General features: G+C 73.0%; 49 protein-coding genes and 1 pseudogene (1 of these 50 only partly in view). 24 read left to right on the forward strand and 26 right to left on the reverse strand.

Annotation, left to right across the window (positions count from 1 at the left end; genetic code table 11):
- Positions 1–313, forward strand: the 3' end of a protein-coding gene (locus DQE82_RS27610) for a tetratricopeptide repeat protein (RefSeq protein WP_043328779.1). Its footprint begins 605 nt before the window's first position; 313 of the gene's 918 nt are visible here — the last part of the coding sequence; its start codon lies off the left edge, out of view; the stop codon is at positions 311–313.
- Between the two features lie 58 nt (positions 314–371).
- Entirely contained in the window at positions 372–1,550 is a 1,179-nt protein-coding gene (locus tag DQE82_RS27615; protein ID WP_113974636.1) for an arginase family protein, read from the forward strand.
- Positions 1,551–1,592: 42 nt separating this feature from the next.
- Here DQE82_RS27615 and DQE82_RS27620 read toward each other — a convergent pair whose 3' ends face one another.
- A complete protein-coding gene (locus tag DQE82_RS27620) occupies positions 1,593–3,560 on the reverse strand; it encodes a penicillin-binding transpeptidase domain-containing protein (protein WP_113974637.1) in 1,968 nt (655 codons plus the stop codon).
- 288 nt (positions 3,561–3,848) lie between these two features.
- Here DQE82_RS27620 and DQE82_RS27625 point away from each other — a divergent pair, with 288 nt between their 5' ends.
- Positions 3,849–8,915, forward strand: a complete 5,067-nt coding sequence (locus DQE82_RS27625; protein WP_113974638.1) for an NAD-glutamate dehydrogenase — start codon at positions 3,849–3,851, stop codon at positions 8,913–8,915.
- A gap of 64 nt (positions 8,916–8,979) precedes the next feature.
- Here DQE82_RS27625 and DQE82_RS27630 read toward each other — a convergent pair whose 3' ends face one another.
- Both DQE82_RS27630 and DQE82_RS27635 read right to left on the reverse strand, forming a co-directional pair.
- Positions 8,980–9,789: a class F sortase gene (locus DQE82_RS27630; protein ID WP_113974666.1), complete on the reverse strand. Its 810-nt coding sequence runs from the start codon at positions 9,787–9,789 to the stop codon at positions 8,980–8,982.
- Between the two features lie 79 nt (positions 9,790–9,868).
- Positions 9,869–11,152: a hypothetical protein gene (locus DQE82_RS27635; RefSeq protein ID WP_113974639.1), complete on the reverse strand. Its 1,284-nt coding sequence runs from the start codon at positions 11,150–11,152 to the stop codon at positions 9,869–9,871.
- A 711-nt stretch (positions 11,153–11,863) separates the two neighbouring features.
- Between DQE82_RS27635 and DQE82_RS27640 the strand changes: the two genes are divergently transcribed.
- Entirely contained in the window at positions 11,864–13,672 is a 1,809-nt protein-coding gene (locus tag DQE82_RS27640) for a glycoside hydrolase family 6 protein (RefSeq protein WP_043330970.1), read from the forward strand.
- A 106-nt stretch (positions 13,673–13,778) separates the two neighbouring features.
- On the opposite strand, the gene DQE82_RS27645 is transcribed toward DQE82_RS27640, so the two are convergent.
- The 5 genes from DQE82_RS27645 to DQE82_RS27665 all read right to left on the reverse strand — a co-directional run bounded on the left by DQE82_RS27645 (position 13,779) and on the right by DQE82_RS27665 (position 18,113).
- Entirely contained in the window at positions 13,779–14,162 is a 384-nt protein-coding gene (locus tag DQE82_RS27645) for a hypothetical protein (RefSeq protein ID WP_043328785.1), read from the reverse strand.
- A 69-nt stretch (positions 14,163–14,231) separates the two neighbouring features.
- Positions 14,232–14,555, reverse strand: coding sequence for a hypothetical protein (locus tag DQE82_RS27650; protein WP_043328786.1), 324 nt, complete (start codon positions 14,553–14,555; stop codon positions 14,232–14,234).
- 17 nt (positions 14,556–14,572) lie between these two features.
- Entirely contained in the window at positions 14,573–16,231 is a 1,659-nt protein-coding gene (locus DQE82_RS27655) for a sodium:solute symporter family protein (protein ID WP_113974640.1), read from the reverse strand.
- 135 nt (positions 16,232–16,366) lie between these two features.
- The gene (locus DQE82_RS27660) at positions 16,367–17,464 is read right to left on the reverse strand and encodes a hypothetical protein (protein WP_113974641.1); all 1,098 of its coding nucleotides are present in this window, start codon (positions 17,462–17,464) and stop codon (positions 16,367–16,369) included.
- Between the two features lie 13 nt (positions 17,465–17,477).
- Positions 17,478–18,113 (reverse strand): hypothetical protein, encoded by a 636-nt coding sequence (locus DQE82_RS27665; protein WP_113974642.1) that lies wholly within the window; start codon positions 18,111–18,113, stop codon positions 17,478–17,480.
- 305 nt (positions 18,114–18,418) lie between these two features.
- Here DQE82_RS27665 and DQE82_RS27670 point away from each other — a divergent pair, with 305 nt between their 5' ends.
- From DQE82_RS27670 to DQE82_RS27700, 7 genes are all read left to right on the forward strand, one after another.
- Complete coding sequence (locus DQE82_RS27670) at positions 18,419–20,773, forward strand: nitrate- and nitrite sensing domain-containing protein (protein WP_064447789.1); 2,355 nt, start codon at positions 18,419–18,421, stop codon at positions 20,771–20,773.
- Complete coding sequence (locus DQE82_RS27675; RefSeq protein WP_043328791.1) at positions 20,773–21,195, forward strand: roadblock/LC7 domain-containing protein; 423 nt, start codon at positions 20,773–20,775, stop codon at positions 21,193–21,195. The genes DQE82_RS27670 and DQE82_RS27675 overlap by 1 nt, the downstream gene beginning before the upstream one ends.
- Positions 21,185–21,574: a DUF742 domain-containing protein gene (locus tag DQE82_RS27680; RefSeq protein WP_030502282.1), complete on the forward strand. Its 390-nt coding sequence runs from the start codon at positions 21,185–21,187 to the stop codon at positions 21,572–21,574. Before DQE82_RS27675 ends, DQE82_RS27680 begins: the two co-directional genes overlap by 11 nt.
- Entirely contained in the window at positions 21,555–22,157 is a 603-nt protein-coding gene (locus DQE82_RS27685) for an ATP/GTP-binding protein (RefSeq protein ID WP_113974643.1), read from the forward strand. The genes DQE82_RS27680 and DQE82_RS27685 overlap by 20 nt, the downstream gene beginning before the upstream one ends.
- Before the next feature lie 106 nt (positions 22,158–22,263).
- Positions 22,264–23,298, forward strand: a complete 1,035-nt coding sequence (locus DQE82_RS27690) for a lactonase family protein (protein WP_176722729.1) — start codon at positions 22,264–22,266, stop codon at positions 23,296–23,298.
- A gap of 178 nt (positions 23,299–23,476) precedes the next feature.
- Entirely contained in the window at positions 23,477–25,231 is a 1,755-nt protein-coding gene (locus DQE82_RS27695) for a substrate-binding domain-containing protein (RefSeq protein WP_051611375.1), read from the forward strand.
- Between the two features lie 213 nt (positions 25,232–25,444).
- Positions 25,445–26,926 (forward strand): sugar transferase, encoded by a 1,482-nt coding sequence (locus DQE82_RS27700; protein ID WP_043328795.1) that lies wholly within the window; start codon positions 25,445–25,447, stop codon positions 26,924–26,926.
- 10 nt (positions 26,927–26,936) lie between these two features.
- Here the strand turns inward: DQE82_RS27700 and DQE82_RS27705 are convergent, their stop codons facing one another.
- Positions 26,937–28,067 (reverse strand): PP2C family protein-serine/threonine phosphatase, encoded by a 1,131-nt coding sequence (locus DQE82_RS27705; RefSeq protein WP_113974644.1) that lies wholly within the window; start codon positions 28,065–28,067, stop codon positions 26,937–26,939.
- 95 nt (positions 28,068–28,162) lie between these two features.
- Between DQE82_RS27705 and DQE82_RS27710 the strand changes: the two genes are divergently transcribed.
- Complete coding sequence (locus DQE82_RS27710) at positions 28,163–28,678, forward strand: MarR family winged helix-turn-helix transcriptional regulator (protein WP_064447786.1); 516 nt, start codon at positions 28,163–28,165, stop codon at positions 28,676–28,678.
- Positions 28,679–28,680: 2 nt separating this feature from the next.
- Here DQE82_RS27710 and DQE82_RS27715 read toward each other — a convergent pair whose 3' ends face one another.
- From DQE82_RS27715 to DQE82_RS27725, 3 genes are all read right to left on the reverse strand, one after another.
- Positions 28,681–29,661, reverse strand: coding sequence for a B12-binding domain-containing protein (locus DQE82_RS27715; protein ID WP_113974645.1), 981 nt, complete (start codon positions 29,659–29,661; stop codon positions 28,681–28,683).
- Positions 29,658–31,247 (reverse strand): PP2C family protein-serine/threonine phosphatase, encoded by a 1,590-nt coding sequence (locus DQE82_RS27720; protein WP_233514812.1) that lies wholly within the window; start codon positions 31,245–31,247, stop codon positions 29,658–29,660. The genes DQE82_RS27715 and DQE82_RS27720 overlap by 4 nt, the downstream gene beginning before the upstream one ends.
- 210 nt (positions 31,248–31,457) lie before the next feature.
- A complete protein-coding gene (locus DQE82_RS27725) occupies positions 31,458–32,717 on the reverse strand; it encodes an ROK family protein (RefSeq protein ID WP_113974646.1) in 1,260 nt (419 codons plus the stop codon).
- A gap of 52 nt (positions 32,718–32,769) precedes the next feature.
- Between DQE82_RS27725 and xylA the strand changes: the two genes are divergently transcribed.
- The 3 genes from xylA to DQE82_RS27740 all read left to right on the forward strand — a co-directional run bounded on the left by xylA (position 32,770) and on the right by DQE82_RS27740 (position 36,963).
- The gene (gene xylA, locus DQE82_RS27730; RefSeq protein ID WP_113974647.1) at positions 32,770–33,957 is read left to right on the forward strand and encodes a xylose isomerase; all 1,188 of its coding nucleotides are present in this window, start codon (positions 32,770–32,772) and stop codon (positions 33,955–33,957) included.
- A gap of 11 nt (positions 33,958–33,968) precedes the next feature.
- Entirely contained in the window at positions 33,969–35,423 is a 1,455-nt protein-coding gene (xylB, locus tag DQE82_RS27735; RefSeq protein ID WP_113974648.1) for a xylulokinase, read from the forward strand.
- 109 nt (positions 35,424–35,532) lie between these two features.
- The gene (locus DQE82_RS27740; protein ID WP_043328800.1) at positions 35,533–36,963 is read left to right on the forward strand and encodes an MFS transporter; all 1,431 of its coding nucleotides are present in this window, start codon (positions 35,533–35,535) and stop codon (positions 36,961–36,963) included.
- 58 nt (positions 36,964–37,021) lie between these two features.
- Here DQE82_RS27740 and DQE82_RS27745 read toward each other — a convergent pair whose 3' ends face one another.
- The 5 genes from DQE82_RS27745 to DQE82_RS27765 form a co-directional block, all read right to left on the reverse strand.
- Entirely contained in the window at positions 37,022–38,668 is a 1,647-nt protein-coding gene (locus tag DQE82_RS27745) for an alpha-amylase family glycosyl hydrolase (RefSeq protein ID WP_113974668.1), read from the reverse strand.
- Positions 38,669–38,712: 44 nt separating this feature from the next.
- On the reverse strand, positions 38,713–39,783 hold the full coding sequence (locus tag DQE82_RS27750) for a LacI family DNA-binding transcriptional regulator (protein WP_113974649.1): 1,071 nt from the start codon (positions 39,781–39,783) through the stop codon (positions 38,713–38,715).
- 62 nt (positions 39,784–39,845) lie between these two features.
- Entirely contained in the window at positions 39,846–40,805 is a 960-nt protein-coding gene (locus tag DQE82_RS27755; protein ID WP_043328804.1) for a carbohydrate ABC transporter permease, read from the reverse strand.
- 1 nt (position 40,806) lies between these two features.
- Positions 40,807–41,853, reverse strand: coding sequence for a carbohydrate ABC transporter permease (locus tag DQE82_RS27760; RefSeq protein WP_030502266.1), 1,047 nt, complete (start codon positions 41,851–41,853; stop codon positions 40,807–40,809).
- A 72-nt stretch (positions 41,854–41,925) separates the two neighbouring features.
- A complete protein-coding gene (locus DQE82_RS27765; RefSeq protein WP_064447780.1) occupies positions 41,926–43,266 on the reverse strand; it encodes an ABC transporter substrate-binding protein in 1,341 nt (446 codons plus the stop codon).
- Positions 43,267–43,502: 236 nt separating this feature from the next.
- Between DQE82_RS27765 and DQE82_RS27770 the strand changes: the two genes are divergently transcribed.
- A complete protein-coding gene (locus DQE82_RS27770) occupies positions 43,503–44,279 on the forward strand; it encodes a M23 family metallopeptidase (protein ID WP_043328805.1) in 777 nt (258 codons plus the stop codon).
- A 43-nt stretch (positions 44,280–44,322) separates the two neighbouring features.
- On the opposite strand, the gene DQE82_RS27775 is transcribed toward DQE82_RS27770, so the two are convergent.
- From DQE82_RS27775 to DQE82_RS27790, 5 genes and pseudogenes are all read right to left on the reverse strand, one after another.
- Positions 44,323–44,820 carry a TspO/MBR family protein gene (locus DQE82_RS27775; protein ID WP_113974650.1) on the reverse strand — a complete coding sequence of 166 codons (498 nt, stop codon included), beginning with the start codon at positions 44,818–44,820 and terminating at the stop codon, positions 44,323–44,325.
- Between the two features lie 139 nt (positions 44,821–44,959).
- On the reverse strand, positions 44,960–45,106 hold the full coding sequence (locus DQE82_RS30920) for a GPGG-motif small membrane protein (protein ID WP_013288160.1): 147 nt from the start codon (positions 45,104–45,106) through the stop codon (positions 44,960–44,962).
- A pseudogene (locus DQE82_RS27780) lies at positions 45,097–45,877 on the reverse strand (metallophosphoesterase). The gene DQE82_RS30920 and the pseudogene DQE82_RS27780 overlap by 10 nt, the downstream one beginning before the upstream one ends.
- A gap of 10 nt (positions 45,878–45,887) precedes the next feature.
- A complete protein-coding gene (locus tag DQE82_RS27785) occupies positions 45,888–46,097 on the reverse strand; it encodes a hypothetical protein (protein ID WP_225319459.1) in 210 nt (69 codons plus the stop codon).
- A 56-nt stretch (positions 46,098–46,153) separates the two neighbouring features.
- A complete protein-coding gene (locus DQE82_RS27790) occupies positions 46,154–46,735 on the reverse strand; it encodes a nucleotidyltransferase (protein WP_043328811.1) in 582 nt (193 codons plus the stop codon).
- Positions 46,736–46,883: 148 nt separating this feature from the next.
- Between DQE82_RS27790 and DQE82_RS27795 the strand changes: the two genes are divergently transcribed.
- Entirely contained in the window at positions 46,884–47,615 is a 732-nt protein-coding gene (locus DQE82_RS27795; protein ID WP_113974651.1) for a dTMP kinase, read from the forward strand.
- Here DQE82_RS27795 and DQE82_RS27800 read toward each other — a convergent pair.
- Positions 47,600–48,277, reverse strand: coding sequence for an SDR family NAD(P)-dependent oxidoreductase (locus DQE82_RS27800; protein WP_113974652.1), 678 nt, complete (start codon positions 48,275–48,277; stop codon positions 47,600–47,602). The genes DQE82_RS27795 and DQE82_RS27800 overlap by 16 nt on opposite strands.
- Positions 48,278–48,545: 268 nt before the next feature.
- Between DQE82_RS27800 and DQE82_RS27805 the strand changes: the two genes are divergently transcribed.
- From DQE82_RS27805 to DQE82_RS27815, 3 genes are all read left to right on the forward strand, one after another.
- A complete protein-coding gene (locus DQE82_RS27805) occupies positions 48,546–49,460 on the forward strand; it encodes a MurR/RpiR family transcriptional regulator (protein WP_051611377.1) in 915 nt (304 codons plus the stop codon).
- Positions 49,457–50,404, forward strand: a complete 948-nt coding sequence (locus DQE82_RS27810; protein ID WP_051611378.1) for an N-acetylmuramic acid 6-phosphate etherase — start codon at positions 49,457–49,459, stop codon at positions 50,402–50,404. Before DQE82_RS27805 ends, DQE82_RS27810 begins: the two co-directional genes overlap by 4 nt.
- 472 nt (positions 50,405–50,876) lie before the next feature.
- Positions 50,877–51,866, forward strand: a complete 990-nt coding sequence (locus DQE82_RS27815; protein WP_043330973.1) for an RNA polymerase sigma factor RpoD/SigA — start codon at positions 50,877–50,879, stop codon at positions 51,864–51,866.
- A gap of 72 nt (positions 51,867–51,938) precedes the next feature.
- Here the strand turns inward: DQE82_RS27815 and DQE82_RS27820 are convergent, their stop codons facing one another.
- Positions 51,939–52,904, reverse strand: a complete 966-nt coding sequence (locus tag DQE82_RS27820) for a C40 family peptidase (protein ID WP_043328816.1) — start codon at positions 52,902–52,904, stop codon at positions 51,939–51,941.
- A gap of 406 nt (positions 52,905–53,310) precedes the next feature.
- On the opposite strand from DQE82_RS27820, the gene DQE82_RS27825 reads away from it, so the two are divergent.
- On the forward strand, positions 53,311–53,820 hold the full coding sequence (locus DQE82_RS27825; RefSeq protein ID WP_043328818.1) for a DUF6232 family protein: 510 nt from the start codon (positions 53,311–53,313) through the stop codon (positions 53,818–53,820).
- A gap of 7 nt (positions 53,821–53,827) precedes the next feature.
- On the opposite strand, the gene DQE82_RS27830 is transcribed toward DQE82_RS27825, so the two are convergent.
- Positions 53,828–54,157 carry a DUF3817 domain-containing protein gene (locus tag DQE82_RS27830; protein WP_043328820.1) on the reverse strand — a complete coding sequence of 110 codons (330 nt, stop codon included), beginning with the start codon at positions 54,155–54,157 and terminating at the stop codon, positions 53,828–53,830.
- Between the two features lie 25 nt (positions 54,158–54,182).
- A complete protein-coding gene (locus DQE82_RS27835) occupies positions 54,183–54,614 on the reverse strand; it encodes a hypothetical protein (RefSeq protein WP_113974653.1) in 432 nt (143 codons plus the stop codon).
- 124 nt (positions 54,615–54,738) lie between these two features.
- Between DQE82_RS27835 and DQE82_RS27840 the strand changes: the two genes are divergently transcribed.
- Genes DQE82_RS27840 through DQE82_RS27850 form a run of 3 tightly spaced genes read left to right on the forward strand, consistent with a single transcriptional unit; the run spans position 54,739 to position 55,922 of the window.
- On the forward strand, positions 54,739–55,032 hold the full coding sequence (locus tag DQE82_RS27840) for a DUF6158 family protein (RefSeq protein ID WP_030502251.1): 294 nt from the start codon (positions 54,739–54,741) through the stop codon (positions 55,030–55,032).
- Complete coding sequence (locus DQE82_RS27845) at positions 55,032–55,349, forward strand: hypothetical protein (protein WP_064447778.1); 318 nt, start codon at positions 55,032–55,034, stop codon at positions 55,347–55,349. The genes DQE82_RS27840 and DQE82_RS27845 overlap by 1 nt, the downstream gene beginning before the upstream one ends.
- Positions 55,350–55,382: 33 nt before the next feature.
- Positions 55,383–55,922: a DUF1360 domain-containing protein gene (locus DQE82_RS27850; RefSeq protein WP_030502249.1), complete on the forward strand. Its 540-nt coding sequence runs from the start codon at positions 55,383–55,385 to the stop codon at positions 55,920–55,922.
- The last annotated feature ends 51 nt before the right edge of the window (positions 55,923–55,973 follow it).

Raw genomic sequence — 55,973 nt, forward strand, 5'->3', positions numbered from 1 at the left:
CGCGGCGGCGGAGGCGGGCCTGGCGCAGGTCGGGCTGGCCCGCCGGGTCGCCGGCGCCGACCCGCAGGGCGCGCTGGACGCCGCAGCCGCCGCCCCCGACGACGTGGACGCCCAACTGCTGGCCGCCGACATCGAGGTGCTCAGCGGCCTCGCCGACCAGGCGTACCAGCGGCTCGTCGGCCTGGTCCGGCGCACCGCCGGGGACGACCGGGACCGGGTACGCCAGCACCTGCTCGGCCTGTTCACCATCGCCGGCCCGGACGACCCCGCCGTGGCCTCCGCCCGACGCGCCCTGGCCAGCGCGCTGTTCTGAGTCAACCCGCGCGGGCCGGCGCACCGCCGGCCCGCCCGACCACCGAGGACGGGAGCCCATGATGCGCCGGATCGCCGTCCTCGACGCGCCGACGAACCTCGGGCTGCGCCCACCCACCGCCAGCTCCGTGCCCGGATGCGCCAAGGCGCCGGGCGCGCTGCGCGACCACGGCCTGCTCGCCCGGCTGCGGGCCCGAGACGCCGGCTGCCTGACCCCGCCCCGGTACGACCCGGGGGACTGGCGACCCGGCGACGGTGTCTGCCACGCGCCGGAGATCTCCGCGTACTCGCTGGCGCTCGCCGACCGGATCGGCGCGATCATCGACCGGGGCGAGTTCCCGCTGGTGCTCGGCGGGGACTGCTCGGTGCTGCTCGGATCCGGGCTGGCCATGCACCGCCTCGGCGAGGCGGTCGGCGGGCGGATCGGCCTGGTCTTCGTCGACGGCCACTCCGACTTCCGGCACCCCGGCAACGCCTCCTACGTCGGCGCGGCGGCCGGGGAGGACCTGGCGCTGGTCACCGGGCGGGGGCAGCCCGACCTGGCGGCCATCGAGGGGCGGCGGCCCTACTTCCGGGACATCGACGTGGTGGTGCTCGGCATCCGCGCGCAGGACGAGTACCGCCTCGACCTGCAGGCCGCCGGCATCACCACCCGGCCGGTGCCGGCGCTGCGCGCCGAGGGCGCGGCCCGGACCGCCCAGTGGGCGCACGAGCAACTCGTCGACTGCGCCGGCTACTGGGTGCACATCGACGTCGACGTGCTCGACCCGGCGGTGATGCCCGCCGTGGACGCGCCCGACCCCGGTGGCATCGCCTTCGCCGAGCTGGAGATCCTGCTGGCCGGGCTGGTCGACACCCCGCACTGCCTCGGCGTCGAGCTGACCGTCTTCGACCCCGACTACGACCCGGACGGGGCGTACGCGGCCGAGATCGTGAACACGGTGGTGGCCGGGCTCGCCCCGGTCGTCGCGCCGGGCGCCGTGCCGCCCCGTCTGCTGCCGCCCGGCCCGGCCGCGCCGGCGCCCCGGGCCGCCGACAGCCGGCCGGAGCCCGAGCCGCTGCCCGCCCCGGCGGCGGTGCCGGCCCCGGCGGTGGCGGTGGAGCCGATCGGCCCCGACCCGACCTCCGACGGCGCCGTCGACGACCTCGGCACCGACCCGCTCGGGCCCGGCCTGCTGCGCCGGGCGTCCGCCGGGGACGAGCCGGACCCGGCCCGCTCCGGCATCGACATCGCCTGACCGGTACGCCTCAGCTCGCGGTCACGCGGCGCGGGACCCCGCTCAGCTCGCGGCGAGGCCGCGCAGGAACTTCTCGGCGATCGGCGCCGCCACCTTCGAGCCCGCCCCGCCCTGCTCGACGAAGACGGCGAAGGCCACGTCACCCTGCCACCCGACGAACCAGGCGTGCGTGTTCGCCGGGTTGTTGTCGTACTCCGCGGTGCCGGTCTTGCCGTGCACCGGCTCGCCGGGCACGTCCGCCAGCGCGCTGCCACTGCCCGCGGTGACCACCCCGCGCATCAGCGACTTCAGCGCCGTCACCGACTCCGGCTTGAGCGCCTCGCCGGCCGGCGCGGGCTTGGCCGGCGCCGGGTCGAGCAGCAGCTTGGGCTGCTCGAACTTGCCCCGGGCCACTGCTGCGGTGGCGCTCGCCATGGCCAGCGGGCTCACCAGCGTGGTGCCCTGGCCGATCGCGGCGGCGGCCTGCTCGGTGGCCGGGCCGTTGGCGGAGACCTTGCCGGTGAACGCGTCCGCGCCGAGGTCCCACGCGGCCTCCAGGCCGAGCGTACGACCGGCCTGCGCCAGCCCGTCCGGGCCGAGCTTCGGCGCCAGCGCCACGAACGCGGTGTTGCAGGACTTGGCGAAGTCGGTGGCGAACGGCACCGCGCCCAGCTCGAAGTTGTCCGAGTTCTTGAAGCTGCGGCCCTCGACCGTCGCCGTCTTCGGGCAGTTCACAGTGGTCTGCGGGGTCACCGCGCCCCGGTCGAGCAGGCCGAGCGCGCTGACCATCTTGAACGTCGAGCCGGGCGGCACCTGGGCGGTGAACGCGAGGTTCTCGCCGGCCGCCCCGGGACCGTTCGCGGCGGCCAGCACCGCGCCGTCGCTGATCCGCAGCGCCACCAGCGCGGAGCGGCGGGTCTGCCCGCGCAACGCGGCGTCGGCAGCGTTCTGGGTCGCCACGTCGATGGTGGTCTTCACCGGCTGACCGGGCTTCGGGTCGGCGCGGTACAGCTCCGTGCCGGTCGGCTCGACCTTGCCGTCCGGGGTGGTCCGCTCGGTGATCACGGTGACGCCGGTGACGCCGCGCAGCCGCTCGTCGTACCGGCCCTGGAGGCCGCCGTGGCCGACCAGGTCGCCGCGCGCGTACCGCTCGGGGTGGGCCTGCAGGTCGTCGGCGGTGGCCTGGTCGACCGAGCCGAGCAGCGCCCGGGCGAACTCGCGCGTCGGGGCCAGCATGAGCTGGTCGGTCGCGAACCGGGTGCCGGGCAGCTCGTAGATGCGTGGCTTGATCTGCCGGTATGCGTCCTCACGCAGCGTCACCACCTCGACGAGCCCGTCCGGCTTCGCCTCCTTGAGCCGCTTGGGCAGGTCGCCCAGGTCGACCGGCGGGCTGAGCGCGGGCCGGATCGCCTTGAACGCGGCGTCCAGCTTCTTGACCAGGCCGGGCACGTCGGTGACCTCGCCGGGAACGACCTGCACCCGGACCACCGGGCGCGGCGCGACGATCGGCTGGCCGGCGGCGTCCAGCACGCCGGCGCGCTGCGCCGGCTCCCGCCGCAGCGCGATCCGGTCGCCGCTCTCCAGCTTCTCGTGCACCACAGCCGGTTCCCAGATCACCTGCCACTGGTCGTCGCCGCCGCGCTTGAGGCGTACCGGGTTCTCGTAGGCCCAACGGGCGCCGCCGGGCAGCGCCCAGCTCACCTTGACCCGGGCGGTGGCTACGTCGCCCTTGGTGGTGATCTCGCCGGTGCGCGTCAACTCCGGCGGGTTGGCGGCCAGCTCACCGGCGAGCGCCTGGAGCTGCTTGGTCACCTCGCCGGCCGCCACCCGCCCGCCGGCCGGCTGGATGAAGCCGACCGCCTGCAGGTCGCCGGAGCGCCAGCCGCCGAGGAACGCCTCGACGGCCGCCTCCGGGCCGTCGTCGCCGGAGCATCCGGTCAGCGCGCCCGCTGTGACCAGGGCGGCGGCCAGCCCCGCGAGGAGGCGACGACGGGTGTGACGGCTGGGGCGGACGGGGTACGACACGGGCATGAAGCGGTCCCTCCGGTGCTCAACTGCCCTGCACGCTAGTACGGCCCGGCGCTCGCCACCGCCCCGCCACGGCCTCCGGCAGCGCGGAAAGCCCCGTGTGGCAGTGTGATGAACATCGCCAGTCGGGGTACTCCGCGGGCGGCCGACCACGAACCCGCAACGGGTGAAAGGACAGAGTCCCGATCCGGACGTCCGGCCGGTGGTCCGCCGCGGGAGGTACCACGCGGTAGGGCCTAGGCTGGGCGGCAGAGTGACCCACAGTGCGGTGGGTCGAGGGGAGTGGCACCGATGGACCGGCGTCCGGCGATCAAACCGGGACCCGACCTCCGGCAGGCTGACACCGGCCGGGACGACGACAGCTTCGATTCGGCGACCGACGGGGACGGTTTCAGCCGTCTCGACACAGGAGTGACCGGGATGACCGGTTCCAGCATCGACACCCTCTACGACCTGGGCCTGCCCACGCAGGCACTGGCCGACGAGTCGGAGGACGCCGAGCTGGACGAGCCCGTTCCCAACGCGGAGCGGCTGGTCGCCCAGGCGGTCGCGCTGGCCGGCGACGACCACGACGCGGCCACACTCGTGGACCGCTTCTGGCGGTTCGCGCCGGACGAGGAGCTGATCGGCTTCACCGCCGAGGAGATGCTGGAGGCGGCCCGGGCCCACCGGGACCTGGCCCAGCAGCGGGTTCCGGGCGAGCTGAAGCTGCGCATCCACGAGCCGGACGCCGAGCAGCACCACACGGTCGTCGAGATCGTCACCGACGACATGCCGTTCCTGGTCGACTCGGTGACCGCCCTGCTCAACTCCCGTCACCTCGACGTGCACCTGCTGGTGCACCCGCTGGTCGTGGTGCGGCGCGAGCCGCTGGGCCGGCTCACCGAGGTCTCGGCGGACGTGGAGCCGGACGACGCCATCGCCGGTGACCTGGTCGAGAGCTGGATGCGGATCGAGATCGACCCGGTCCGCGACCCGGCCGAGCGGGAGGCGCTGCGCCGCGAGTTGCAGCGGGTGCTCACCGACGTGCGCGAGGCGGTCGAGGACTGGCCGAAGATGCGGCAGCGCGCCCTCGCGCTCGCCGACGAGCTGGCCGCCGCCCGGACGTCGGACAACCGCCCGCCGGTGCCGGAAAAGGACATCACCGACTCGGTGGAGCTGCTGCGCTGGCTGGCGCACGACCACTTCACGTTCCTCGGCTACCGCGAGTACCGCCTGGTCGACGCCGACGGCGCGCGCGGCAGCGGGCAGGCCCTGGAGGCGGTGCTCGGCACCGGCCTGGGCATCCTGCGCTCCGACTCGCCGGAGGCCCGGTCGCTGAACTCGATGACGCCCGAGGCGCACGAGAAGGTGCTGGAGAAGCGCCTGCTCATCATCACCAAGGCCAACTCGCGTGCCACCGTGCACCGCTCGGCGTACCTCGACTACATCGGCTTCAAGATCTTCAACGAGGCCGGCGAGGTGGTCGGGGAGCGGCGCTTCCTGGGCCTGTTCTCCACCGCCGCGTACCGGACCAGCGTGCAGGAGCTGCCGGTGGTCCGGCGCAAGGTCGCCGAGGTGCTCGACCGCTCGGGCCTGAGCCTGCGCAGCCACTCCGGCAAGGACCTGTTGCAGATCCTGGAGACGTACCCGCGCGACGAGCTGTTCCAGATCAAGACCGACGACCTCTACCACGCGGTGATCGGCGTGCTGCGGATGGCGGGCCGCCGGCAGCTGCGGGTGTTCCTGCGCCGCGACGCGTACGGGCGGTTCATCTCCTGCCTGATCTACCTGCCGCGGGACCGGTTCACCACGCAGAACCGGCTGCGCATGCAGGACATCCTGCTGCGCGAGCTGAACGGCGTCGGCGTCGACTACACCACCCGGGTGACCGAGTCGATGCTGGCCCGCGTGCACTTCATCGTGCGGACCGACCCGAACAACCCGCCCGGTGACATCGACGCCGACCTGCTCGCCGAGGAGCTGGCCGACGCGACCCGCCTCTGGGACGACGACTACCGGCTGGTGCTGGAACGCAAGCTCGGCGACGAGCAGGCCAAGCACCTGTTCGCCCGGTACGCCGACGCGTTCCCGGAGGGCTACAAGGACGGGCACACGCCGTACGAGGCGATGAAGGACCTGGCGAAGCTGGAGCTGCTGGAGGAGCCCGGCCAGCTGGAGATGCACCTGTTCCGCAAGCAGGCGCCGCCGCGTCCGTACGCCGCCCGCGCCGCCGACGCCGACGAGGCGATGGACGTGCGGTTCAAGGTCTACCGGTACGGCGAGCCGATGATGCTCTCCGCCGTGCTGCCGGTGCTGCACTCGCTCGGTGTGAAGGTGGTCGACGAGCACCCGTACGAGGTGGAGCGCGTCGACGGCCGGATCTGGCTCTACGACTTCGGTCTGGAGCTGCCCGAGCGGCACCAGGACCTGGCCGAGGTACGTCCGCACGTGGAGAACGCCTTCGCCGCCGCCTGGCGGGGCGAGGCCGAGGTGGACGGCTTCAACGAGCTGGTGCTCCGGGCCGGGCTCACCTGGCGGCAGGTCGTCGTGCTGCGCGCGTACGCGAAGTACCTGCGCCAGGCCGGCACCGTGTTCTCCCAGGAGTACATGGAGCAGACGTTCATCGCGTACCCGCAGATCGCCGAACTGCTGGTGAAGCTGTTCGAGACCCGGTTCGCCCCGGGCGCCACCACGCTCGACGAGCGGCGGCAGCGCAGCGGTGAGCTGGTCGACGCGATCGGCGAGGCGCTGGACGAGGTGGCCAGCCTCGACCAGGACCGCATCCTGCGGGCCTACCTGACGCTGATCCAAGCCACGCTGCGCACCAGCTTCTACCAGAAGCCGGTGGGCGGGCGGCCCAAGCCGTACGTGGCGTTCAAGCTGGACCCGCAGGCCATCCCGGACCTGCCCGCGCCGCGGCCCAAGTTCGAGATCTTCGTCTACTCGCCCCGGTTCGAGGGCGTGCACCTGCGCTACGGGCCGGTGGCCCGCGGCGGCCTGCGCTGGTCCGACCGGCGCGAGGACTTCCGGACCGAGGTGCTCGGCCTGGTCAAGGCGCAGATGGTGAAGAACGCGGTGATCGTGCCGGTCGGCGCCAAGGGCGGCTTCGTGCTCAAGCAGAAGCCGGGCGACCGGGACGAGGCGGTGATCTGCTACAAGGAGTTCATCTCCGCGCTGCTGGACGTCACCGACAACATCGTCAGCGGCGAGATCGTGCCGCCCGAGGACGTGGTCCGGCACGACGGCGACGATCCGTACATGGTGGTGGCCGCCGACAAGGGCACCGCGACGTTCTCCGACATCGCCAACGAGATCTCCGAGGCGCACAGCTTCTGGCTGGGCGACGCGTTCGCCTCCGGCGGCTCGGCCGGCTACGACCACAAGAAGATGGGCATCACCGCCCGGGGCGCCTGGGAGTCGGTCAAGCGGCACTTCCGGGAGCTGGGGCACGACACCCAGACGCAGGACTTCACTGTGGTCGGCGTCGGTGACATGTCCGGCGACGTGTTCGGCAACGGGATGCTGCTGTCGAAGCACATCCGGCTGGTGGCCGCGTTCGACCACCGGCACATCTTCCTGGACCCGGATCCGGACTCGGCCCGGTCGTGGGAGGAGCGTAAGCGGCTGTTCGACATGCCGCGCTCGTCGTGGGAGGACTACGACCGCGAGCTGATCTCCGAAGGCGGCGGCGTCCACTCGCGTACGGCGAAGTCGGTGCCGATCTCGCCGCAGGTCCGCGCGGTGCTCGGCCTCGACGAGGACGTCACGCAGCTCAGCCCGCAGGAGCTGATGAAGGCGATCCTCACCGCGCCGGTGGACCTGTTCTGGAACGGCGGCATCGGCACCTACGTCAAGGCGTCCAGCCAGACCAACGCCGAGGTCGGGGACAAGTCCAACGACGCCATCCGGGTGGACGGCAAGAGCCTGCGCTGCCGGGTGGTCGGCGAGGGCGGCAACCTGGGCTTCACCCAGCAGGGCCGGATCGAGTACGCGTCGACCGGCGGCCGCATCTACACCGACTTCATCGACAACGCGGCCGGTGTGGACTGCTCCGACCACGAGGTCAACATCAAGATCCTGCTCAACACGGCGGTGGCCGACGGGGAGCTGGACCGGCCGGAGCGTGACGAGCTGCTGGCCCGGATGACCGACGAGGTCGCCGAGCTGGTGCTGCGGGACAACTACGACCAGGCGCGGGCGCTGAACAACGCCCAGGCCCAGGCCGCCTCGCTGCTCCCGGTGCACCGGCGGATGATCAACGACCTGGAGCGGTCCGGCGCGCTGGACCGGGCCCTGGAGGCGCTGCCGTCGGACGAGGAGCTGGCGGTCCGCACCGAGAGCGGGCTGACCGCGCCGGAGTTCGCGGTGCTGCTCGCGTACGTCAAGATCGTGCTGGAGCGCGAGATCGTCGGCGAGGGCCTGGCGGACGAGGAGTGGACGACCGACATCCTGGTCAACTACTTCCCGACGCCGTTGCGGCAGCGCTTCGCCGACCGGATGGGCCGGCACCGGCTGCGCCGGGACATCGTCACCACGGTCCTGGTCAACGAGGCGATCAACCGGGGCGGCATCTCGTTCGTCTTCCGGGTGGTCGAGGAGACGGCCGCCTCCGCGGCGGACGTGCTCCGGGCGTACGTGGTGGTCCGCGAGGTGTTCGGCCTGCGCGACCTCTGGGACGCGGTCGAGGCGCTGGACAACAAGGTCTCGCCCGAGTTGCAGACCGCCGTCTACCTGGACACCCGGCGGCTGCTCGACCGCGCGGTGCGCTGGCTGGTCACCAACCGCCGGTCGCCGATCGACGTGCCGGCGGAGATCGACCGGCTGCGCGACGGTGTGGCCCAGCTCCTGCCGGACCTGGAGCACCGGTTCTGGGGCACCGAGCGGGAGGCAATCGCGGCGCACATCGAGTCGCTGGTCGAGCGCGGGCTGCCGCGTGACCTGGCCGAGCAGGCGACCCGCCTGATGTACAGCTTCGGCCTGCTCGACATCGTCGAGACGGCGCAGGCGACCCGGCGGGACGTGGGCGAGGTGGCCTCGGTCTACTTCGTGCTCTCCGACCGGTTCCGGGTGGACGCGCTGCTGTCGAAGATCTCCCTGCTGCCGCGCGAGGACCGGTGGCAGACGCTGGCCCGGATGGCGCTGCGCTACGACCTGTACGCCGCGCTGGCCGCGCTCACCGCCGAGGTGCTCGGCTCCACCCCGGACGACGTGCCGCCGGTGGAGCGGGTGCAGGAGTGGGAGCAGGCGAACGCCACCTCGATCCACCGGGCGCACCGGGCGATGGGGGAGTTCGACGAGTCCCGCGCCGACCTGTCCGCGCTGTCGGTGCTGCTGCGCCAGATCCGTACCCTGGTCCGGACCTCGGCGGCGGCCTGACCGCAGACGCGCGCGTGGCCCGGTGGTCGGTTCCCCGACCACCGGGCCACCGCCGTTTCCGCCCTCACCCGGTCATCGGGGCGTAGACGACGATGTTGTTGAGGTAGCTTCCGGCCGTCTTGTCGAACACCCCACCGCAGGTCACCACGCGCAGGGCGGGCACGGCCGACGGACCGTAGACCTGCGCGGCGGGAAAGGCGGTCTTCGGGTACGACCCGACCTCGCGCACCGTGAACGTGGCGGACCTGCCGTCCTGCCGGGTGACCACTATCGTGTCGCCGGCCACCAGCGCGCCGAGGTTGAAGAACACCGCCGGGCCGAGCTGGGCGGAGTCGACGTGGCCCACGATCACCGCGTTGCCGGCCTCGCCCGGGCTGGCGCCGGGGGAGTACCACCCGGCCTTCATGGCCTGGTCCAGCGGGGGCACCTGGACCGTGCCGTCCGGGTTCGTGCCGAGCGACATGATGTCGGCCCGCACCCCGATACGGGGGATCGAGATGGTCGTCGGCGCGGACCGGGGCAGTGGAGCCGGGGCGGCGCCGTTCGGGCTCGTCGCGCCCGCTGGGCCCGTTGCTGCCGGAGCGCCCGGGACCGCTGCGGCCCCCGGGGCGGCTGCGGTGCCCGGGGCGGCGCCGGGTGCGCCGGTCGTCGGGCCGGGCGTCGCGGGGCCGACGGCGCCCCCGGCGGCGTCCGCCGTCGGCAGGCCGGAGGCGTCCGGCGTCAGCTGACCCTCGGCGTCCGGCCCCGGTTGGCCCTCGGCGTCCGGGTCTGCTTGGGGGCCGGTGGTGACCGGGGCCGCCAGCCCGAGCGGCTGCGGCGGGGACGGTGGCGGGACGGTCCGGACGGACGCGCCGATCAGACCGGCCCCGGCCATGGCGAGCAGGACGACGACGGCCGTGCCGGCGGCACGCCACGGACTTCCGTGACGGCCGCCGGCCCGGGTCGTCGTCCGGTCAGACCAGGTCACCGGCCCGCCGCCGGCGCAGCAGCACCAGGCCGCCCAGCGCCGCGGCGCCGATCATGCCCGCGCCACCGGTGGCGAGGGTACGGTCCACGCCGGTGGTCGTCATGCCGCCGTCGCCGCCGTCGACCCCACCGCGCGGCAGGACCACCAGCTCGCCCTCACCGCAGGAGCCCCGCAACTCGTACCGGCCCGGCCGGGCGTCGTGCGAGACGGTGGCCTCGCCGTAGTAGACGAAGTCCTTCCCGTGCTCCCAGCCGTCCTTGCCGTCCTTGCCGTAGTCGCGCTCGGCGTCCTTGCCGTAGTCGCCCTTGTCGTCCTGCCAGGCGCCTCCGCTCGCCTGCCAGTCGTCCTTGCCGCCCGGCCAGTCGCTCTTGTCGCCCGGCCAGTCGTTCTTACCTTCCTGCCAGTCGTTCTTGCCGCCCTGCCAGGAGCCGTGCTCGTCCTTGCCGTCCTTGCCCTTGTCGTCCGGCCGGCCGCCACGGTCGTCCTTGCCGTGCTCGTCCTTGGCGTCCTTGCCGTGCTGTTCCTTGCCGTCGGGGCCGTGCGCGTCCTTGGTCCAGTCCGGCCCGCCCGGCTTCTCCTTCTCCCAGCCCGGCTCGGCGTCCTGGCCGTACTCGTCGTGCCCCTGCCAGTCGCCGGGGTCGACGGCCGCGCCGGCCCCCGCGCCGCCCGGCTGCGGCTGCCCTTCCGGCTGGCCGGCCGGCGGCTGGGGCTGGTCCGCCGGGGGCTGCGGCATGCCGTCGCCACCCGGGCCGTTGCCGCCGGGCCCGTTGCCACCCGGGCCGTTGCCACCCGGGCCATTGCCGCCCGGCCCGTTGCCGTCAGGCCCATTTCCGCCCGGCCCGTGTCCGTCCCCGCCCGGCTCGCCGCGGCCGTCCGGGCCCTTGCCGTGGTCGTCCTTGCCGTCCGGGCCCTTGCCGTGCTCGTCCTTGCCGTCCGGGCCCTTGTCGTCCCAGCCCCAGTCCTGGTCGCCGCCCCAGTCACCGCCCCGGTCGGCCCAGTCGCCGTGCTCGCCGTCGCGGGCCGGGCGCAGGTCGACCTTGCCGGTCACCTTCGACCAGACGGTGGCGTGCTGCTGCGGCTCGGAGCAGATCGCGAGCAGTTCGACGGTGTCCCCCGCCTTCACCACGTGCGGCTTGGCGATGACCTTGCCCTCGTCGTGCCCGCCCGCGTAGGCCATTCCCGGGGTGAACACGAGAAGGCCGGCGCCGCCGAGGGCAGCGCCCGCGACCACCTTCCCGAGCATCTTCTTAGCCATGACCAGCGTCTCCATCCCTGTTCGTCCTGAGCCCGACGTCAGTCGAGCTAAGGCCGACGTTAGACCTTTTCGCGACTTATTCGGGGAAAGATTCGCTTTTAGGAGTTTGTCGAGATCGGCCGTGTCCGCGCTGTCCCCGCCTCCGCGCGCCGATCGGCCCGACTTCGGCGACCCCGCGACCCGGATCCCGCTCGTACGGTTCCCGACGGTCTCGCCTCCGCCGGTGGGTGGAACGCCATGGGTGTCATTTGGCCGTTTTGACACCCATGGCGTTCCACCCGGCCGAGGCGGAGGCGGGACGGTCCGCCGCCCGGCGTGAGGGTGGGCGCGGCGAGGTGGGGGCCGCGGGTGGTTGGCGGCGAGCCCGGCTGGTGTAGCGGGGTCCGGGCGCGCGGTGAGCGGGGCGGGCTCGGGGCGGGCGGTAGGGTGGGCCGCGAGGCGCATCGAGGCATTGCCATGGAAGCGCTCCCATGCAAGAATCGCTGCACGCGGTTCGGGGAGCCACACCGCGAGCTCAGGCGTCGAGGGCAGCCGGTTGACCGGCCGACGTCCGGCTCCATCGACCGGTCCTGCGGACCGGTCGGCACCACCACCCCCAACGCCCGTCCGGGTCGGGCGTCCCCCGAAGTAACCAGTGGCGCGCACGGTCGTTCCCGCAGGGCGACCGCCGCCGCCATTTGCGCCGGGCCGTACGCGGATCCGGTCTCGCCCAAGGAGATCAGTGGCATGAATCTGTGGAGAAGGCTGTCCGGCCGGAACCGGGCGCTCGCGCTGACCAGCGCCGGCGTCCTGGTAGCCGGTGGACTGGTGACCCTCCCGGTCACCGCGGCGCAGGCCGCCACCCAGTGCAGCGTGACCTACACGACCAGCGACTGGCCCGGTGGATTCACCGGCACCGTGACCATCAAGAACATCGGTGACGCGCTCACCTCGTGGAACCTCGGCTTCACCTTCCCGAACAGCTCGCAGCGGGTGGTGAACGGCTGGTCCGCGCGGTGGTCCCAGAGCGGCCAGAACGTCACCGCGCAGAACGAGTCGTACAACGGGGCGCTCGCCAGCGGCGCCAGCACCACCATCGGCTTCAACGGCTCCTGGAGCGGCAGCAACCCCAAGCCGACCCAGTTCACGCTGAACGGCACGGTCTGCAACGGCGGCACGCCGACCACCAGCACCCCGCCGACGAGCACGCCGCCCACCAGCACGCCGCCGACCAGCACCCCGCCCACGAGCACGCCGCCGACGTCGACCCCGCCGACGTCGCAGCCGCCGCCCGGGCAGCGGGTCGACAACCCGTACGCCGGGGTGAAGGGGTACGTGAACCCCGAGTGGAAGGCCAAGGCCGAGTCGGTGTCCGGCGGCAACCGGGTGTCGAACAACCCGACCGCGGTCTGGATCGACCGGATCGCCGCCATCAACGGCACGCCGGACAGCAGCTCCAACGGCGCGATGGGCGTCCGTGACCACCTGGACGCCGCGCTCGCCCAGGGCGCCGGCTACATCCAGTTCGTCATCTACAACCTGCCCGGCCGCGACTGCTCGGCGCTCGCCTCCAACGGTGAGCTGGGCCCGGACGAGCTGCCCCGCTACAAGGCCGAGTACATCGACCCGATCGCCGCGATCCAGGGCGACTCGAAGTACCGGAACCTGCGCATCGTCAACATCATCGAGATCGACTCGCTGCCCAACCTGGTGACCAACACCTCGGGCAACGCGGGCGGCACGGTCATGTGTGACACGGTGAAGGCCAACGGCGCGTACGTGAACGGTGTCGGCTACGCCCTGGCGAAGCTGGGCGCGATCGGCAACGTCTACAACTACATCGACGCCGCCCACCACGGCTGGATCGGCTGGGACAGCAACTTCGGCCCGGTCGCCGACCAGCTCAAGGCCGCCGCGGTCGCCTCCGGCAGCACCGTCGCCAACGTGGCGGGCTTCATCGTCAACACGGCGAACTACTCCGCGCTGAAGGAGCCGTACGTCAAGATCACCGACACGGTGAACGGCCAGACCGTGCGGCAGTCCAAGTGGGCCGACTGGAACCAGTACCTCGACGAGCTGTCGTTCGCCCAGGCGTTCCGGCAGAAGCTGGTCTCGATCGGCTTCGACAGCAACATCGGCATGCTGATCGACACCTCCCGCAACGGTTGGGGCGGCTCCGCCCGGCCGACCGGCCCCGGCCCGTCGACCAGCGTGGACGCCTACGTCGACGGTGGCCGGGTCGACCGCCGCTTCCACACCGGCAACTGGTGCAACCAGGCCGGCGCGGGTCTCGGCGAGCGGCCGCAGGCCAACCCGGAGCCCGGGATCGACGCCTACGTCTGGGTGAAGCCCCCGGGTGAGTCGGACGGCTCCAGCAAGGAGATCCCGAACAACGAGGGCAAGGGCTTCGACCGGATGTGCGACCCGACCTACACCGGTAACGCCCGCAACGGCAACAGCATGTCCGGTGCCCTGCCGGACGCGCCGATCTCCGGCGCGTGGTTCGCCGCCCAGTTCCAGCAGCTGATGCAGAACGCGTACCCGCCGCTCTCCTGAGCCGCGGCCGTACCACCCGCGGCGGCGGGAGTGAGGCACCGCCCGCGCGGGTTCCCCGGGCCCCTGGTCGACGCCCACGTCGACCAGGGGCCCTCGGGCGTCCGGGTCAGGGAACCGTACGCTCGATCGCGGCCCGGCCCAGCTCGTGCAGGTCGTGGCGGGCCCGTTCCAGGTTCTCCGGCGTCATGTCCTGGCCCCGGGCCATCACCAGGTCCTCCGGGTCCCAGGGCTGCTCGGCGCCGGTACGGATGCCGTCCGGCGCCGCGCCCGTGCCGGTGCCGGTCGCGCCGGTCCCGGCCGCGTACGGGTCACCGATGATGTTCGGCGAGCCGGTGTCGGCCACCGCGCCGTCGGGCTCGGTGAAGGTGGGGTTGTCCGGGTCGACGCCGCCGGCGCGCAACTGGGGCACCGTGCTGTCGTCGTCCACCGCCGCGGCCACCTCGGGGGTCTCCTCGAGCGGCCGCTCGCCACCGCGGTCACGATCGGTCATGCTGCTGCCCTCCTGTCCCTTCGCGTGATCCCCTGGGCGTACCCGGTGCGGGCCGCGCCATGCGGACGGTCAGGCGTCGTCGTGGCCGGGCTCCGGCGTCTCGGTCGGGCTCAGCCGTTGCCAGAGCAGCATCAGCAGGCCGAACACCAGCATCGCCGCGCCGGCCCACAGGTTGATCCGCAGGCCCTGTGCCTTGTCGATCTCGGCGGACGTGTCGAAGAGCCCCATCAGGCCGACGATCAGCCCGTACGCGACGAACAGGCCGCCGATGACCCGGCGGATGTCGAACAGCCGGGCCGCCGCCGAGCGGGCCTCGCGGGCGTCCTCGGTCTCGTCGACGAGCGGGTCGTGCGCCTCGCCGCCCTGGTAGTTGCGGTCCGCGTCGTCTGTCATGGCGTGCGTCCCCTCCTCTAGAAGACCGGGATGTAGAACAGGGCGGCGAGGATCACGGCGACGACGCCGAGCAGCACCGGGGAGCGGTACCAGGCGGCGTCGCCGGCCAGCGAGTCGTCGGCGAGCGCGGTGTCGCTGAGGCCGTACACCAGCCCGGTCAGCTGGTCGTCGGTCTTGGGCCGGGTCAGCGGCGTGACGATCGCGGCCACCACCGCGACGGTGGCGAAGGCCAGGCCGGCGCCCCAGAAGCTCTCCTCCAGGTCCGAGTTGAAGCTGATCACGCCGCCCTTGTAGAGCAGGTACGTGGCGGTGGCCACGAGGGTGCCGGACAGCAGCGACCAGAACCCGGCCAGCGGCGTCATCCGCCGCCAGAACATGCCGATGATGAAGGTGCCGAAGAGCGGGGCGTTGAACACCGAGAAGAGCGCCTGGATGTAGTTCATGATGTTGCTGAACCCGGCCGCGATGAACGCGGTGCCGATGCCGATCACCACCGCGCCGACTGTGGCGAGCCGGCCCACCTTCACGTAGTGCTCGTCCGACTCGTTGCGCCGGAAGTACGCCTGCCAGATGTCGTACGTGAAGACGGTGTTGAACCCGCTGACGTTGGCCGCCATGCCGGCCATGAACGAGGCCACCAGGCCGGTGACCGCGATCCCCAGCACGCCGTTGGGCAGCAGGTCGCGCATGAGCAGCGGGATCGCGTTGTTGTAGACCAGGTCGCCGTCGTCGGCGCCCAGACCTTTGACGGTGACCAGGGCGATCAGGCCGGGGATCACGGTGACCGCGGGGATGAGCAGCTTCGGGTACGCGGCGATGATCGGCGTACGCCGGGCGGCGCTCATGTTCCGTGCGGACAGCGCGCGCTGCACCTCGGCGAAGTTCGTGGTCCAGTAGCCGAAGGAGAGCACGAAGCCGAGGCCGAACACGATGCCCAGCCAGTGCGCGCCGAGCGGGTTGCCGGTGCTGCCGGTGCCCTCCCAGGCGTGCAGGCCGGCCTCGCCGAGCCTGGAGTCGCGGACCGCGTCCATCAGACCGCTGACGCCGCCGACCTTGACCAGCCCGATGACCGTGATCGGCACCAGACCGGCGATGATCACGAAGAACTGGAGCACCTCGTTGTAGATCGCGCCGGAGAGCCCGCCGACGGTGATGTACGCCAGCACGATCACCGCGCCGACGATGATCGCGAACCAGAGCGGCCAGCCGAGCAGCGCCTGCATGATCAGCGCCAGCGCGTAGAGGTTCACGCCCGCGATCAGCACCTGGGCTACCGCGAAGCTGATCGCGTTGAGCAGGTGGGTGGGGCGGTTGAAGCGCAGCCGCAGGTACTCGGGAACGCTGCGGACCTTGGAGCCGTAGTAGAACGGCATCATCACGATGCCGAGGAAGACCATCGCCGGTACGGCGCCGATCCAGTAGTAGTGCACGGTCATGATGCCGTACTGGGCGCCGTTGGCGGCCATGCCGATGATCTCCAGCGCGCCCAGGTTCGCCGAGACGAACGCCAGGCCGGTGACCCAGGCGGGCAGCGATCGGCCGGAGAGGAAGAAGTCCACGCTGGTGCGGATCGCGCGCCGGGCGGCGAAACCGACGCCGAGCACAGTGACGAAATAGAGCGCGAGGATCAGGTAGTCCACCGCGTTCATGTCCAGACGCAGGCCGCCGCCGCCCATGCCCGTGCTCCCCTCGTGTGCACCGCTGCCCGCACGTACCCCGTTTGCGAAGTTTCATGCCTGCTGGCCGGTCCGGGCACGACGGAGCCCCGGCCGGGTCGCCGGCCGGGGCTCGGTGGGGTCCTGCGGCGGGCCTCAGCGCCCCAGTACGCGGTCCAGGAAGTCGCGGTAGCCGCGCACGGCCACCCGGAGCTGCTCGGTGTCGGTGGAGCCGGACTCCTGCCACGCGCCGAGCCGGGTGCGCTGCTCGCGCAGGGCGGTGGAGAGCGCCTCGATCGCCTCCTCGACGAGCGACTCGGCCTCGCCGACCGCGGCGCGCGGGTCGTCCACGAAGCGCAGCTGCACGTCGCGCCAGCGGTCCCGGAAGCCCTGCGCCGCCTCCGGCGCGAACAGCGTCGCGGCGTCGGCCGGTACCGCGCCCGGCGTGGGCCGGTCCGCCCCGCCCAGGGCCGTGCCGGCCGCTGCCGCGCCCGCCGCCGCGGTGCCCGCGTCGACGTGGTCATGGCGCCGGTCGGCGTCCTCGTCGGCCGCGGGGACCGGCTCGGCGTCGGGGTCGACCAGGCCCGGCTCGGCGCTGCCGTACCCGACCGCGCCGTCGGCCGCCGCGTCGTCCCGGACGACACCGTTGGCCCGCGCGTCGCCGTCGACCGCCGCGTCGCCGTCGGCGTGCTCGGCGTCCCAGCGGTCGCGGTCGTGCAGTCGGTCCCCGGCCGTCGGATCGGCCCGCTCGTCGTCCAGCGGGTCGGTCCGGCCCGGCGCGCCGTCGCCCGGCACGGCGGTGTCCTCGTCGCGGGCGTCGCGCTCGTCCTGCGGACGGCCGCTCGCCAGCGCCGACGCGGCGACCGCGTCGCCCACCGTGGCCGCGCCGAACGCCGTCGGCAGCGGCGCCGGCTCGTGGAACGGCGGACGCCCGTCGTCGTCGCGCCCGTCGTCGGTACGGTCGGCCGCGTCGCTCAGTTCGCCGGCGTCGTACGCGCGGGTCTCGTCGACCTCGTGTCCCCGGTCGTCGATTCCGTCGTGGCGCCGGTCGTCGGCGCCGAGTTCACGCCGGTCGTCGGCGACGGCCGGGTCGTCGAAGGTGCCCCGGTCGTCGAGCGCGTCCTCGGGCACGTCGGCCCGGTCGGCGTCGTGCCGGCCGGGGCCGGCGTGGTCGCCCGGCTGCGGCACCGGTACCGGCGCGGACCGGACGGCCTCGGGGTGGTCCTGCGTGACCTGCTGCTCTTCCTGGCGCATGGCGGCGGCCTCCTCAGCGGCTCGTGACGTCGTGGTCGTGGTCGGGGTGGCGCTGCTCCGGCTGCTCCGGCTGCTCCCGCTGCTCCGGCTGCTCCGGCTGCGGCGTGGACGTGGGCACCGGGTCCTCACCGAGCAGGTCGGCGAAGAGGGCCCGGTAGTGCACGAGCGCCTGCCGGAGGTCCTCGGTGCCGGCCTCGCCGCGCTCGTTGCGCTGCCGGATCTCGTGGGCGTCGCGGTAGTGGGTGAGCGTGCGGGCGTGCTCGACGGAGAGGTGGGCGATCTGGTCCGAGAAGTCCCCGGTGGGGTATCCGCGCTCGGCGATCAGGCGGCTGACCAGCTCGTCCGCCTCGCCGACGGTCTCGGCGGGCGAGTCGACGAAGCGCACCTGCAGCTCTTCCCAGGCGGCGGCGTAGCGGGCCCGGGACTCCGGGCTCAGCGGGGTCAGCTCCAGTTCGGCGTGCCGGCGCTCGCGCTCACGCAGCTCGCGTTCGGCCGCGCCGCGGCTGTCCTGCTCGGCGACGACCCGGTCGTACTCCGGGCCGAAACGCTCCCGCAGCGCCCGGCGGCGGCTGGCGACCACGGCGAACGCGGCGAGCGCGGCGATGACGAGGACGACGATGACTATGACGATTACCTGGGTGGACGACATGGCTCCTCCTTCGCCCGCTGGTATTCCCTCATGCGGGTGATCGCCAATCCCGTTGCGCGGCACTTTCCGCCCCGGTCGGGAAATAAGGAGCGGTGTCGCGACCGCCGTCCGGTGCCGGTCCGGTGTCCGACTGCGCCCGCCGTGCCCGTCTCGGACCGTAGTGAGAGCCGAGACGGCCGGTAGTGCATCCGCCCCGGATTACGTATCCTGCCCAAGGCGTCCGGGCCGGGGCCCGGCGTCGTGGCCGGCGAACGTGACGGCCGCTGCCGGCGCCACCGAGCGACACCTTCCCGGGCGAGGTCTGATTGAACACCCGTGACTGGCCGATCCGCGCCAAGCTGACCGCGCTGGTCATCGGCCCGGTGACCGGGCTGCTGGCGTTGTGGATCTTCGCCACCACGCTCACCTTCGGGCCCGCGCTCGATCTGCTCTCCGCCCGTACCCTTCTCTACGACCTCGGCCGTCCCGGCGAGCGCGTGGTGGCGGAGCTGCAACGGGAGCGACGGCTGTCGGTGGTCCAGCTCGCCGGCCGCAGCGCCCTGCCGGCCCTGGCGGAACAGCGCGTACGCACCGACGACGCGATCGTCGAGCTGCGCCGCAAGGTCGACGGCAAGGCCCTGCGCGACGTCGCCGACGAGCAGCTCGACGGCCGCCTCGACCAGCTGGTCTCGGCACTGGACGCGCTGCCCGCCGGACGCGCCTTCATCGACGACCGGAAGGTGGACCGGTCCGGCGCCGTCGGCCTCTACAGCGGGATGATCGGTTCGGCGTTCCAGGCGTTCGGCGCGATGGCAGCGCTGCCCGACGCCCAGCTCAACCGGGAGGCGACGGCGCTCACCGCGCTGGGCCGCTCCCGCGAGCTGCTCGGCCAGGCCGACGCGCTGCTGGCCGGCGCGGTCATCGCGGGCCGGTACGCCGACGGCGAGCACGAGCAGCTGGTCCGGACCCTGGAGAACCAGCGTTTCCTGGCGGAGACGGCGGTCGCCGAGCTGCCTTCCGAGGAACGGACCTCGTACCAGCGGTTGACCGAGGGCGCCGGGTTCGTCAAGCTGCGCGCGCTCCAGGACACCCTGATCCGCTCGTCCGCGTTGCCGGCCCGGTTCGACATGGCCGGCTGGGAGGCCGGCCACGCCGAGGTGTGGCAGAGCCTGCGCGACTTCGAGCTGCGCGGCGCGGACGCCCTGGCCGAGCGGTCGGTGCCGATGGCCACCCGGATCCTCGTCCAGCTCGCCGCCGCCGGTGTGCTGGGTCTCGTCGCGATCGTCGTCTGCGTGCTGGTGGCGCTGCGGGTCGGCCGGTCGCTGGCCCGGCGGCTGACCGGCGTACGCACCGCCGCGACCGAGGTCGCCGAGCAGCGGCTGCCCGACGTGGTCGCCCGGCTGCGCCGCGGCGAGGAGGTCGACGTCGCCCGGGAGGCGCCCGAACTGGACCACGGCGGCGACGAGATCGGCCAGGTGGCGCGCGCGTTCAACGAGGTGCGGCGTACCGCGGTGCGCGCCGCGATCGACGAGGTCACCCTGCGCCGGGGGTTCAACGAGGTGATCCTCAACCTCGCCCGGCGCAGCCAGGGCCTGGTGCACCGGCAGTTGGCGCTGCTGGACCGGCTGGAACGGCGTACCGAGGACCCGGACGAGCTGGCCGGACTGTTCCAGGTCGACCACCTGGCGACCCGGCTCCGGCGGCACGCCGAGGACCTGGTCATCCTCGCCGGCGCCGCGCCCGGGCGGGGCTGGCGCCGGCCGGTCGCCGCGGTCGACGTGATGCGCGGCGCGATCTCCGAGGTCGAGGCGTACGACCGGGTCGACGTGGGTGAGGTGGCGTCGGCCGGGGTGCTCGGCCGGGCCGTCGGCGACGTGATCCACCTGCTCGCCGAGCTGATCGAGAACGCCACCGCGTACTCCCCGCCGGGCACCCGGGTGGACGTCACCGGCCGGACCGTGCCGGGCGGCTACACGATCGAGATCACCGACCGGGGGCTGGGCATGTCCGCGCCGGCCCTGGCCGCCGCCAACCGCAAGCTGGCCGAGCCGCCCGAGTTCGACCCGGCCGGCAGCGCCCGGCTGGGGCTGTTCGTGGTGGCGCGCCTGGCCGCACGGCACGGCGTGCGGGTGGAGCTGCGGCCGGCCCGTCCGGCCGGGATCGTCGCCGCGGTGTTCGTACCGTCGGATCTGATCACCGACGAGCCGCCGGTGGGCACGGACGGCCCCGCCGGGCCGGAGCGGCGGCGCCTGGCCAAGGTGACCCGGTTGACGACGGTGCCGCGTCCGGGGCGCCCGAACCGGCCGGGACGGGACCGGTCGGAGAGCACCGTGGTCCCGTTGCAGTCCGCGCGCGCCTCGACCGTGGAGCCTCCCACCGACGGCGACGGCCTGCCACGCCGGATCCGGCGGCGCGGCGCGTCCGCGCGTCCGCGCGCGGCGGTCGTGGACGCCCCGGCGTACCGCACGCCGGAGGAGGCGCGCCGGGCCATGTCGGCGTTGCAGGCGGGCACCGCGCGGGGTCGCCGGGACGGCGCCCGCGCCACCGACCCGGCCGGTGACGCCGATCCGGCCACCACCGAAAAGCCTGACACCGGTACGCCGTCCGCCACGTCGGGGCCGGCCGTGGAGCCCGCCCTGCCGGTGGCGGAGGACCGAACCGCGACTGAGAGGGACGCCTAGTGGTGTACACGACGCGGCAGAACGCCGATCTCGACTGGCTGCTCGACGACCTGGTGGAGCGGGTGCCCGCCGCACGCCGGGCGGTGGTGCTCTCGGCGGACGGGCTCCTGCTCGGCGCCTCCGGCGACCAGGACCGCAGCGAAGCGGAGCACCTGTGCGCGCTGGCGTCCGGCTTCTCCGGTTTGGCCAAGGGCGCCACCCGGCACCTGGGCGGCGGCGCGGTCCGCCAGACCGTGGTGGAGATGGAGTCGGCCTATCTCTTCGTGACCGCCGCCGGACAGGGCGCCTGCCTGGCGGTGGCGAGCGACGCCGACGCCGACATCGGCCTGGTGGCGTACGAGATGGCGATGCTGGTGATCCGGGTCGGGGAGAACCTGGCCGCGCCGGCCCGCAGCGGCGGGGGGCCGGCCGATGCGCGCTGACTCGCCCGGGCCGCAACACGAGTGGCTGGACGCCGACGCCGGTCCGGTGGTGCGCCCGTACACGCTCACCGGGGGCCGGGTGCGCCCGCCGGTGGACGGCTTCGACCTGCTGGCTTTCGTGCTCGCCACGCCGGACGCCGAGCCGGCCGGCACGCCCGGCCTCCAGCCGGAGCATCGCCGGCTGATCGAACTGGCCCGCCGGCCGAAGGCCGTGGCCGACCTCGCCGCTGACCTGGACCTCGCCGTGGGCGTGGTGCGGGTGCTGCTCGGCGACCTCCTCGCCCATGGCTTCGTCGCGGTGCACCGGCCACCGGCCACCGCGTACCTGCCCGACGACAACATCCTCAAGGCGGTGGTCAGTGGACTCCGTGCGTTATGACCGGGAGCCGGGGGTGCCCCAGGTGCCGCTGGCTCTGAAGATCCTCATCGCCGGTGGCTTCGGCGCCGGCAAGACGACGCTGGTCAGCGCGTTGAGCGAGGTCCGGCCGTTGCAGACCGAGGAGGTCCTCACCGGCGCCGGGCTCGACACCGACGACGTCTCCGGGGTGGAGCAGAAGGCGACCACCACGGTGGCGATGGACTTCGGCCGGATCACCATCAACGACGACCTGCAGGTCTACCTGTTCGGCACCCCGGGTCAGGACCGGTTCTGGTTCCTCTGGGACGAGCTGGCGTTCGGCGCGCTCGGCGCGGTGGTGCTCGCCGACACCCGGCGGCTGGCCGACTGCTTTCCCTCCATCGACTACTTCGAGCAGCGGGGCATCCCGTTCGTGGTGGGCGTGAACTGCTTCGAGGGCTCCCGGCGGTTCGGCCTGGAGGCGGTGCGCGACGCCCTCGACCTGGACCCGGACGTCCCGCTCGTGCTCTGCGACGCCCGGGACCGGCAGTCCGGCAAGCTGGTGCTGATCTCGCTGGTCGAGCACGTGGCGCGGCAGCGCGGCGAGCCGGTGCCGGTGGGCTGAGCCGCCCGCGGCGAATCTCGTCGGCCGTCGCGGGACTGATCGGACGCCTGACCGGGAAGCCTCTGGTTGGATCTGGCGGAGACAGGACCGACGGAAGGTGGGAGCGGTGACCGGGCAGGACGAGATCGTCCACATCGGCGGCTACACGGCGGAGACGGGCGGGCGGGGTGAGGGCGTCGTCGCGGCCCGGCGGGACCGGGCGACCGGCGGGCTGACGCCGCTGGGTGTCGTGGCGGTCACCCCGTCGCCGTCGTTCCTGGCCCGGCATCCGGCGCTGCCGGTGCTGTACGCGTGCAACGAGCTGCCGGACGGCCGGGTCGGCGCGTTCCGGGTGGCGCCGGACGGCGACCTCACGCCGCTGGGCGAGCGCCCGTCCGGCGGGGCCGAGCCCTGTCACGTGGCGGTGGCCCCGGACGGGCGGCACCTGTTCGTGGCGAACTACGGCGGCGGCAGCGTGGCGGTGTTCGGCCTGGACGCCGAGGGCGTGCCGGGGGAGCGCGCCGACCTGGTCCGGCACGAGGGGCACGGCCCGGACACCGACCGGCAGGAGCACGCGCACTGCCACATGGTGTCGCCGGATCCGGCCGGCGGGGCGCTGCTCGCCGTCGACCTGGGCACCGACTCGGTCTACCGGTACGACGTCGACGCCGGCTCCGGCCGGCTGACGCCCCGGGAGCCCCGGGTGAGCACTCCGCCCGGCACCGGGCCCCGCCATCTGGCCCGGCACCCGGACGGGCGGCGCGCGTGGCTGGTCGGCGAGCTGGACGCCACTGTCACCGCGTACGACCTGACGCCGGACGGGCCGCGGGAGCGGGCGCGCGTCGACGCCAGCGGGCGGGCCGGGCATGTCCAGCCGTCCGAGGTGAGCGTGGGACCGGGTGGGCGTTTCCTCTACGTGGGCAACCGGGGCGTCGGCACGGTGGCGGTCTTCGCGCTCGACGGCGAAGCGCCGGAGCTGGTGGCCGAGGTCGACACCGGCGGTGAGTGGCCCCGGCACTTCGCGTTCGCCGGTGAGCACCTGTACGTCGCCGACGAGCGGGCCGACATGATCAGGATCTTCCGGGTCGATCCGGTCAGCGGCGTGCCCGAGGTGATGGGGGAGCCGGTGCCGGTGGCGAGCCCGACCTGCTTCCTGCCGTGAGCGGACGGTCACCGAAACGACCGTCCGCAGTGGACTTCATCACTCTGAAATGACTGACCAGTAACTTAGCGTATGAGTTAGGTGATCAACTGTTTCTGCTGCGTAACTTTCGTCCGAACGGTTGTGGTGGTAACCCCACGAGGTACGCAAGATGGTCACCGTGTCTGGCCGCCATCGCATGCGTTCCAATCTCCGTGGAGCAGGCGCCGCCGCTGTGGCGGTAGCCCTGGTCGCCGTCGTGGGCGGCTCCTGGTTCGGCTACCAGCAGCTGGCCGGCCCGAACTGTTCGGGCCGGATCGAGCTGTCGGTGGCGACCGCCCCGGAGATCGCCCCCGCGGTGCGCGGCGCCGCCGACCAGTGGGTCGCCGACGGCGCCGCGGTGGGCGGCACCTGCATCGCCGTCAACGTCTCCTCCTCGGAGTCGGTCGAGGTGGCCGCCGCGGTGGCCAGCAAGCACGGCGCCACGCTCGCCGGAGTCGGGCAGGCCAGCGGCACCGCTGTCACCCCGGACGTCTGGGTGCCGGACTCCTCGACCTGGCTGGTCCGGCTCAAGAGCGGCGGAGCCAGCGCCTTCGCGCCGACGAACGGCGCCTCGATCGCGCGCAGCCCGGTGGTGGTGGCGCTGCCCGAGCCGGTGGCCTCGCGCATAGGGTGGCCGGACAAGAAGCTCCGCTGGTCCGACCTGCTGACCCAGGTCACCGCGAGTAAGCCGCTGCGGGCCGGGATCGTCGAGCCGACCCAGGACGCGGCCGGCCTGTCCGGGCTGCTGTCGCTCACCGCCGCCGCCAGCTCCACCGGCGATTCCGGCTCGCCGAAGGCGCAGGAGGCGATGGTCGGGGCGCTGCGGGCCCTCGCCACGAACCGCTCCTCGCTGCGGCAGGACCTCCTCGCGCGGTTCCCGCGCTCGTCGGACCCGACGGCGATCGCCAACGGGCTGGGCGCGGCGGCGCTGTCCGAGGAGGACGTGATCGCCTACAACAGCACGAAGCCGCCGATCCGGCTGGCCGCGCTCTACCTGGAGCCGGTGCCGATCCCGCTCGACTACCCGTTCGCGGTGCTGCCCGGCATCGAGCCGGCCAAGGCGTCCGCCGCCCGGGTGCTCTTCGAGGTGCTGCGTACGCCGGACTTCAAGGACCGGCTGGCCGCGCAGGCGCTGCGCGCGCCGGACGGCAACTGGGGGCGCGGCTTCCAGGCCCCGACGGGCGCGCCGAGCCCGGCGAACGGCGGCGCGAGCCAGGTGCCGCCGTCCGGTCAGGGCGGCGCGGCCGACCTCGACCCGGGCGCCATCTCGACGGCGACCACCACCTGGTCGGTGGCCACGCAGTCGGGCCGGATGCTCTGCGTCATCGACGTCTCCGGCTCGATGAAGAAGCCGGTCGCGACGGCGAACGGCGCCAGCCGGGAGCAGGTCACGGTGGCGGCCGCGAGCCAGGGCCTCGGGCTCTTCGACGACTCCTGGTCGATCGGTCTGTGGACGTTCTCCACGAACCTTCAGGGCTCGCAGGACTGGAGCGAGCTGGTCGGAATAAAGCCGTTGTCGAGCAACCGGGGGGCGCTGCAGCGCGGCCTCGCCTCGATCAAGCCCTCCAGCGGCGACACCGGCCTGTACGACACCATGCTCGCGGCGTACAAGAAGGTGCAGCAGGACTGGGAGCCGGGCAAGGTCAACTCGATCGTGCTGTTCACCGACGGCAAGAACGAGGACGACAACGGCATCTCGCAGAAGGAGCTGCTGGACCAGCTGAAGAAGCTGAAGGACGACGAGCAGCCGGTCCAGGTCGTCATCATCGGCATCGGCACCGAGGTGAACCGGGCCGAGCTGGAGTCGATCACCAAGGTCACCGGCGGCGGCGCGTTCGTCACCACCGACCCCAGCAAGATCGGCGAGATCTTCCTCCGGGCGATCGCGCTCCGGCCGCCCGCCCCGCGCTGACCTGAAGCTCAGCGCTAGTCTTCCGCCGTACCGGCAAATCCGGTACGGCGGAAGGCTTCCCGGGTCAAGACGCGGGATGAGAACTGACGGTAATGCGTCCGAATCAATCGGTAACCATAATTGTCCAGGCATGATGACCGGGTGCCTCGACCGCGGGCTCCACACCGGAGCCGGGCGGGGACGGGGCGGTCCTGAGCGAAGTGGGGAGGGCCGGTGACCTCGGCGACGCTGTTGACCCCTGCCACGTCGTCGCGACCCGGTGGTGAACGCCCGGGCAAGACGACACGAGCCGCGGAGCGGGCCTACATCCGGGTCCTGGTGGTGCTGGACACCACCGTGCTGGCGGTGGCCATCCTGGTCGGTTACCTGGCCCGGTTCGGCGACGAGGAGCCGACCGGGTCCGAGATCCCGTACGTCGTGGTAGCCCCGGCGCTGCTGCTGGTCTGGCTCGTCTCGCTCAAGGCGATGCGGTGCTACGACGACCAGGTGCTCGGGTACGGCGCGGACGAGTACCGCCGGGTCAGCGCGGCGAGCATGCGGCTGGCCGGCGGTATCGCGATCGCCGGGTACATCGCCGACGTCGGCGTCTCCCGGGGCTTCCTGGCCATCTCCTTCGCCGTCGGCACCGTCGGCCTGGAGGTGGCGCGGTTCGCGGCCCGCAAGCGGCTGCACCGGGCCCGCGACCGGGGCGCCGGCTGGTCGCGCAAGGTGCTCGTGGTGGGCGACACGGCACACGTGCTGGAGCTGGTGCACACGCTGCGCCGGGAGCCGTACGCGGGCTACCAGGTGGTCGGCGCGTGCATTCCGGACGCGCTGCTCGCCCCGGTGCCGCAGCGGCTGGGTGACGTGCCGGTGGTCGGCTCCTTCCGGGGCATCCCGGAGGCGGCCACCGCGATCGGCGCCGACACGGTGGCGGTCACCGCCTCCGGTGAGCTGACCGCGACCCGGCTTCGCCGCCTGGGCTGGCAGCTGGAGGGCACCGGGGTCGACCTGGTGGTGGCGCCGGCGCTGACCGACGTCGCCGGCCCTCGCATCCACACCCGCCCGGTCGCCGGCCTGCCGCTGATCCACGTCGAGGCGCCCGAGTTCCGTGGCGCCCGCAAGCTGGTCAAGGGCTTCGTGGACCGGTCGATCTCGCTGATCGCGCTGCTCGTGCTGGCGCCGCTGCTGATCGTGATCGCGCTCGCCATCAAGATCGACAGCCGGGGTCCGGTGCTGTTCCGGCAGACCCGGGTCGGTCAGGGCGGCGAGGAGTTCGGCGTCTTCAAGTTCCGCACCATGGTGGTCAACGCCGACGCCCTGCTCGCCGAGCTGGCCGCGCGCAACGAGACCGACGGCCTGATGTTCAAGATGCGCGACGACCCGCGGGTGACCCGGGTGGGCCGGCTGCTGCGCAAGTGGTCGCTGGACGAGCTGCCCCAGCTCGTCAACGTGCTGCTCGGCCAGATGAGCCTGGTCGGCCCGCGCCCGCCGCTGCCGTCCGAGGTGGCCCGCTACGACGGCGACGTGGCGCGACGCCTCCTGGTCAAGCCCGGCATGACCGGCCTCTGGCAGGTCAGCGGCCGGTCCGACCTGAGCTGGGAGGACGGCATCCGGCTCGACCTCTACTACGTGGAGAACTGGTCGCTGGCCGCCGACCTGACCATCCTCTGGAAGACGTTCGGCGCCGTGATCAACAGCCGCGGCGCGTACTGAGCGGGCCGGGTCAGGGCTGCGGGCCCAGCCAGTCCAGGCACACCACCACCGCGTCGTCCACCAGATCGCCGGCGACGAAGGCCCGCAGGTCGCCGATCAGCGACCGGACCGCGTCCAGCGGCTCCATCGGCCCGGTCCGGCGCAGGAACCGGTCCAGCGCCGCCTCGCCGTAGCGCCCCTGCTCGGTGGTGGCGTCGATGACGCCGTCGCTGACCACGAAGAGCCGGTCACCGCGCTCCAACTGGAACGTCTGCTCCCGGTAGTCGGTGCCCTCGAACATGCCGAGCGGGAACTGCTCGTCCAGCGTCTGCTCGCTGACCTCGCCGGCCCGCAGCCGCAGCAGACGGGGCGAACCGGCGTCGACCACGGCCAGCGTGCCGGTGGCCAGGTCCAGTTCGACGAGCAGCACCGAGACATGCTGCTGGCCCCGGTGCTGCGCGTAGATCGCCTGGTCGGCCAGCGCGGCCTGATCGGCCAGGGGGAGCCCGGCCCGGCGCGCGTTGCGCAGCGCGTACGTGGCCAGCGAGGCGAGCAGCGCCGCGGCCACCCCCTCACCGAAGCCGTTCAGCACCGCCAGCCAGAGCCGGTGGCCGTCGTCGGACCAGTCGAAGCTGTCCCCGCGCACCGCGTACGCCGGTTCCAGCTGCCCGGCCAGGCTGAACGACGGCCGGATCCGGCTGCGCCCGGGCAGCAGCTCCCACTGCATCTCGGCGGCCAGCGTGAGGCGCCGGCTGCGCCGGGCGGTCCGGTAGATGTCGGTGGTCGCCATGACCGCGCTCAGCTCGTGCCCGAGCACCGTGGCGATGGTGTCCAGCTCGCGGCGCGCGTCCGGGTCGGCCGGCACCGGAGAGACCCGGAGGACGCCCCGGCGCTCGCCGCGCATGCCCACCGGGAACCAGCCCACCTCGTCGGCGATCACCGGCTCCTGATGGTCGAAGGCGCGCCAGGCCGGGTGACCGGGGCGGGCGAGCGCCTCGCCGTCACCCAGCGGCAGCAGCTCGGCGAGCCGGTAGTCGACCTGGTAGAGCTCGGTGCGGGTGATTCCGTAACTCCGCGCCAGCTCGGCGGCGAGCCGGTCCACGATGAGATCCGTCGGCGCCTCGGTCAGGACCCGGCGCGCGCGGCCCTCCGCTCCGCTCATCTTTGCTCCTTTGCACAGGTCGCCGGGCAGATCCGGGGGGTAGTCTCGGGCCCACCATGACCGAAGAGCCTGGTCCCCAGGGACCTGACACGAGTATGTCCGCCGCCCTGGACGAGGCGGCAGGCACCTTGCTCGCCGTCTGGGAGGCGGCCCGGGAGCGCACCACCAGCCGGCTGTCCAGTGCCCAGTTACGCGCGATCATGGTCGTCGAGCAGTATGACGGCATCAACCTCCGCCGGCTCGCCACCCTCACCGACATGCTGCTCTCCTCCGCCAGCCGGCTCTGCGACCGGCTGGTCGCGGCCGGCATGCTGGAACGCGAGCCGGGCCGCTACGACCGGCGGGAGATCTCCCTGCACCTCACTCCGGAGGCCCTGCGGCTCCTCGCCGAACTGCGCACCGACCGGCGGCGCCGGCTGGAGCGGATCCTGGACGGAATGAGCTCGGAGGGCCGGGTGGCACTGCTGCAGGGCATGCGCGAGTTCGACGTGGTCGGCCGGCGCGGGGAGGCGACAGCGGCCGAGGGCTGGCCGGTGCTGCAGCCCTCCGGGGAGCGGATCGGTGACCCGGTCCGCCCGTCCGGCGAGCCGCCGGTGGCCCGTACCGCCTGACTTCACCCGCGGACGGCCCGCAGCCGGGCCACCACCCGGGGATGCTCGGTCAGCGCCCGCTCCAGCGTGCCGAGCACCTCGTCCAGCAGCGCCCGCCCGCCCCGGGACGTCAGCGCCTCCGCCTGCCACTCGACGAAGTCCCGCAGCAGCCGGTCGTCGTCCACCCGCACGGCCGCGATCAGCGCGTCCACCAGGTGCGCGATGCCGGTGGCGGCGTCCTCGGCGGTCTCCTCGGGCGGGTCCACCGCGGTCAGCGCGAGCCGGACCAGCTCCCGCCGCCGGTGCAGCAGGGCGACGTACGAGTCGTCGGGCGGCGGTGGTGGCGCGCCGATGTGCGTGCCCGCGGACAGCGGCCGGTCCAGCAGCGCGACGGCGTCCCGGGCGCTGGCGCCCCAGGCCGCCGCGCCGATCGTGGCGGCCCACCGGCCCTCCGGCCCGAAGCCGGGGCCGCCCGCCAATACCGGCACCCCGGCCGCGCGGCTCGCCTCCACCATCCGCGCCGCCCGGACCAGCCGGTTCGGCTGCACGCAGCTCAGCAGTACCGCGTCCGGGCCGGTCTGGTGCAGGTAGGAGACCAGGTGCCGGGCCGGCACGCTGGCGCCCAGGAACGTCACCCGCCAGCCGGCCGCCCGGACCACCTCGGCGACGATCCGGGCGGCCAGCGCGTGCCACTCGCCCTCGACGCAGGCCATCACCACGTGCCCACGTCGCGGTGCGCCGATCGTCGCGCCCACCGCGCCGACCACGAGTTCGCTGACATGGGTGGCGGCGTGCTCCTGGGCCACGCTCCAGGAACCGGTGAGCCAGCGGCGGCCGATCTCCTGCTGCGCCACCGCGACGAGGTCCACCAGGATGTCCGCGACCGGCACGCCGTCGGCGAGCAGTTCCTGCGCCAGCGCGATCGCGCCGGCCCGGTCGGCCCGGTCCAGGTGATCGAGATACGCGGCGAGCGTCTCCGGCCCGATCCGGTGCTCCGGGCTCACCCGGCGGCCAGCGCCAGCATGGCGATGTCGTCGTGCGGCTGCCCGTCCAGCCACTCGTCGACGAGCTGGAGCACCCGCTCCACGAGCGCGGCCGGCGGGAGCCCGGCACCGGAGGCGACCGCCTGGCGCAACCGGTCCTCGCCGAACATGGCCAGCTCGGTCGGGCCGCCCCGGGCCTCGGTCACCCCGTCGGTGTACGCCAGCAGCAGGTCGCCCGGCGCCAGCCGTACCTCGGCGTCGACGAACCGCGCGTCGGTGAGCGCGCCCACCGGCATGCCGCCCACCCGGACGGTCTCGATCCCGCCGCCGGCGCGGGCGACGAGCGGGGCGGGGTGCCCGCCGCCGGCCACCCGGACCCGCAGCCCGCCGCCGGGCTCGCGGCGGACCGCGCCGAGCAGGAGCGTCGTGAACTGGGCCCGGCGGGCGGCGTCCGGCGCGTCCAGCAGCGCCCGGTTGAGCAGCTCCAGCAGTTCCCGGGGACGCTGCTCGACGAGGCGCAGCGTCTGCAGCGACTGGCGTACCCGGCCGGTCAGCACTGCCGCGCCGACGCCCTTGCCGCAGACGTCGCCGAGCGCGAGGAGACCGCCCTCGGCGGTGGGGAACACGTCGTAGAAGTCCCCGCCGATGCGCAGGCTGTCCCCGGCGGCGCGGTAACCGCCGGCGAGCGTCATCCCGGGCAGGCGCGGCAGTTCCGGCGGGAGCAGGCTGTTCTGCAGCACGCGCGCCAGGTGGGCCTGCTCGCCGTACAGCTCGGCGGCGGCCAGCGCGGCGCCGGCCCGCCCGGCGAACTCCCGGGCCAGTGCGATCTCCCGCTGGTCGAAGCCGGGCCGTTCGGGGCGGCGGGCCAGCACCAGCGCGCCGGCCGGGCCGCCGGCGCTGGGCATCGGGCTGATCAGCACGGTGCCCGGCCGGCCGAAGCCGGTGGGCAGCACCTCGGCCAGGTCGGCCAGTTCGGCGTCGAGCCAGGGACTGGGCTCGGTGCGGTCGCCGTCGAGCGCCTCGACCAGCCCGGGGACGGACTCCACGGTGCGCCAGCCGGTCACGCCGGTGACCGGGCCGGAGTCGCCGGTGGCGTACCGGATCCAGTGCGGCGCGTCCTCGGCGGGCGGGGCCGGGCGGTGCACCACCACGGCGACGTCGGCCAGGTAGGGCACCGGCAGCGTGACCGCGGCGCGCAGCGTCTGGTCCCGGTGCAGGGACAGCCCGAGCCGGCTGCCGGCCCGGGCGAGGAACGCGGTCCGGGAGCGTTCGGCGAGCAGCGCGTCGGTGCGTGCGTGCTCCTCCGTGACGTCTCGGACGTACCAGGCGCCGCGCCCGGCGGCCAGCGGGCGCCGCAGCCCGCGCAACCGCCGGCCGTGGTGCTCGGTCTCGAACGTGTCCGACCCGGTGCGCGCCGCCTCGGCCAGCGCCGGCACCTGGCACCCGGCCAGGTCGACGCCGGGGGTCAGCTCCGGGAGCAGGTCGGTGGCCATCGCGTTGACCAGGGCCACCACGCCGGCCGGGTCGACTGTCACGACCGCTTCGGCGAGCCCGTCCAGCAGCTCCTGGGCGAGCCGGTCGTCAGCCGGGAGCGCGGCCCCGGCCACCCGCCGGGGTCGCTTCCTCCAGGCGTGCCCACCGCCGCTGACCGGCCCCGCGACACCGCCCCGGCGCGCGGCTGTCACCTCAGGTGGCCGGGCGCTTCGGTCAGTCGACCCCTGCGCATGCTGTCGGTGCACTCCTCGCTCGGCGGACAGGTTGCCTGGCGGCAAGCGTACCGAGCGCGGGCACGTAATGCCCGTCCAGGAACGGCCGGATCAGGCGCTGCGGGCCAGCCAGCCCACCGGCCGGTCGACGATCCGGCGGACCACCGAGCCGGCTCCGCCGACCGCCGCGGACTGCGCCCCGAGCACGGCCGGGCGTACCTCGACCGGTGCCCAGGCGGCGGTCAGCACCCGCCGGGAGATCTCCGCCACCACAGGCGGCCGCAGCCAGGGGGCGAGCGGGGCGTATCCGCCGCCGAGCACCACCGTGTCCAGGTCCAGCAGGTTCACCACGCCCGCCACGGCGACCCCGAGGGCGGCGCCGGCGTCGGCCAGGGCGGTCAGCGTGGCCGGGTCACCGGCGTCGGCCAGGTCGGCGAGCCGGGTGGCGGCGGTGTCGGCGGGCAGTTCCGCGCCGGGCAGCCCGGCGGCGGCCAGGATCGCCTCCTGGCCCGCGTACCGCTCCAGACAGCCCTGGCCGCCGCAGCGGCACGGCCGCCCCTGCGGCTGGACCGGGAAGTGACCGATCTCTCCGCTCCAGCCGCGCGCGCCCCGGTAGAGCGAGCCGTCCAGCACGATTCCGGCGCCGATGCCGATCTCGCCGGTGATGTGCAGGAAGCTGCGGGGCCCGGCCGGTCGCGCGTACAGCTCGCCGAGCGCCGCCAGGTTGGCCTCGTTGTCGACCACGAGCGGTGGCACCCCGTCGACCGGCTCGGCCAGCGAATGACCGGCCAGCAGCGCCGGCACGTCCACGTCCCGCCAGCCGAGGTTCGGCGCGAGCCGGACCAGGCCGCCGTCGCCGACCAGGCCGGGCACGGCGAGCGCCGCGCCGGCCAGGGTCAGTCCGTCGCGTACGGCGGCGGCGCGCGCCTCGGCGGCCAGCGCGGCGAGCCGGGCGAGCGCGTCGGCGGGGGAGACCGGGCGCAGGTCGGCGCGGCGGACCAGGTGGTGCCGGACCGTGCCGGTCAGGTCGACGACGCAGGCCGCCAGGTAGTCGACGTTCACCTCCAGGCCGAGCCCGGCCGGGCCGTCGGAGGCGAGCACCAGCCCCCGGGCCGGCCGGCCCGCACCGGTACGCGGCTCCGGCTCCGCCTCGGCGACCAGCCGGCCGGCGATCAGGTCGTCGACCACGGCGGAGACGGTGGCCCGGGTCAGGCCGGTGTCGGCGGCGATCCCGGCCCGCGAGGGCGGCCGGTCGGCGGCGGCGATCCGCCGGAGCACCACTGCGAGGTTCAACTCGCGCAGGCTGCCCTGCCGGACCGCCCCGGCCGTTCTGGCGCTTGTCACCTCTTGACACTGCCACATCGCCGCCATTTAATTCAACCGCTGAACAAATCGCGGACGACACCACCACTGGAGGTCTGCCATGGCACCCCGTCCCACCCCCGCGGACAAGTTCTCCTTCGGCCTCTGGACGGTGGGCTGGCCGGCCCGTGACCCGTTCGGCGACGCGACCCGTCCCGAGCTGGACGCCGTCGAGGCCGTGCACCGGCTCGCCGAGCTGGGCGCGTACGGCATCACCTTCCACGACGACGACCTGGTCCCGTTCGGCGCGGACGCCGCCACCCGCGACGCCCGGCTCAGCCGCTTCCGCAAGGCGCTCGACGAGACCGGCCTGGTCGTGCCGATGGTCACCACCAACCTGTTCAACCACCCGGTGTTCAAGGATGGCGGCTTCACCAGCAACGACCGCGACGTGCGGCGGTACGCGCTGCGCAAGGTGCTGCGCAACATCGACCTGGCCGCCGAGATGGGCGCGAAGACGTTCGTCATGTGGGGCGGCCGGGAGGGCGCCGAGTACGACGTCGCGAAGGACGTCCAGGCCGCGCTGGACCGCTACCGCGAAGCGGTCGACCTGCTCTGCGAGTACGTCGTCGACAACGGCTACGACCTGCGCTTCGCGCTGGAGCCGAAGCCGAACGAGCCCCGGGGCGACATCCTGCTGCCCACCGTCGGCCACGCGCTCGGCTTCATCTCCACCCTGGCCCGCCCGGAGATGGTCGGGCTGAACCCGGAGGTCGGGCACGAGCAGATGGCCGGGCTGAACTTCGCCCACGGCATCGCCCAGGCGCTCTGGCAGGGCAAGCTGTTCCACATCGACCTCAACGGCCAGCGCGGCATCAAGTACGACCAGGACCTGGTCTTCGGCCACGGCGACCTGCTCAACGCGTTCGCCCTGGTCGACCTGCTGGAGCACGGCGGCCCGAACGGCGGCCCGGCCTACGACGGCCCGCGCCACTTCGACTACAAGCCGTCCCGCACCGAGGACATCGCCGGCGTGTGGGCCTCCGCCGAGGCGAACATGCGCACGTACCTGCTGCTCAAGGAGCGGGCCGCGGCGTTCCGCGCCGACCCGGAGGTGGTCGAGGCGCTCGCCGCCGCCCGCGTGGCCGAGCTGGCCAGCCCGACGCTGAACCCCGGTGAGGGCTACCGCGAGCTGCTCGCCGACCGCACCGCGTTCGAGGAGTTCGACCCGGAGGCCGCCGGGGCGAAGGGCTTCGGCTTCGTCCGGCTCAACCAGCTCGCCGTCGAGCACGTGCTCGGCGCGCGCTGAGGCGGGCCGCCATGCCGCTCGTCGCGGGGGTCGACTCGTCGACCCAGTCCTGCAAGGTGGTGGTCCGGGACGCGGAGACCGGCGCGCTGGTCCGGCAGGGCCGCGCGCCGCACCCGCCCGGCACCGAGGTCGACCCGTACGCCTGGTGGGAGGCCCTGCGGGCGGCGGTGGCCGAGGCCGGCGGCCTGGCCGACGTGGCAGCCGTCTCGGTCGGCGGCCAGCAGCACGGCATGGTCTGCCTGGACGCCTCCGGTGAGGTGGTCCGGCCGGCGCTGCTGTGGAACGACACCCGGTCCGCCGACGCGGCCCGGGACCTGGTCGAGGAGGCCGGCGGCGGGGAGACCGGCCGCCGGTTCTGGGCCGAGGCGACCGGCGCGGTGCCGGTGGCCAGCTTCACCGCGACGAAGCTGCGCTGGCTGGCCCGGCACGAGCCGGACCACGCCGACCGGGTGGCCGCCGTGTGCCTGCCGCACGACTGGCTCACCTGGCGGCTCGCCGGCGCGCCCGGCCTGGACGCGCTGCGCACCGACCGAGGCGACGCCAGCGGCACCGGCTACTGGTCGCCGCGCACCGGCGAATACCGGCTGGACCTGCTGGAGCGGGCCTTCGGCCGGCGCGTGACGGTGCCGGTCGTGCTCGGCCCGGCCGAGGCGGCCGGGCACCTCGACCCGGCGGTGCTCGGCGACGGCGCGGCGTCCGGTACGGCCGGGACCCCGGGAACCGGTGCCGCCTCCCCGGTGCTCCTCGGGCCGGGCACCGGGGACAACGCCGCCGCGGCGCTCGGTGTCGGCGCCGGTCCGGGCGACGTGGTCGTCTCGATCGGCACCTCCGGCACCGTCTTCGCGGTCGCGGACAACCCGGCCGCCGACCCGAGCGGCGCGGTGGCCGGGTTCGCCGACGCCACCGGCCGGTTCCTGCCGCTGGTGTGCACGCTCAACGCGGCCCGGGTGCTCGACGCCACCGCGACCCTGCTCGGCGTCGACCTCGACACGCTCGGTGAGCTGGCCCTGTCCGCGCCGCCCGGCGCCGACGGGCTGGTCCTGGTGCCGTACCTGGAGGGGGAGCGGACGCCGGACCGACCGCACGCCACCGGCGAGCTGAAGGGCCTGACACTGCGCACCTCGACCCCGGCGCACCTGGCCCGGGCCGCGGTCGAGGGGATGCTCTGCGGGCTGGCCGACGGTCTCGACGCGCTGCTCGCCCAGGGCGCCCGCGCCGACCGGATCATCCTGGTCGGGGGCGGCGCCCGGTCCGCCGCGGTACGGCGGATCGCGCCGCAGGTCTTCGGCCGCCCGGTGGTGGTGCCGCCGCCCGGCGAGTACGTGGCCGACGGCGCGGCCCGGCAGGCCGCCTGGGTCGCGCTGGGTGGCGACACCCCGCCCACCTGGTCGGTCGGCGACACCGAGGAGTACACCGGCGAGGCGGTCCCCGCCATCCGCGAGCGCTACGCCCACGCCCGGGGGTAAGGAAGGGCCCCTTCTTAACGCCTGCGGTAGAGGAGGGGCCCCTTCTTAACATGCGCGTCGGCCGGGGGCGGTGTCCCGGAACCGGCCCGCACCTGATTGGCTGCCCTGCATGACGGGCACGAAGGTCTCCCGGCGCGGGAACGCGGCACACCGGTTCTACAGCGTCGTCGTCTTCGTGGTGCTCGCCTCGCTGGACAACGTGGCGATCGGCCTGGTGCCGCCGCTGTACGGGCCGATCTCCACCGCCCTCGACGTACCCCAGCGGATGCTCGGCCTGGTCACCGCCGTCAGCTTCCTGGTCAGCGCGGTGGCGGCGGTGGGCTGGGCGTACGTGGGGGACCGCACCAACCGCAAGCCGCTGCTCATGGTCGGCACGCTGCTCTGGGCCGCCGGCACCGCCGGCAGCGCGCTCGCCGGAGGGTACGCGACGTTCCTGGCCGCGCAGTTCGTCGGCGCGGTCGGGCTGGGCGCGGTGGGCTCGGTCGGCTTCTCCGTGGTCACCGACCTGATCTCACCGCGCCGCCGCGGCCTGGTGATGAGCTTCTGGGGGCTGTCCCAGGGCGTCGGCACGCTGGCCGGGACGCTGCTCGGCGGCGTGCTCGGGGCGACCGACTGGCGGCGGCCGTTCCTGCTGCTGACCGGCGTGGGTCTGGCCGCCACGGTGGCGTACCTGTTCACCTACGACATCCGGCGCGGGCAGAGCGAACCGGAGCTGGCCGGGGCGATCGACGCCGGGAACGAGTACGACTACCGGATCAGCCGCGCCGACCTGCCCCGGATCCTGGCCCGCCGGACCAACCGCTGGCTGATCCTGCAGGGGCTGACCGCCCAGGCCGCGTTCGGCTCGCTGGTCTGGCTGCCGGTGCTGTTCAGCCAGCGGGCCGAGGCGCAGGGCTACTCGCCGGCGACGGCCGTGGTGGTGGGCAGCGTCTTCGCCACCCTGTTCCAGCTCGGCGGGGTGTTCTCGATCGTGGGCGGCCTGGTCGGCGACGCGCTGCAACGGCGTACGCCCAGCGGCCGGGCCACCGTCGCGGCCGTCGGCATCCTCGCGGCGCTGCCGTTCTACCTGGTCCTGTTCTTCGTGCCGATCCGCATCGACGTGCCCGACGGCGCCGGGGCGGGCGCGGTGGTGACGGCGGTGCTGTCCAGCGTGCTGACCGAGCCGACGGTGGGGCTGAGCCTGCTCACCGCCGTGGTGGCGCTGGCGCTGACGTCGGCGAACTCGCCGAACTGGTTCGCGCTGATCGCCGACGTCAACCCGCCCGAGCATCGGGGCACCGTCTACAGCCTGGGCAACCTCGTCAACGGCGTCGGGCGGGCGGCCGGCAACGGGCTGGTCGGGGTGGTGTTCGCCGCGCTGCGTACGGCCTTCCCGCCGCCGTTGAACTACGCGGTCGGGCTGGCCGCGTTCCAGCTCTTCTTCATCCCGACCGGGATCATGTACTGGCTGGCCGCGCGTACGTCGCCGCGGGACATAGCGCAGGTGCACGACCTGCTGCACGCCCGCGCCGACCGCCTGGAAGGAAGGGCCCCTTCTTAACGGTGAGTGTTAATAAGGGGCCCTTCCTATACCGGAGGCGTTAACAAGGGGCCCTTCCTTACACCACCCGGAACCAGACGGTGACGTCCGTCGGGACCGTGGCGTCGTCCAGCGGCGCGCTCGACACCAGCACCTGCGCGCCGGCCGGCAGCGGCGCCGGGTCGGCGCCGAAGTTCGTCAGCACGGTAAGGTCGCCGTTGGTGAACGTGAGCACCTCGTCGCCGGAGGACAGGAACCGCAGCGGGCCCCGGGCCAGCGCGTGCTCGCGGCGCAGCCGCAGCGCGGTCCGGTACAGCTCGTACGTCGACCCGGGCACGCCGCGCTGCCGGTCCAGCGCGTACTCGGCCCAGGTCGACGGCTGGGGCAGCCAGCTCGCGTCGGTCGGCCCGAAGCCGTACGACGGGGCGTCGGCCTCCCACGGGATCGGCACCCGGCAGCCGTCCCGGCCGCGCTCGGTGTGCCCGCTGCGCGCCCAGGTCGGGTCCTGGCGGGCCTCGTCGGGCAGCGTGGTGTGCTCCGGCAGCCCCAGTTCCTCGCCCTGGTAGAGGTAGGCGGAGCCGGGCAGCGCGAGCATCAGCAGGCTGGCTGCCCGGGCCCGGCGCAGACCCAGCGCGGCGTCCGGCTGCGGGTCGTCCACGCCGACGCCGTTGGCCCGGCCACCGGCGGTGCCGAGCCCCAGCCGGGAGGCGTGCCGGACCACGTCGTGGTTGGACAGGACCCAGGTGGTGGGCGCGCCGACGGAGTCGGTGGCCTCCAGCGAGCGGGTGATCACCGCGTACTGGGCCGGCGCGGTCCAGGCGGCCAGCAGGTACTCGAAGTTGAACGCCTGGTGCATCTCGTCCGGGCGCACGTACCGGGCCAGCCGCTCGGCCGGCTCCACCCACGCCTCGGCGACCAGGATCCGCTCACCGGGGTACGAGTCGAGGACCCGCCGCCACTCCCGGTAGATCTCGTGCACGCCGTCCTGGTCCCACATCGGCGGGCGCGGCTTGTCCACCTCGCTGCCGGAGAGGATCTCCTGCGGCTCCTGCCAGTCGGCCAGGTCGGCCTGCTTGATCAGGCCGTGCGCCACGTCGACCCGGAAGCCGTCCACGCCCCGGTCCAGCCAGAAGCGCAGCACGTCGAGGAACTCCGCGCGCACCTCCGGGTTGTCCCAGTTGAGGTCGGGCTGGCCGGAGTCGAACAGGTGCAGGTACCACTGCCCGTCGGGCAGCCGCGTCCAGGCGGGGCCGCCGAAGACGCTCACCCAGTCGTTCGGCGGCTCGGCGCCGTCCGGGCCCTTGCCGTCGCGGAAGACGTAGCGCTGCCGCTCCGGGCTGCCCGGCGCGGCCGCCACCGCCGCTTCGAACCAGCGGTGCGCGGACGAGGTGTGGTTGGGCACCAGGTCGACGATCACGCGCAGCCCGCGGGCCTTCGCCTCGGCGATCAGCTTGTCGGCGTCGGCGAGCGTGCCGAACAGCGGGTCGACGTCGCGGTAGTCGGCCACGTCGTAGCCGGCGTCGGCCTGCGGGGACGGATAGAACGGGGACAGCCAGAGCGCGTCGACTCCCAGCTCGGCGAGGTGGTCGAGCCGGGAGGTGATGCCCGGCAGGTCGCCGATGCCGTCGCCGTCGGAGTCGGCGAACGAGCGCGGGTAGACCTGGTAGATCACCGCCTCGGTCCACCAGCCGGTGCCCGGGGCCTGCTGCGTCGCGTCGGTGTTCAGCGCCTTACTCCTGTCTGGGTGGTGCGGGGGACGAGCAAGTTGGTTCAGTGTGCCCGCGGCGGCGCTGTCGATTCGCGCACCACCAAGCGAGTGGGGAGGATCACCGGGGGTGGCGTCCCGTCGTCGGTGCCGGCGCCGCGCGGCGCGGGCACCAGGCCGGGGTACGGCTCGGTGGCCCGTACGCCGAGCGGGTCGAGCAGGATGCGGGCGGCGAGCAGTCCCTGGTCGGCGGCGGGCTGGGCGATCGTGGAGAGCCCGAGCACACCGGCGAGGTCGTGGTCGTCGATGCCGATCACGCTCACGTCCTGCGGCACCCGTAGCCCGGCGTCGCGCAGCGCGGTGATCGCGCCCATCGCCATCTCGTCGCAGGCGGCGAAGATGGCTGTCGGCGGCTCGCCCCGGGCCAGCAGTTCGGCGGTGGCCCGGGTGCCCCCGTCGATGGTGAATCGCGACTCGACGTCGAGGCTCGGGTCGGGCCGCAGCCCGGCGGCCCGCAACGCCTCCTGGTAGCCGCGCCGCCGGTCCAGGTGGGTGGTGAAGGCCAGTTCGTCGTCCGGGTCGCCGGAGATGTGCGCGATCCGGGTGTGGCCGAGGTCGAGCAGGTGGCGGGTGGCGGTCCGGGCGGCGGCCACGTCGTCGATCCGGACGCAGGGCCACCCGGGCACCTCGCTGCCGGAGCTGATCGTCACGCCGGGCAGGTCCAGGTTCGTCAGCGCGTGCACGTCCGCCGCGCGCAGCGGGGTGGCGACCAGGATGATCGCGTCCACGCGCTTGTGCAGGCTTGCCGTGCGCAGCACCCGCTGGCGGGTGTGCTCCCGGCCGCCGAGGTTGTAGAGCAGCAGGTCGTAGCCGCTGTCCTGGAGGAACTCCTCGACCGCCTCGACCACTGTGCCGAAGAACCACCTGGTGATCCGGGGAACGACCACCGCGACCGTGCCGGTCCGGCCGCCGGCCAGCCGGCTGGCGCTCGGGGACACCGCGTACTGGAGTTGTTCGGCGGCGGCGAGCACCCGGCGGCGGGTAGCGGCCGAGACCGTCGGCAGGCCGCGCAGCGCCCGGGAGACGGTGGCCGTGGAGACTCCGGCCAGGCGGGCGACGTCGTCAATTCTGGTCATCGTGTGGGCTCCCCGCCGTGACCCGGGCCCCGCCGCCGGCCGTGCCGGCGGCGGGGCGCGGATCAACCCTTGACGCTGCCGGCGAGCAGGCCTCGCACGAAGAAGCGCTGGAGGGACAGGAACACGATCAGCGGTACGACGATCGACACGAACGCGCCGGCCGTCAGCCGCTGCCACTCGTTGCCCCGGGTGCCGGCCAGTTCCGCGAGCCGGACCGTCAGCGGGGCGGTCTCGTCGCCGCCACCGGCGAAGATCAGCGCGACCAGCAGGTCGTTCCAGACCCAGAGGAACTGGAAGATGCCGAACGCCGCCAGCGCGGGCATGATCAGCGGCAGCACGATGGTGCGGAAGATCTTCGGGTGGGTGGCCCCGTCGACCCGGGCCGCCTCCATCAGGTCGCCGGGAAGCTGCGAGATGAAGTTGTGCAGCAGGAACACGGCGAACGGAAGCGCGAAACAGGTGTGCGCGAACCACACCTGGGCGAACTTCTGCTCGTCGACCAGGTCCCACGCGGGCAGGATCTGCACCCCGGCGATCGTGACGCCGGTGGAGAAGAACCGCAGCAGCGGCACCAGGGCCATCTGCAGCGGCACGATCTGCAGTGCGAAGATGCCGATGTAGACCCAGTCCCGCCCCTTGAAGTTCATCCATGCCAGCGCGTACGCCGCGAGCGACGCGAACGCGAGCGGGAAGAGCACCGAGGGGATGGTGATCGCCAGCGAGTTGATGAAGTAGCTGGCCAGCTGCCCGGACGAGCCGGAGCTGAACAGCACCTCCTGGTAGTTCTCCAGCGTGATCTGCGGGTCGCTGAAGAACGTCCACCACCCGGTGGTCTTGATCTCGTTCTCCGGCCGGAGCGAGGAGATGAACAGGCCGAAGGTCGGGATCGTCCAGAGCATCGCGATCACGACCGACACGAGCGTGGCGGTACGGCTGTTCAGACGCTTGCGCACCCGGGCGCCCCGGGTGGCCGGTTCGGTGGCCTGGGCGCCGACTCCGACGGTGGGCGTGGTGGTGGTCATCTCAGCCCTCCCGCTGCTTGCGCAGGTTGCGGATCTGGTAGATCACGATCGGGATCACCAGGACGAACAGGAACACCGCCAGCGCCGAGCCCTGCCCGTTCTCCTGGTAGCGGAACGCCTGGTTGTACATCTCGGTCGCGATCACGTTCGTGTCGTAGTTGCCGTTGGTGGCGGTGCGGACGATGTCGAAGACCTTGAGCGTGGCGATGGAGATCGTCACCACCACGACGATCAGCGCCGGCCGGATGCTCGGAATGGTGATCCGCCAGAACATCTGCCACGCGGTGGTGCCGTCGAGCCGGGCCGCCTCGACGATGTCGGCCGGGATGGCCTTGATCGCGGCGGAGAGCACCACCATGGCGAAACCGGCCTGGATCCACACCATGATCACGATGAGCAGGAACGTGTTCAGCGGCGAGTCCAGCAGCCACTGCTTCGGTTCTCCGCCGAGGCTCACCACGATCTGGTTGAGCAGGCCGATCTGGTCGCCCTCGCCCCGGTAGGCGTAGACGAAGCGCCAGATGATGGAGGCGCCGACGAACGAGATCGCCATCGGCAGGAAGATCAGGGACTTGGCGACCGCCTCGAACCGTGCCTTGTCCACCAGGACCGCGTAGATCAGGCCGAACGCGGTGGCCACCAGCGGCACCAGCAGCACCCAGATCAGCGTGTTGACCAGGACCCGGACGATCGAGTCCTCGGCGAACATCCAGCGGTAGTTGTCCAGTCCCACCCAGTTGCTGCTGCTGGAGTCCATGAAGGAGAGCAGCGTGGTGCGGATGGCCGGCACCACCAGTCCGACGGCGAGCAGCAGCAGCGTCGGCAACAGGAAGAAGAACGCGAACGCGCCCTCGCGCTGCTTGGGCCGGCGGGGCAGCGGCGTGCCGCTCACCGAGGCGGCGACCAGTTGCGCCTCCCGGCGCCGGGCGAAGTACGACGGCACCACGTCGAGGAGCAGGAGCAGTCCCCCCACCACCGCGACGAAGGCGATCAGCCCGTACATCAGCATGAGGAACTTCGGCTGCTCCGCCGCGAAGTCGAACTCCATCGACCCTCCTTCAAGGGTTCGGCTAGCAGAGGTGGCCCGGTCCGGGGGAACCGGACCGGGCCACCTGCTAGATCACTTCCAGCTGCCCTCGATGTCGTTCAGGACGGAGTTGGTGTCCTTGCCGTTGATCCAGGCCACCATGCCCTTCCAGAAGGTGCCGGCGCCGACCGCGGCCGGCATCAGGTCCGAGCCGTCGAAGCGGAAGACCGTCTTCTCGTCCTGGAGGATGCCCACGGAGAGCTTGTCCACCGGGTTCGGCACGTTGTTGATGTCCAGCTTCTTGTTCGCGGACACCCAGTCACCGATCTTGGCGCGGCTGTTGGCGTACTCGCCGGAGGCCAGGTAGGTCTGCACCGCCTGGACCTCGGGACGGTCGGCGAACGCGCCGACGAACTCGCCGCCACCCAGCACCGGCTTGCCCTTGGCCGGGTCGATGGCCGGGAAGTAGAACGCGAAGACGTCGCCGTCCTCGGCCACCTTGGTGCCCTCGGGCCACTGGTTGGCGTAGAAGGACGCCTGGCGGTGCATCGCGCACTTGCCGGTGGTGATCGGCGTGCCGCCCTCCTGGAAGGCGGTGGTGGAGATGCTCTTGACGCCGCCGAAGCCGCCGTTCATGTACTTCTCGTTCTTCAGGATGGTGCCGGCCCGGTTGAGCGCGTCAGCCACCTGCGGGTCGTTGAACGGGATCTGGTGGGTGGTCCACTTGTCGTAGACCTCCGGGCCGCCGGTACGCAGCAGCACGTCCTCGATCCAGTCGGTGGCCGGCCAGCCGGTGGCGTCACCGGACTCGATGCCGGCGCACCACGGCTTGGTGCCGCTGGCCGCGATCTGGTCGGAGAGCTTGATCAGGTCGTCCCACGTGGTGGGGACGGTCCAGCCCTTCTCCTTGAAGGTCTTCGGCGAGTACCACACGAAGGACTTCACGTTCGAGCCGAGCGGGGCGCCGTAGAGCTGGCCGTTGACGGTGCTGTACTTCAGCCAGTCGGGGGAGTAGTTCTGCTCGGCCATCGCCTTGGTGTCGGCGCCGACCGGCTTGAGCTTGCCCGAGTCGACGAAGCGCTTCAGCAGGCCCGGCTGCGGGATGAAGGCGAGGTCGGGGGCGTTGCCGCCGTCGACCCGGACCGGGAGCTGCGCCTCGAACTCGGCGTTGCCCTCGTGGTCGATCTCGATGCCGGTGCAGTCCTCGAACTGCTTCCAGGACTCGTTGAGGCGGTCGGCCTCGATCTCCCGGATGGAGGAGTAGATGGTCACCTTCTTGCCGTCGTGACCTTCGTACTTCTCGTATGCGGCGCATTCGGCCGATCCGGCCTTGTCGCTCTTCTTGTCATCGCCGGTGCCGCAGGCGGCGACACCGAGCGCCAGCCCCAGGACGCCGGCGACCGCGAGCGTCTGGCGCGATCTGGCAAACGCCATGCCGATCTCCTTCCTTGCCGGCGCGTGGGGGGATCGAACCCGCGCCGGTCCGATGGTCGTCCTCACATGTAAGCGCTTGCATCGTGTCGGGTCCACCCCTAACCGGACACGGCCCGGTAACAATCCCGAAACCCTGGCCAGGGGCTTGGGTGCGCTCCCACGAATCTTCCCGGGAACGGAACTTTCTGTCAGGATGTCCGCATCAAATTGAAGACTTTCAACATTGGAGGCAGTGGATGCGTAAGCGATGGCTCGCCCTCGGGGCGAGCGCGACGGTCCTGGCGGCGACCCTCGTGCCGGCCGCGCCGGCGATGGCCGCGCCGACGTTCAAGGTCCCGTTCCCCTGCAACCAGTCCTGGTCCGGTCAGACCCGGACCAACCACAGCCCGGCGAACGCCATCGACTTCAACCGCACCGACGACGCCGGCGACCCGGTCGTCGCCAGCGCGCCCGGCACCGTCGACGTGGTCACCAACCTCGGCGACACCAGCTACGGCAAGTACGTCCGGATCAACCACGGCGGCGGCCACACCACCTACTACGCCCACCTGAGCGCCTTCAACGTCTCCGTCGGGCAGACCGTCGGCTACGGCCGGGTGATCGGGTACGTCGGCACGACCGGCGGCTCCACCGGCCCGCACCTGCACTACGAGCAGCGCATCGACGGCAGCTCGGTGAAGATCAAGTTCAACGGCGTCCAGGCGCTCTACTGGGGCACCAAGACCTACACCAGCGACAACGGCTGCGGCGGGACGAACACCGGCCAGGGCACCGTGAACACGGCCGGCTCCCCGCTGACGGTCCGCTCCGGCCCCGGCACCGGCTACAGCTCGGTCGGCACGGTCGCCGACGGGGCGAAGGTGACCATCCAGTGCCAGACCAGCGGCACCAGCGTCAGCGGCACCTACGGCACCAGCTCGATCTGGGACCGGATCGGCTCCGGCCGGTTCATCTCCGACGCCTACGTCTACACCGGCTACGACGGCTACATCCCCGGCGTACCCCGCTGCTGAGCCCGGCGGGCGCGGGGGCGACCGGCCCTCGCGCCCGTACCGGTCAGGAGTTCAGCCGCCACACCGCGAAGTTCAGCGCGGACGCGAACGTCACCCACGCCCAGTACGGCAGCATCAGCAGCGTGGCCGGCCGGGAGACGCGCCGGAACAGGACCACGGTCACGCCGATCGCCAGCCACATCAGCACGATCTCGGCGAACGCCAGCCCGTACGCCCCGGCGCCGAAGAACAGCGGGGTCCAGATCGCGTTCAGCACGAGCTGCACCACCCAGGCCCAGAGCGCGGGGCCGAACCCGGCCCGGCGCCAGACCAGCCAGCCGGCGATCGCGATCAGCGCGTAGAGGACCGTCCAGACCGGGCCGAACAGCCACGACGGCGGCGCCCACGCGGGTTGCTCCAGGCTCTGATACTCGGCGGAGGTGCCCTGCACACCCAGCCCGCCGATCGCGGCCGCGACGAAGGTGGCGGCGCCGAAACCGAGCAGCGCCCACCACTTCCGGGCGCCGGTGGTGCGCCGGGTGACACTCTGCGACGTCTCCATGGTCGAGATGTTTCCGCTCGACCGGCCCGGCAAACGCCGGCCCGGACGCGGAAAAGCCGGAGTCACCCGGCCCGGGCGTTCCGGTCCGGCAGGACGGAACACCCGGGCCCGGCGACCCCGGCGGGTACGAGAACCGCTGTTACGTGTTGAAGATGCTGACGCCACCCGGGCCGACCAGGAGGCCGACGACGATGAGGACGATGCCCCAGAGGATCTGCCGGCGGAACAGGGCGAGAATTCCGGCGACCACCAGTACGACTGCGAGAATCCAGAGAATCAGCTCCATGTCGGCTGAATACCCGTGCGCCCGATCCCGGAAACCTCCCGGTCAGTCGAGCTGGTCACCGCCCAGGTGGAAGACGCTGTACGCCTGCTTGATCACCGGGTGCGCCACGTTGCGCACCCGCACCCCGCCCGGCGTGGTGCCGCGCTCGGTGCCGTGGTGGGCGTGCCCGTGCAGCGCCAGCGCGGTGGGCGCGGCGTCGATCGCCTGCCCGAGCTGGTAGCAGCCGAGGAACGGGTAGATCTCCAGCGGCTCGCCGGCGAGCGTGTCCGGCACGGGGGAGTAGTGGGTGAGCGCGACGAGCGCGTCGCAGTCCAGCGAGAGCAGCGCGTCGGCGAGTGCGTCGGCGCTCTCCCGGGTGGTCCGTACGAACGCCTTCATCTCCGGCTCGCCGAAGTCGCTGGCGCAGCGCCCGGCGAACCCGCCGCCGAACCCCTTGACGCCGGCCACCCCGAGCCGCCCGCCCGGCGTGTCCACCACGACGCCGGTGCCCTCCAGCACCGTGATCCCGGCGTCCTCCAGCACCTTCACCACCTGCGGCACCTGGTCGCACTGGTGGTCGTGGTTGCCGAGCACGGTGATCACCGGTACGCCGAGATCGCCGAACTCCCGGGCCACGCAGCGCGCCTCGGCCTCGGTGCCGTGCCGGGTCAGGTCACCGGCGAGCAGCAGCGCGTCGGCGGAGCCGGGCAGCTCCTCCAGCGCCGGACGGAACCGGCCCACCACGTCCTCGTCCAGATGCACGTCGCCGACGGCGGCGATCCGGATCACCATCGAACCTCCCTCACGGCAGCTCCTCGACCTGGGTGGGCGCCTGCGTGCGGATCACCCCGATGTCGCTCGTCACGTGGGTGTCCGGGAAGCGCTCGGCCACCCGGCGCAGGATCTCCTCCCGCCGGTGCGGGCTCTCCACCTCGCCGTAGAGCACCAGCCCGTTCTCCCGCCGCACCACGGTGATGCCCTGCTCGGCCACCGTCGGGTCCTCGGCCAGCATGCTCTGGATCTCCGCCTCGACGTACTCGTCGGGGGGAACGTCGCCGGACAGTCCGGTCACAGGGTCTCCCTTCCGCCGGGCGCGCCGCCGGGCAGCACGTCCAGCCGGTCGAGCAGCACCAGGAACGCCTCCGCGTACGGCGAGTGCTGCGTCTCCTTCCGTACCCGTTCCCAGTCGATCTGTTCCCGCAGCGAGCGGGCCAGCGGCAGGGCGCGGGCGAAGTCGCAGTAGTGCTGCGAGAAGCTCAACAGCTTGTGCACCATGAGCTGGCTGGCCGAGAGCACCGGCATGTGGATGGCGTCGACCGGGCGCACGATCGTGTCGGCGAACGTCTCCTCGGTCACCGGCGTCTCCACCGGCCGGTGGATCAGGTCCACCATCCGGTCCTCGTCGTAGACCTTGACCAGCCAGTCCTCCGGCGGGCGCTCGGCGGTGAAGCCGGCCTCGACGAGCGCCTCCAGCGCCCGGTCGACGTCCGCCTCGCGGAGCAGGAAGTCCACGTCGTGGTCGCTGGAGTGGCCGCCGTGCGCGTACACCGCGAAGCTGCCACCCAGCGCGAACGGGATCTCGGACTGTTTGAGCACGGCGGCGACCTTCTTCAGCGTGTGCACCAGGGTCTCGTCCCCGCGCTCGGCCATCTGCGGCTCCCTCGTCGTCATGGGCGGTGGGATCACGTTGCGTACCCGGCGGACGCTCCGGTCACACCTGTTGCGGCGCGATCGGCCCGCCAGGGCAGGAAAGCGACATACAGGCCGGTGTGGGCGTCGGTCGGATAACCTCGGGAGGGTGGCCAGCTCACTGCGGACGCGGCGGGGCAGGGCCCGACTGCGTGCCGTCGCCCTGATCGGCATCGACGGCTCAGGCAAGACCACCCAGGCGCACCGGCTCGCCCAGGCCCTCACCGCCGCCGGCCACCCCGCGACGTACCACCGCAACGCCGGTGGCCGCCGCTGGCTCGGCCGCGTCGCCCAACGGATCGGCCGTCCGGACGCGCAGCGGCTCGTCGGGCGGGACGGCCTGCTCGTGGTCGAGTCGGCGCTGCGCTGGCTGGCCATCGCGCTCGCGCTGCTGAGCTGCCTGGTCACTGGCCGTACCGCGGTGATGGACCGCTGGTCGTACTGCCAGTACGCGAGCATCCGGGCGCACGGCGGGCAGCGGTGGGAGCGGCTGGTCCGGGCCGGCTACCGGGTCTTCCCGGCGCCCGCTGTCACGTTCCTGCTCACCGTCGACCCGGCCGAGGCGTACCGCCGGATCGAGCGGCGCGGCACCGACCACGAGAGCATGGCCTGGCTGACCGACGCGGACACCGCCTACCGGAGGCTGCCGGAGTACGGCGGCTTCGTGGTGGTGGAAGGCAACGGCCCACCGGAGGAGGTGGCCCGCCGGATCCGGGCGCACCTGAGCGAGTGGCTGCCCGACGATCCGTCCGCCGGTCCCGGCCCGGCTCCGGGCGGCCCTCCACGTCCGGCCGGCGGGGCGGGCCGCGACGGCCCGGTGCCGGTTCAGGCCCGGCCGTAGACCGGGATGCCGGCGCCGCTCGTGGGCGCCGACTCGGGGGAGGCCAGGAACCGGATCACGCCGGCGATCTCCGCCGGAGGCACCCAGCGCCGGTGGTCGGCGTCGGGCTGGGCGGCCCGGTTGGCCGGGGTGTCGATGACGCTCGGCAGCACCGTGTTGCACCGCACCCCGCGCTGGCGGTACTCGACCGCGACCGCGTCGGCGAACGCCCGCACCGCGGCCTTGGCGGTGACGTAGCCCGAGGCGCCCGGGAACGGCGACACCGCCGCCCGCGCGGAGACGCAGACCACGGCGCCGTCACCGGTCGCCACGAGGTGCGGCAGTGCCGCCCGGGTCACCAGGTAGGTCGGGCGCAGGTTGAGCCGCAGCATCCGCTCGAACTCCTCGACCGGGGTCTCGTGCACCAGGCCGCCCGCGGCGTACCCGCCGACCAGGTTGACCACCGCGCGCAGTGGCGCGGCCGGCTCGGCGGTCGCGACCTCGACCGCCCGCGCGGCCCCCTCGGGGGTCAGCAGGTCGGCCACGACCCGGACCGGGCCGTCGTCCGTCCCGGCCTCCCGCTGGGGTACGACCACCCGCCAGCCTGCGTCGAGGAAGGTGGCGGTGACCGCGCCGCCCAGCCCACCCGTGCCTCCGGTGACCAGCACCGTGCGTTCCGTCATGGACACACACGCTAGTCAACCGTCGTGCCGACCGACCGGTGACCCGCACGGGCCGTCTGGACCGTCCGGCCGAGGCCGACCAGGCAGGCCCTGCCGCGCGACGGCGGACCGGCACGTCGGGCGGCAGGAGTGACTCGACCGGACCGGTTGAGGCGGTGGGGCTGCGACAATGGGATCCTTGGCCCGGGGGCGGGCACGGAAGACGGTAAATTTCCCGATACGCGGTGTCATGGTTGACGCTCACGCGCTCTGAAAGTAAGTTTCATCCGTGGCGAAGAGTCCGAAGATTTCTGCGAGTCACGAGCCCGGTGGACTGATCGTCCACATCAGCGGCCTGCTGCCCTCGCTGTCCCCGGCCGAACAGCGGGTGGCCCGGCTGGTCGTCGCCGATCCGGCGGACGCGGCCCGGCGCACGATCACCGACCTCGCCACCGCCGCCGAGACGTCCGAGGCGACAGTGATCCGCTTCTGCCGCTCGGTCGGCATGGACGGCTACCCCCAGTTGCGCATCCGCCTCGCCGCCGAGGCCGCCCGCCGGGTCGAGCCGCCGGACGCGCGGGTGGTCGGTGGCGACATCCCGCCGGGCGCGGACCTGGCCCAGATCATCGCCACCATCGCCTTCAACGACGCCCGAGCCGTCGAGGAGACCGCCGAGCAGCTCGATCCGGCCGTCTGCGAGCAGGTGGTCGAGGCGATCGGCGCGGCCGGCCGGATCGACGTCTACGGCGCGGGCGCCAGCGGCTTCGTCGCCTCCGACTTCCAGCAGAAGCTGCACCGCATCGGCCGCATCGCGTTCTACTTCCCGGACGTGCACACCGCGCTCACCTCCGCCGCCCTGCTCGGGCGCGGCGACGTCGCGGTCGGCATCTCGCACACCGGCACCACGTCCGACGTCATCGAGGTGCTGGAGCAGGCGCGGGCCCGGGGAGCCACCACCGTGGCGCTCACCAACTTCCCGCGCTCGCCGATCACCGAGGTCGCCGACCACGTGCTCACCACAGCCGCCCGGGAGACGACCTACCGCTCCGGCGCGACGGCCAGCCGGCTGGCCCAGCTCACCGTCGTCGACTGCCTCTTCGTCGGGGTGGCCGCGCGCAGCCGGGCCCGGACCAAGAAGGCGCTCGAAGCCACGGCCGAGGCGGTCCAGTCGCACCGGGTCGGTCCCGGGCGGAGGCGGGGATGACGGCGGGCCGGGCGGAGCGCGACGGCGTGGCGGCGATCCGGCCGGTGGTGCGTGTCGGCGCGCCGACCGAGCGGCGCAACCCGCACAGCTTCGACCTCGACCTGATGTCCACCCGGGACGTGCTCACCGTGATCAACGAGGCGGACCGGCGGGTGCCGGCCGCCGTCGCCGCGGTGCTGGACGAGATCGCCGAGACCGTCGACCTCGCGGTGGCCGCGCTGCGCGACGGACACCGCGTGCACTACTTCGGCGCCGGCACCTCCGGCCGCCTGGGCGTGCTGGACGCGGCCGAGCTGGCCCCCACGTTCAACTCGCCCCGGCACTGGTTCTGCTCGCACCTCGCCGGTGGCCCGGACGCCATGTGGCGGGCGGTCGAGGACGCCGAGGACGACGAGCGCGGCGGCGCCGCCGAGGCCGCCGAGTGCGTGCGCCCGGGCGACCTGGTGGTCGGCCTGGCGGCCAGCGGACGCACCCCGTACGTCCTCGGGGCGCTCGCCGCGTCCCGGGAGCGGGGGGCCGCTACGGTGCTGCTCTGCGCGAATCCGGAGGCCCCGGCCGCCGCGTCGGTGGACGTCTTCATCGGCGTGGACACCGGGCCGGAGGTGGTCACCGGGTCGACCCGGATGAAGGCCGGCACCGCGCAGAAGCTGGTGCTCAACACGTTCTCCACGGCCGTCATGGTGCGTCTGGGCCGTGTCTACTCGAACCTGATGATCGACATGGTGGCCACCAACGCCAAACTGCGCGGTCGCATGATCTCGATCCTCGTGGAGGCCACCGGTTGCGCCGAGGAGGTCTGCCGGGTCGCGCTGCGGGAGGCCGACGGCGACCTCAAGACCGCGCTCGTCGCGCTGGTCTCCGGCGCGGAGGTGCCGGCCGCCCGGGCCGCGCTGGCCCGCTCCGCCCACCAGGTACGCGGCGCGCTCGCCCTGCTCGCCTCCTGACCGCCCCCGCTCACCCCTTCTCCCGGCGATCCACCCGCCCGGCGCATCCGTCCGGCGGGTGCGACACGTATCACGTGCGGGAGGGGGACGTTCCCGCCCGTACGGATTGTTCAACGAGGCGGAGGGTAATCCTGAGCGTGGCTGAACCGACCGGTCCACGAGCGCGTATCTCGCAGTGACCAGGATCGCAACGACCCGGTGACGCGGCTCGCTGTGTTCATGGAACAGGCAATGGTGCCATTCCATGGGCGAATAGCGATTCAGCAGCTCCGGCGGGCCCCAAAAGCCGTGTCCGGAAGCCGTCCGAACCGGGCCGGTAACAGGAAACATGGACCGGGCTCTCAGCTAGTACTCAGGCATTCGTGACAGTTTCGACTCACGACATGGAATCCCCGAAGCGTCACATCTGTTGTGTAGGTGTCAGCACCTACGGGCACAGCGGAGGTTACGGGGAGGGCTGATGAACGTGGGGATGGCAAGGAACCGGGCAACCGGCGCGAGCGAGGGGACCGTGGCAATCGTGGACAAGAACATCGGCATGCGTACCGACGAGGTCGCCGAGGAGCGGGACCTGGTCGGCGTCTACCTGCACGAGATCTCCCGGACGCCGCTGCTCGACGCCGCCCGGGAGGTCGACCTCTCCAAGGCGATCGAGGCGGGCCTCTACGCCGAGCACCTGCTCGACGAAGACCGGATCCCCGAGGGCGTCGACCGGGAGGACCTGGAGCGGCTGGTCGTCGAGGGTGAGCGCGCGAAGGACCTGTTCATCCGCGCGAACCTGCGACTGGTCGTGTCCATCGCCCGGCGCTACGTGCGCTCCGGGATGCCCATGCTGGACCTGATCCAGGAGGGCAACACCGGCCTGGTCCGGGCGGTCGAGAAGTTCGACTACGAGCGGGGTTTCAAGTTCTCCACCTACGCGACCTGGTGGATCCGCCAGGCCATCAGCCGGGCGATCGCCCAGCAGGAGCGGACCGTACGGCTGCCCGTGCACCTGGTGGAGGACGTCAACCGGATGCGCAACGTGGCCCGGCAGCTCACCCGTGAGCTGGGCAGCGACCCGGAGCCGGAGCAGATCGCGACCGCCCTCGGCGTGACCGTCGAGCGGGTCAACGAGCTGGTCCGCTGGTCGCAGGACACCGTCTCGCTGGACACCCCGGTGGGCGACGACGGCGACACCAACCTCGGTGACCTGGTCGCCGACAGCGACGCGCCGTCGCCCGAGGAGATCGTGCTCACCGGCCTGGAGCGGCAGCGGATCGAGGGTCTGCTCAACCACCTCGACGACCGGTCCGCCGGCATCATGCGGGCCCGGTACGGCCTGGAGGACGGTCGCGAGCACTCGCTGACCGAGGTCGCGTCGCGGTTCTCGCTCTCCCGGGAGCGGATCCGCCAGCTGGAGATCCAGGCCCTCGGCCGGCTGCGTGAGCTGGCTCGCGCGGAGGGGCTGCAGGCGGCCTGACCTGGTAGTAATTGAGACAACGAACGGCCGGCGTCCGACAGGGGGACGCCGGCCGTTCGCCGTCCGCGTCGATCAGACCCGGCCGTAGCCGGCGATCGACATGATGTTCATACCGCGTTTGCTGACGTTGCGTCCGGCGCTGGGCGCGTCGATGATCTGGCCGTTGCCGACGTAGAGCGCGACGTGCCCGAGCCCGGAGTAGAACACCAGGTCACCCGGTTGCAGCTGGCTGCGGCTGATCCGCGTGGTGGCGTTCCACTGCCGTGCCGCGCTGTGCGGCAGCGACTTTCCGGCGGCCCGCCACGCGGCGAGCGTCAGACCGGAGCAGTCGTAGCTGCCCGGGCCGTCCTGGGCATAGCCGTAGGGCTTGCCGACCGCGCCGTAGGCGTACCGCACGGCCTTGCCGGCGTCGCCGGAGACGGCCGGGGGCTTGCCCGCCGAGCCGGCGTTGCCGGGCGCCTCGGTGGCCCGCCCGTACGCCCTGCGCCGCATCTCGTAGAGGTCGGCCAGGTCTCCCTCGATCCGCGTCTTCGCGGACTTGAGCTGCTTGGCCTGCGCCGCCTCCCGGGCGAGCGTGGCGTCCAGCCGGGTCTTCTGGTCGATCAGCCGCTGCTGGTCGGCGGTGAAGCTGGAGAGGGTGCGCTGGCGCTGGCGGGTGAGCTGGTCCAGTGTGCCCAGCCGCTCCGGCAGCGTGGCCTGGCCACCCGGGTCCAGCAGGGCCGCCGCGGTACGCATGCCGCCGGTCTTGTACGCCGTCGCCGCCAGCACGCCCACCTCGGCGCGGCTGCGCTCGGCCTGTTCCTGCAGCGGCCCGATCCGGGCCTCCAACGTGGCCGCCGTGGCCTTGTTGGCCTTGATGTCCTCGTTGAGCTTGTTGTAGGACTCGACGATTCGCTCCAGCTCAGTCGAGGACTTCTCGATCTGCTTCGTCAGCTCTGCGGGTGTGGGCTCGGCCCGGGCCACCTGCGCCGGGGCGAGCAACGCGGCCGAGAGGCCGGCCACCGCGAGCGAGCGGAGCAGCATCCGTAAGGACGACAAGAGCGGAAAGCTCCTCTCCCACCGGCCGCCGGGCGCGTTCGCGACCCGGCGACACCGGCCCGGGGCCATCCGGGTGGATGGCTGTCGACCGGGCCGACCTGCACAACCTAACCCGTGATCGGAGTGGTCGGGAGTTCAAGCAGGGGCGAAAGTTGGCAAAGTGGCGGAAAGTGACGATGGTGCAGCATGGTGTGGCTCGCCCGATTGGTCGTTCTGGGCGGATGTCGTCAGCCACCGCCACGCAAAGTCATGACAAAGACTGAAATCGCTTCCTCTTTCCGGCGGGCCACCCGGGGCAGAACCGGCGGCCGATCGCCGAAAACCCGAGGTCAGGTGGCGGGCCCGCAACACAATGAAGCCCGGAACCGGGATTCCCGCACGGGATCCGCGTCCCCGGGAGGCCGCCGTGCAGACCGAACGCTCCGCCACCCAGCCGCCCCGACCCACCTCGCCCAAACTGCTCTACGCCCGCCCCGGCATCGTCGTCACCGCCGAGCGCTTCACCGTCGGCCGCAACAGCTGGCCGGTGGCCGAGATCACCCAGGTGCGGACCGATCGCGGCCCGCACGACCGGCTCGCGATCCGCGCCGTCGCCGTGTCCGCCGCGATGATCGCCGCGGTCGGGCTGCTGCTCGGCTTCACCGGCGGCCTGCACCGGCTCACCGCCGAGGCGTACCTCCTGCTCGGCGCGGTCGGGCTGGTGCCGCTGCTGCTCGTGCTGATCGGCGACCGCTGGCGGCCCCCGGCGCACGAGCTGTGGGGCCGGGTGCGGGGCACCGAGGTGCTGCTGTTCAGCAGCGACGACGAACGACAGTTCGGTCAGGTCAGCCGGGCGCTGCGCCGCGCCCGCGAGGCGGCGCGCATGGGCGGCTGGGCCGACCCACCGGCGGCCGAGCCGTGGCGACCGGCGCGGTGAGCGGCGCTCAGCCCGCGACCGGCTCCGGGGTACGCGGCTGCTGCTCGGCAGCCACCCACTGGCTCACCCGCCGCTCGGCGTAGAACGAGACGAACGGCACGGTCCCGGCGAGCATCACCAGCAGCATCCGCTTCAGCGGCCAGTTCGCCCGGCGGGACAGGTCGAACGTCAGCGCCAGATAGAGCATGTACAGCCAGCCGTGCGCCACGCCGACCACGCCCACCACGCTCGGGTTGTCGAAGCCGTACTTCAGCGGCATGCCGATCAGGACCAGCACCACGAGCGCCACGCCCACGATCCAGGCGATCACGCGGTACCGGGTAAGGGCTCCGCCCACCGTCGTCCGTCCTTCCGCACCGGCCTCAGCCGGGATAGTCGCCGGGCCGGGCGCCCGGATTGGCGTTCAACCAGGATAGATAGCGGTTGTACGCGGCCAGCTCGGCGTCGTCCGCCCCGTCGGCCGGGGCGGCCGGCGTCCGCACGACGCGCACCGGGCGGCGTACCGCCGGGGTGGTGACGACCGGCTCGGCGCCGGCAGCCGCCGACGGCGCCGGATCGGCCGTCGGCTGCGCGTCGCCCGGCGGCGTCGCCCGCAGCGTCTGGCGGACCTCCCGCCACCAGACGAAGATCACGAAACCGGCGAACACCGGCCACTCGATCGCGTAACCGAAGCTGATCGCGTTGCCCCCGGCGGCGCGGGTGACCTGCCACCAGCCCATCCCGAGGCAACCCGCCACCAGCACGACCATGGCCACGTGGCGGACGATCCACGCCGGTGTCCAGAGCCGTTCCATGCCCACGAGAGTACCGGGACTCCCCGGGTGTCTCCGACACGGCGTCGTAGTCCGGGCGGTGGTTTGGTGACACGCCCGCTGGGCATCCGAACAGGTGCAACCCGAACGAGACGAGGGGGCGACGATGACCGAATCGGTACGCCGGGACGCGAGCCCGGAACAGCGGGTCGCGGAGTGGGACGGCGATCACGCCCGCACTGTCGACGGCGAGCAGCTCGGGGTGGACCCGGTGGAGCTGGGCGACGAGGACCTGGTCCGGGAGATGCAGAGCCTGCACCGCACCCGGCTGGACACGCTGCGCCACGCCACCGACTCGGCGCTCGCCAACCACCTGCGGCGCACCGCCGAACTGGAGACGGAGTACCTGGCCCGGCACCCCGGCCGGGAGGTCGACCCGAGCCGGCTGCGGGACGCCTGATGGGCAGCCACGCCGAGCGCGGCATGTCCGCGCCCCCGGAGGTGGTGTTCAACACCGCCACTGATCCGGACCGCTCCTCGGCCTGGCTGCCCGAGCGGCTGCGCAACTCCGGCACCTGCCGGGTCGAGGTCGTCGACGCCGACGACATGCGGGCCCGGTGGAGCGCCGCGGACTGGTCCGCCGAGATCGACGTGGAACCGGCCGACGCGGGCGGCGCCCGGGTCCGGCTCGACCTGGCCGGCCCGGACCACGACCTGGCCGACGAGATCCTGGCCAACCTCGACCGCGAGGTGGCCGACAACCTGACCGCCGGCTGAGCCCGGCCGCACGACGAGCACGAGGAGGCCGGGTTGACCGGGAGTGGCCTGAAGCAGAAGGTGGCGCGCCTGCGCCAGGCGTACGCGCCGCACGAGCACCGGCCGCTGGAGGGCTACCTGAAGGCGATGGGCACGTACGCGGGCGTGACCGCCGCGCTCGTCGGCCTGGTCCGGGCGACCGGACGGCCGGTGCCCGAGCGGCCCACGCCGGCGGACGTGGTGCTGCTCTCGATCGCCACGCACAAGCTCAGCCGGCTGCTGTCCAAGGACGCGATCACCAGCCCGCTGCGGGCGCCGTTCACCCGCTACGACCACCCGATCGGCAGCGGCGAGGTGATGGAGCAGGTCCGCGACGAGGGCAGCCCCACCCGGCACGCGCTCGGCGAGCTGGTCAGCTGCCCGTTCTGCCTGGCGGTCTGGGTCGCCACCGGGCTCACCGGCGGGCTGGTGCTGGCGCCCCGGCTGACCCGGCTGGTCGCCACCGCGCTGACCGCGGTGGCCGCCTCCGACTTCCTCCAGATGGGGTACGCGGTCGCCCAGCAGGCGGCCGAGGGCGGTCACCACGAGGCGTGAGGGATGCGGACACGAAAAGGGGGCCGGCGCACGCCGGCCCCCTTTTCGCGC

The organism is Micromonospora sp. LHW51205 (assembly GCF_003315815.1).
GTDB lineage: Bacteria > Actinomycetota > Actinomycetes > Mycobacteriales > Micromonosporaceae > Micromonospora > Micromonospora chalcea.

What these genes read in the sequence shown, in the direction of transcription:
- DQE82_RS27650 (WP_043328786.1), bottom strand. Translation starts at nt 14,555, where the DNA reads ATGACAGACGACGCGGACCGCAACTACCAGGGCGGCGAGGCGCACGAC.
- xylB (WP_113974648.1), top strand. Translation starts at nt 33,969, where the DNA reads ATGCCGCTCGTCGCGGGGGTCGACTCGTCGACCCAGTCCTGCAAGGTG.
- DQE82_RS27620 (WP_113974637.1), bottom strand. Translation starts at nt 3,560, where the DNA reads ATGCCCGTGTCGTACCCCGTCCGCCCCAGCCGTCACACCCGTCGTCGC.
- DQE82_RS27630 (WP_113974666.1), bottom strand. Translation starts at nt 9,789, where the DNA reads ATGGCCGGGGCCGGTCTGATCGGCGCGTCCGTCCGGACCGTCCCGCCA.
- DQE82_RS27660 (WP_113974641.1), bottom strand. Translation starts at nt 17,464, where the DNA reads ATGCGCCAGGAAGAGCAGCAGGTCACGCAGGACCACCCCGAGGCCGTC.
- DQE82_RS27655 (WP_113974640.1), bottom strand. Translation starts at nt 16,231, where the DNA reads ATGGGCGGCGGCGGCCTGCGTCTGGACATGAACGCGGTGGACTACCTG.
- DQE82_RS27640 (WP_043330970.1), top strand. Translation starts at nt 11,864, where the DNA reads ATGAATCTGTGGAGAAGGCTGTCCGGCCGGAACCGGGCGCTCGCGCTG.
- DQE82_RS27765 (WP_064447780.1), bottom strand. Translation starts at nt 43,266, where the DNA reads ATGGCGTTTGCCAGATCGCGCCAGACGCTCGCGGTCGCCGGCGTCCTG.
- DQE82_RS27770 (WP_043328805.1), top strand. Translation starts at nt 43,503, where the DNA reads ATGCGTAAGCGATGGCTCGCCCTCGGGGCGAGCGCGACGGTCCTGGCG.
- DQE82_RS27835 (WP_113974653.1), bottom strand. Translation starts at nt 54,614, where the DNA reads ATGGAACGGCTCTGGACACCGGCGTGGATCGTCCGCCACGTGGCCATG.
- DQE82_RS27790 (WP_043328811.1), bottom strand. Translation starts at nt 46,735, where the DNA reads ATGGCCGAGCGCGGGGACGAGACCCTGGTGCACACGCTGAAGAAGGTC.
- DQE82_RS27645 (WP_043328785.1), bottom strand. Translation starts at nt 14,162, where the DNA reads ATGACCGATCGTGACCGCGGTGGCGAGCGGCCGCTCGAGGAGACCCCC.
- DQE82_RS27665 (WP_113974642.1), bottom strand. Translation starts at nt 18,113, where the DNA reads ATGTCGTCCACCCAGGTAATCGTCATAGTCATCGTCGTCCTCGTCATC.
- DQE82_RS27740 (WP_043328800.1), top strand. Translation starts at nt 35,533, where the DNA reads ATGACGGGCACGAAGGTCTCCCGGCGCGGGAACGCGGCACACCGGTTC.
- DQE82_RS27680 (WP_030502282.1), top strand. Translation starts at nt 21,185, where the DNA reads ATGCGCGCTGACTCGCCCGGGCCGCAACACGAGTGGCTGGACGCCGAC.
- DQE82_RS27775 (WP_113974650.1), bottom strand. Translation starts at nt 44,820, where the DNA reads ATGGAGACGTCGCAGAGTGTCACCCGGCGCACCACCGGCGCCCGGAAG.
- DQE82_RS30920 (WP_013288160.1), bottom strand. Translation starts at nt 45,106, where the DNA reads ATGGAGCTGATTCTCTGGATTCTCGCAGTCGTACTGGTGGTCGCCGGA.
- DQE82_RS27635 (WP_113974639.1), bottom strand. Translation starts at nt 11,152, where the DNA reads ATGGAGACGCTGGTCATGGCTAAGAAGATGCTCGGGAAGGTGGTCGCG.
- DQE82_RS27695 (WP_051611375.1), top strand. Translation starts at nt 23,477, where the DNA reads ATGCGTTCCAATCTCCGTGGAGCAGGCGCCGCCGCTGTGGCGGTAGCC.
- xylA (WP_113974647.1), top strand. Translation starts at nt 32,770, where the DNA reads ATGGCACCCCGTCCCACCCCCGCGGACAAGTTCTCCTTCGGCCTCTGG.
- DQE82_RS27710 (WP_064447786.1), top strand. Translation starts at nt 28,163, where the DNA reads ATGTCCGCCGCCCTGGACGAGGCGGCAGGCACCTTGCTCGCCGTCTGG.
- DQE82_RS27785 (WP_225319459.1), bottom strand. Translation starts at nt 46,097, where the DNA reads ATGCTGGCCGAGGACCCGACGGTGGCCGAGCAGGGCATCACCGTGGTG.
- DQE82_RS27755 (WP_043328804.1), bottom strand. Translation starts at nt 40,805, where the DNA reads ATGACCACCACCACGCCCACCGTCGGAGTCGGCGCCCAGGCCACCGAA.
- DQE82_RS27615 (WP_113974636.1), top strand. Translation starts at nt 372, where the DNA reads ATGATGCGCCGGATCGCCGTCCTCGACGCGCCGACGAACCTCGGGCTG.
- DQE82_RS27705 (WP_113974644.1), bottom strand. Translation starts at nt 28,067, where the DNA reads ATGAGCGGAGCGGAGGGCCGCGCGCGCCGGGTCCTGACCGAGGCGCCG.
- DQE82_RS27725 (WP_113974646.1), bottom strand. Translation starts at nt 32,717, where the DNA reads ATGGCGGCGATGTGGCAGTGTCAAGAGGTGACAAGCGCCAGAACGGCC.
- DQE82_RS27800 (WP_113974652.1), bottom strand. Translation starts at nt 48,277, where the DNA reads ATGACGGAACGCACGGTGCTGGTCACCGGAGGCACGGGTGGGCTGGGC.
- DQE82_RS27845 (WP_064447778.1), top strand. Translation starts at nt 55,032, where the DNA reads ATGGGCAGCCACGCCGAGCGCGGCATGTCCGCGCCCCCGGAGGTGGTG.
- DQE82_RS27750 (WP_113974649.1), bottom strand. Translation starts at nt 39,783, where the DNA reads ATGACCAGAATTGACGACGTCGCCCGCCTGGCCGGAGTCTCCACGGCC.
- DQE82_RS27815 (WP_043330973.1), top strand. Translation starts at nt 50,877, where the DNA reads ATGGCAAGGAACCGGGCAACCGGCGCGAGCGAGGGGACCGTGGCAATC.
- DQE82_RS27760 (WP_030502266.1), bottom strand. Translation starts at nt 41,853, where the DNA reads ATGGAGTTCGACTTCGCGGCGGAGCAGCCGAAGTTCCTCATGCTGATG.
- DQE82_RS27625 (WP_113974638.1), top strand. Translation starts at nt 3,849, where the DNA reads ATGGACCGGCGTCCGGCGATCAAACCGGGACCCGACCTCCGGCAGGCT.
- DQE82_RS27840 (WP_030502251.1), top strand. Translation starts at nt 54,739, where the DNA reads ATGACCGAATCGGTACGCCGGGACGCGAGCCCGGAACAGCGGGTCGCG.
- DQE82_RS27810 (WP_051611378.1), top strand. Translation starts at nt 49,457, where the DNA reads ATGACGGCGGGCCGGGCGGAGCGCGACGGCGTGGCGGCGATCCGGCCG.